The sequence below is a fragment of the Nocardia thailandica NBRC 100428 genome, assembly GCF_000308795.1.
Lineage (GTDB): Bacteria > Actinomycetota > Actinomycetes > Mycobacteriales > Mycobacteriaceae > Nocardia > Nocardia thailandica.
This window is the reverse complement of the sequence record NZ_BAGK01000142.1, coordinates 1-56,177: the sequence shown is the minus strand read 5'-3', so window position 1 is coordinate 56,177 and position 56,177 is coordinate 1. Positions and strand designations below refer to the sequence as shown.

Sequence of the window (56,177 nt, the reverse complement as noted above, 5' to 3'; positions counted from 1 at the left end):
CCCGGCGCCCGCCCCGGGATCGATCCGACCACCGGCCGTCCCCGCCGCTTCGCCTATCCACCGAACCTCTACGTGGTCGACGGCGGCGCCCCGCAGGTGGCCGCCGCGGCCGAGGTCCTCGACGAGCTCGGCATCACCGACGTCGCGGTCGTCGGCCTGGCCAAGCGCCTCGAGGAGGTGTGGGTGCCCGGCGAGCCCGACCCGGTGATCCTGCCGAGGACGAGCGAGGCGCTGTACCTGCTCCAGCGCGTGCGCGACGAGGCGCACCGGTTCGCCATCACGTTCCACCGCAGCAAGCGCTCGCGCCGGATGACCGCCTCCGCGCTGGACGCGGTCCGCGGCCTCGGCGAGGCACGGCGCACCGCGCTGGTGACCCACTTCGGGTCCGTTGCCCGCCTCAAGGAGGCCACAGTGGAGGAAATCACGGAGGTGCCCGGAATCGGCGTCGCGACGGCGAAAGCGGTGCTAGAGGCCCTGAACGAGCCGCAGCCGAGCCCCTGACCGCCCCGACACGCAGACGGCGAACCGCCCTTGACACGCCGAGACACGCCATACTGGACCGCGAACGGTAAGAAGCCAACCAGCCCCGGACACGCAACCCCGCACGGGCCGACCGCGAGGAGGTCCACGGCCGCGCAGCGGCCGGACGCGGCCGTCCCACCGAGAAGCGACCCGAGACGACGCGGCGCAGCCGCACGTATCGGGTCGCTTTTCGGCGGGACTCGAGGGGCCGCGACTCGAGCGCGTCAGCGCTCCAAGGACAGAGCCACATGAGCGAAGCGAGTGACCAGCCCGTCGAGGTCGTGATCGTGACCGGGCTGTCGGGGGCGGGCCGCGGAACCGCGGGCCGGGTGCTCGAGGACCTGGGGTGGTACGTCACCGACAACCTGCCGCCGGAGCTGATCGGCACCATGGTCGAGCTCGGCGCCGCCGCGGACCCGCCGATCCGCAGGCTCGCGCTGGTCCTCGACGTGCGCAGCCGGTTCTTCACCGGCGACCTGTCCGGGGTGCTGGAGCAGTTGCGCGGGGCGGGCATCCGCACCCGGGTACTGTTCCTCGAGGCCTCCGACGACGTGCTGATCCGGCGGTTCGGTTACGCGCGGCGCAGGCACCCGCTGCAGTCCGACACGCCCGACGGGACGCTGTCGGCGGGGCTGGCCGCCGAACGCGCCCGGCTCGCCGCGGTCAAGACCGCCGCGGACCTGGTCATCGACACCACCGAGTTATCGATCCACCAGTTACACCGCAAGCTGGAAGAGGCCTACGGCGCGGGCGGACCGCCCGCGCTCCAACTGACCGTGCAATCGTTCGGATTCAAGTACGGGGTTCCCCTGGACGCCGACATGATGTTGGATGTGCGTTTCCTGCCCAATCCGCACTGGATCCCGGAGCTCCGGGCGCACACGGGCCAGGAATCCGTGGTGAGCGAGTACGTGCTGACCCGTCCGGGCGCGCAGGACTACCTGCGCACCTGCCACCATCTGGTGGATCTGACGACGACGGGTTACCGCCAAGAGGGGAAGCGATACATGACCGTGGCAGTGGGGTGCACCGGCGGCAGGCATCGCAGCGTCGCGATCGCCGAGGCGCTCGGTGAGCTGATCGGCGCCGAGGACGGCGCCGCGGCGGTGGACGTCGTCCGCGTGGTCCACCGGGATCTGGGGCGCGAATGAGTGGGTGGGAGGCCGACCCCGCCGTGGTGGCGCTGGGCGGGGGCCACGGCCTCTACGCCACGCTCACCGCGGTCCGGCGGCTGACCCGGCGGATCACCGCGGTGGTCACCGTGGCCGACGACGGCGGTTCCTCGGGCCGGTTGCGCGCCGAACTCGGCATGCTCCCGCCCGGCGACCTGCGGATGGCGCTGGCCGCGCTGGCCGAGGACCCCGACGGCGTGTGGGCGGGCACCGTGCAGCACCGCTTCGGCGGCAGCGGCGCGCTGGCCGGGCATTCGGTCGGCAACCTGCTGCTGGCGGGGCTGACCGAGGTCCTCGGCGACCCGGTGGCCGCGCTCGACGAGGTCGGCCGGTTGCTGCGGATCACCGGCCGGGTGCTGCCCATGTCGCCGGTCCCGCTCGACATCGAGGCGGAAGTCTCGGGCCTGGAAGAGGATCCACGGATCGGGCGCTGCATCCGCGGACAGGTTGCGGTGGCCACCACGCCGGGTAAGGTGCGGCGCGTGCGGCTGATTCCGTCCGATCCGCCGGCCGGGGCCGAGGCGGTCTCGGCCATCGAGCACGCGGATGTGGTTGTGCTGGGCCCGGGTTCGTGGTTCACCAGCGTCATTCCGCATGTGCTCGTGCCGGGCCTGCGCACCGCGCTGACCCACACGCGGGCGCGCAAGGTCCTCGTCCTCAATCTGGCCGCCGAACCGGGCGAGACGGCGGGCTTTTCCGCCGAACGCCATCTCCATGTATTGTCCCAGCACGCACCGGATTTCGCGGTCGACGAGGTGCTGGTCGATTCGGCCTCCGTGCCGACCGGGCGCCAGCGCGAACATGTGGCAAGAGCCGCCGAACAGTTGCGCGCCCGGGTAGTGTTCAGCGATGTCGCCGAGCCGGGCACGGATCGGCATCATCCCGGAAAGCTTGCCGCCGCACTGGATCAGCTGATCCGCCAGCCCCGGCCGCAACTGGCGGGGCTCGCAGTGCAGGGTCGGCATCCGGTGGGAAAGGAGCGCGTCTCGTGGCGATGACAGCCGAGGTGAAGGACGAGCTGAGCAGGCTCGCGGTATCGCAGGTCAGCGCCCGCAAGGCCGAATTGTCGGCCCTGCTGCGGTTCGCGGGGGGCCTGCACATCGTGGGGGGCCGGGTGATCGTCGAGGCCGAGGTCGACATGGGCTCCATCGCGCGCCGGTTGCGGCGGGAGATCTTCGAGCTCTACGGCTACGGTTCCGACGTCCACGTGCTCGGCGCGGGTGGTCTGCGCAAGACCTCGCGATACGTGGTCCGGGTGTCCAAGGAGGGCGAGGCCCTCGCCCGCCAGACCGGGTTGCTCGACGTGCGCGGTCGGCCGGTGCGCGGCCTGCCCGCCCAGGTGGTCGGCGGCAGCATCGGGGACGCGGAGGCGGCCTGGCGCGGCGCCTTCCTGGCGCACGGTTCGCTGACCGAGCCGGGCCGGTCCTCGGCACTCGAGGTCAGCTGCCCCGGCCCGGAGGCGGCGCTGGCGCTGGTCGGCGCGGCGCGGCGGCTCGGCATCACCGCCAAGGCGCGGGAGGTGCGCGGCACCGATCGCGTCGTGGTGCGCGACGGCGAGGCCATCGGCGCCCTGCTGACCCGGATGGGCGCGCAGGACACCCGCCTGACCTGGGAGGAACGGCGGATGCGGCGCGAGGTGCGCGCCACCGCCAACCGCCTGGCCAACTTCGACGACGCCAACCTGCGCCGCTCGGCGCGGGCCGCGGTCGCCGCGGCCGCGCGGGTCGAGCGCGCGCTCGAGATCCTCGGCGACGACGTGCCCGACCACCTGGCCGCGGCGGGCAGGCTGCGCGTGCAGCACCGCCAGGCCTCGCTGGAGGAACTGGGCCAGCTCGCCGATCCGCCGATGACCAAGGACGCCGTCGCGGGCCGCATCCGGCGGCTGCTGTCGATGGCCGACCGGCGCGCCAAGGAACTCGGCGTCCCGGACACCGAATCGGCGGTGACGGCAGAGCTTCTCGACGAAGCCTGACGGCACGGGCCGGGCGCCCCTCGCGACCGCGAGCGGGGCGCCCGGTCGTTTCCGGGCGGTCGGTATGTGGGAAATCCGACGTTCCCGACAAGGCGGCCGTGGCCGCCCGCGCCCGCAACTATCCTGGTGCTCCCGAGGTGGGCCGGGCGAGGATCACGAACCGCAGGTCGTTGTTGGTGGACCTCACAGCGGCTACTACTGTGGGCTGAGACGGAATGAATCCGCTGGAAAGCTGAGGAGCGATAACGTGACTGTCCGGGTAGGCATCAACGGCTTCGGTCGTATCGGACGTAACTTCTTCCGCGCGGTGGAGGCGCTGAAGGCTGTCGGCAAGACCGACATCGAGATCGTCGCGGTCAACGACCTCACCGACATCAACACCCTGGCCACCCTGCTGAAGTACGACTCGATCCTCGGCCGCCTGGCCGCCGACGTCTCCGTGGACGGCGACGTGATCGTCGTGGGCGAGCAGCGGATCAAGGCCCTCGCCATCAAGGAGGGCCCGGCGGCCCTGCCGTGGGGCGAGCTGGGTGTCGACATCGTCGTCGAGTCCACCGGTATCTTCACCGACGCGACCAAGGCCAAGGGCCACCTGGCCGCGGGCGCCAAGAAGGTCATCATCTCCGCGCCGGCCTCCGGCGAGGACATCACCATCGTCATGGGCGTCAACGACGACAAGTACGACGGCAGCCAGAACATCATCTCCAACGCCTCGTGCACCACCAACTGCCTGGGCCCGATCGCCAAGGTGCTCAACGACGCCTTCGGCATCGAGCAGGGTCTGATGACCACGATCCACGCCTACACCCAGGACCAGAACCTGCAGGACGCGCCGCACAAGGACCTGCGCCGCGCCCGCGCCGCCGCCCTGAACATCGTGCCCACCGGCACCGGCGCCGCCAAGGCCATCGGCCTGGTGCTGCCCGAGCTGCAGGGCAAGCTCGACGGCTACGCGCTGCGCGTGCCGGTCCCGACGGGCTCGGTCACCGACCTGACCGCCACCCTGAAGAAGCCGGCCACCGTCGAGGAGATCAACGCCGCGCTCAAGGCCGCCGCCGAGGGCCCGCTGAAGGGCATCCTCAAGTACAACGAGGACCCGATCGTCTCCAGCGACATCGTCACCGACCCGCACTCCTCGATCTACGACGCCCCGCTGACCAAGGTCATCGGCAACGAGGTCAAGGTCGTGTCCTGGTACGACAACGAGTGGGGCTACTCCAACCGCCTCGCCGACCTCATCGGCCTCGTCGGCAAGTCCCTCTGAACCGCATGACAGTCGCGACTCTTTCCGACCTCCTCTCCGAAGGCGTCGAAGGCCGGGGCGTGCTCGTGCGCTCCGACCTCAACGTCCCCCTCGACGACAACGGCGAGATCACCGACGCGGGCCGCATCGTGGCCTCCGTGCCGACGATCTCGGCCCTGGTCGAAGCGGGCGCCAAGGTCGTCGTCATGGCGCACCTCGGCCGCCCCAAGGGCGAGCCGGACCCGAAGTACTCCCTCGCCCCGGTGGCGAAGAAGCTGGCCGAGCTGCTCGGCCGCAACGTGCAGCTGGCCGGCGACGTGGTGGGCTACGACGCGCTCTCGCGCTCGGAGGGCCTCACCGACGGCGACGTGCTGCTGCTGGAGAACGTGCGTTTCGACGCCCGCGAGACCAGCAAGGACGACGCCGAACGCACCAAGCTGGCGCAGGCGTTCGTCGAGCTGGTCGGCGACGACGGCGCGTTCGTCTCCGACGGCTTCGGCGTGGTGCACCGCGCGCAGGCCTCGGTCTACGACGTGGCGAAGCTGCTGCCGCACTACGCGGGCACCCTGGTGGCCGCCGAGGTCGACGTGCTGGCCAAGCTGACGACCGATCCGGCGCGCCCGTACGCGGTCGTGCTCGGCGGCTCGAAGGTCTCGGACAAGCTCGCGGTGATCGAGGCGCTGGCCCCCAAGGTCGACACCCTGGTCATCGGCGGCGGCATGTGCTTCACCTTCCTGGCGGCGCAGGGGCTCTCGGTGGGCGCCTCGCTGCTGCAGGAGGAGATGATCGACACCTGCAAGGACCTGCTGGAGCGCTTCGGCGACGTGCTGCACCTTCCGGTGGACATCGTCGCGGCGGACGCGTTCGCCGCCGACGCCGACTCGAAGGTCGTCGCCTCGACCGAGATCCCGGACGGCTGGCTCGGGCTCGACATCGGTCCCGAGTCGGTGGCCCGCTTCTCGGCGCTGCTCACCGAGGCCAAGACGGTGTTCTGGAACGGGCCCATGGGCGTGTTCGAGTTCGAGAAGTTCGCCGCGGGCACCCGCGGGGTGGCCGAGGCCATCGTGACCGCGACCGGCAAGGGCGCGTTCACCGTGGTCGGCGGCGGCGACTCGGCCGCGGCCGTGCGCACCCTCGGCCTGCCCGAGGACGGTTTCTCGCACATCTCCACCGGTGGTGGCGCGTCCCTGGAATACCTGGAAGGCAAAGAGCTGCCCGGTATTTCGGTGCTGGAGGGCTGAGGCATGGCACGGAAGCCGCTCATCGCGGGCAACTGGAAGTGCAACCTCAACCATCTCGAGGCCATCGCGCTGGTGCAGAAGGTCGCGTTCGCGCTGCCGGAGAAGTACTTCGAGAAGGTCGACGTGTCGGTGATCCCGCCGTTCACCGACATCCGCAGCGTGCAGTCCCTCGTCGACGGCGACAAGCTCCTGCTCACCTACGGCGCGCAGGACGTGTCGGTGCACGACTCGGGCGCCTACACCGGTGAGATCAGCGGGTCCATGCTGGCCAAGCTGGGCTGCACCTTCGTGGTGGTCGGCCACTCCGAGCGCCGTCAGTACCACAACGAGGACGACGCCACCGTGCTCGCCAAGGCCAAGCAGGTGCTGAAGAACGGGATGACGCCGATCGTCTGCATCGGCGAGGGCCTCGGCGTGCGCGAGGCGGGCACCCACGTCGAGTACAACCTCGAGCAGCTGCGCGGCTCGCTGAAGGGCCTGACCGCCGAGGAGATCTCGAAGGTCGTCATCGCCTACGAGCCCGTGTGGGCCATCGGCACCGGCAAGGTCGCCACCCCCGCCGACGCGCAGGAAGTCTGCGGCGCGATCCGCGCGGAGCTGGAGAAGCTGGCCTCGCCCGAGGTCGCGGCCGGCGTGCGGGTGCTCTACGGCGGTTCGGTGAACGCCAAGAACGTCGGCGAACTGGTCGGCCAGGCCGACATCGACGGCGCGCTGGTCGGCGGAGCCTCGCTCAAGGGCGACGAATTCGCCACCCTCTCGGCGATCGCCGCGGGCGGGCCGCTGTAATCGGAGCGCTGGCGCGCTCCCTCGGGCCCGACGAGAAGTGGGGCCGGACTCGTGCCTTCGGCACGTTGTCCGGCCCCACTGCTCGTCCGGACGGCCGCGACGCCCGCTTGCGGGGGCCGGCCGGGCCTACCCTGCCCGCAGGACCAGGCCGTAACCGTTGTCGTTGCGCAGGGTGAGGGTGTCGGCGTCGACGGTCGCGTTCGTCCTGCCGTCGAGGGCCTTCAGGACGTCGGCCTCGACCTCCATCACCTCCGGCGCGCACATCATGCGGGTGGTGGCGACGGCGAAGCTGACGTTCTCGCCCGGGCCGACGGCGGCGGTGCCGGTCATGCGGTTGCAGCCGGCGAAGCCGGTCAGGTTGCCCATGGCGTCGATGGTGAGGTTCGGGCGCACCTCCTCGATGGTCGCCGAGGAGACCTGCCCCGACGGGGTGAGCAGCGACCGCACCGTCCACGCGGTGCCGGTGAGCGGCGCGTCGGGGGTGGCCACCTTCTTGTCCAGCAGGCGCACGGTGCTCCCGGCCCCGGTGAGGGTGAGCGCGTCGCCGTCGAGTCTCCAGGTGGGCGAGGACTTCAGGAAGGTGTCCTGCCAGCCGTCGGCCTGCCCGCGCTCGCCGGGACAGCCCATCAGCGTCGAGGCCATGCCCTCGACGCGCAGCACGTGATCGGCGAGGTCGACCGTGCCGGTGGCCTTGTTGCAGCCCGAATCCGCGGTGAGCCTGCCGTCGGCGAAGGCCAGGGTCATCGGGCCGCCGCCGGGGATCGGCGTGCCCTCGACCGCGGTCGACACGTAGGTGTGGCCCATCGGGGTCGCCGTGCCCGCGCCGGCGTCGTCGCCGGAGGACCCGCAGGCGGCGGCCGTCGCGGCGGCCAGGGCGAGCAGGGCGGTGAGCGTGGTGCGGGCGGCCGTCATGGCACCGATGATAGGGCGGTGCCGCGACGGACCCGGGGAGATCGGCGGCCCGGGCCGCGTGGCGGCGCGGCCCGGGCCGGGGGTTACTTGCCCGCGTCGCCCGTGCAGTTGGCGCTGGCGTACGGGCCGTTGGCGGTCTGCTCGGCGATCACCTTGCCGCCCACGGTGATCCGGCAGCCGATCTCGCCGTCCTCCTCGCCGCCGGTCGCGGTGAGCGACACGATCTTGACCAGGCCGTCCATGGTGACCGTCTTGCGCCACGGTAGCGTCACGTCGGTCTCCTGCGCCACGTCGAAGTTGCGTCCCGAGAAGAACACCGACCCGGTGCCGGTGCCGGTCACCTCGTAGGACACCGTCACCTCCCGGTTCGCCTCCTTGTCGATCTCGTTGGCCGCCACGCCGACGACGGCGACGCAACCGCCGACGATCAGCACGAACACCAGGGCGACGCCGCCGAGCACCCACGGCCACACCTTCTTCCTCTCGGGCGGCTGCGGATAGCCACCCTGCGCCGGGTAGCCACCGGGCTGCTGCCCGCCCTGGTGCTGCGGGTAGCCGGACTGATACGACATCGAGATTCCCTCCGTGTGGACGCTCCCGTCCGAGCGGATCGAGAGCAACTGGGCAAGATCGCCGGGCGCGTCACCGGCGTTACACCCACGCGTCGCGCGTTCGCCGGGCGGCCGATCGCCGGGGATATGCTCGGCGGGTGAGCAGCACCGTCCGTCAGGCACCGGTCTCGACCTGGGCGCCGCTGCGGTCGCCGGTGTACCGCGCGCTGTGGATCGCCCAGCTCGTGTCGAACCTGGGCACCTGGATGCAGACCGTAGGCGCGCAGTGGATCCTGGTCGACCAGCCGAACGCGGCCGCGCTGGTGTCCTTCGTCCAGACCGCGCTGGCGCTGCCGGTCATGCTGCTCTCGATCCCCTCCGGCGTGCTCGCCGACCTGGTCGACCGCCGCAGGCTGCTGCTGGGCGCGCAGTCGGCGATGGCCGTGGTCGCCACGGTGCTGACGGTGTTCACCGCGACCGGGCACACCACCCCCGCGGTCCTGCTGACCCTGCTGTTCCTCATGGGCTGCGGCCAGGCGCTGACGGCGCCCGCCTGGCAGGCCATCCAGCCGGAACTGGTGCCCCGCGAGCAGATCCCCTCGGCGGCGGCGCTGGGCAGCATGAGCGTCAACGTCGGGCGCGCGGTCGGGCCCGCGGTGGCGGGCGTCCTGGTCTCGGCGGCGGGACCGACCACCGTCTTCGCGCTCAACGCGGTCTCCTTCGTCGGGGTGGTCGCGGTGCTGGTGCTGTGGCGGCGCCCGGTCCGCGACCGGGACCTGCCCACCGAGCGTCCGCTGGCCGCCCTGCAGGCGGGCACCCGCTTCATCCGGGCCGCCCCCGCGATACGGCGGGTGCTGTTGCGCGCCATCCTCTTCCTGGCGCCGGGCAGCGCGCTGTGGGCGCTGCTGCCGGTCGTGGCGCACGACCGGCTGGGGCAGGGCTCCGCGGGCTACGGCCTGCTGCTCGGCGCCCTCGGGCTCGGCGCGGTGTGCGGCGCGCTGAGCCTGTCCCGCATCCGGATGCTGCTCACCCCGACCCAGCGGCTGGCGCTGGCCGCGGCGCTGTTCGCCCTCGGCGCCCTGGTGTGCGCGACGGTGCGCAGCATGCCGCTGGTGCTGGCCGTCCTGGTCGGCGCCGGTCTGGCCTGGATGCTGGCCATGTCGACGCTGAACTCCACCATGCAGCTGCTGCTGCCCGCCTGGGTGCGGGCGCGGGGGCTGTCGGTGTACATGCTGGTGTTCATGGGTGGTCAGGCCGTCGGCTCCCTGGTCTGGGGCCTGGTCGCGGGCGCCTACGGGACGGTCGCGGCGCTGCTGGCCGCCGCGGTGTTGCTTGCCGGGTGCGGGATCAGCACGCTGTGGTGGCCGATCCGGCACAACGTCGAGGAGATCGACCTGTCGCCGGCGGCCTACTGGCCCGAACCGCAGCTGGTCGTCGAACCCGAGCCCGCCGACGGACCGGTCCTGGTGATGCGCGGCTACGACGTGCCGCCGCAGGACGTGGCGTCCTTCACCGAGGCCATGGCCATGGTGGGGCGCTCGCGCCAGCGGACCGGCGCCATGGAGTGGCGGCTCTACCGGGACGTCGGCGTCCTCGACCGCTACGTCGAGGCGTTCGTGGTGCGGTCCTGGGCCGAGCACATGCACCAGCACCAGGTCCGGCTCACCGCCCGCGACCGGGAGATCGAGGCGGCCGTGCTGCGCTACACGGCCGGTCCGGAGACGGTCAGTCACCTGGTCGCGGTGAAACCGGCCTGAGCGGGGCGCGGCCCCGTTTGTGCCCGGGCGCCCCCGACCCCATAGGATGGTCGGCATGCGGATGTTCCTGGATATCCTCCTGATCATCACCAGCGTGCTGCTGGTGCTGCTGGTGCTGCTGCACCGCGCCAAGGGTGGAGGTCTGTCCAGCCTGTTCGGTGGCGGTGTGCAGTCGAGCCTGTCGGGCTCCACCGTCGTCGAGAAGAACCTCGACCGCCTCACCGTCTTCACCGGTCTGATCTGGCTGATCTCGATCCTCGGCATCGGCCTGGAGATCAAGTTCGCCTGATCGCGCGCCCGGCGATCCGACACCCCTTCGTCCCGGCCACCCGTAGGGTGGGTCCCACCGAGGAGAAGGGGTGTCCGCATGCCGCTGCCCGACCGTCCCGCACCGCCGTGGCAGGCGCCCGATCCGGCGCTGGTCTACGGCGAACCGCACACGACCCCCGACGGGTCGACGGTGATCACCGTCAGCCGGGTCGGGCTGTTCGGACGCGTGAAGCCGCTGGGGCTCTTCGTGATCCGCGACGGTGTGCCGCGGTGGTCCGCGGCGGTCGACAGCACCCGGGTCGCGCTGCTCGGTGAGTTCATCGGCCTGGTCGCCGCCACGCTGGCGACCCTGGCGCTGCTGCGCCGTCCGCCGTGGCCGGACCTGTCGGCCCGTGTCCGGGAGCGGTGAGCGGGGTTTCGCTCACCGCGAGGCGAATGCTGGCCCGGCCCGCCCCGCGAGTGGTTTCGTCGAACCGAGCAGTCCGGTTCGAGCGAAAGGCCACGCATGTCCCTCCACGAGGCACCAGAAGGCGACACCGCGATCCAGGTGGTGCGCCTCGGCGCGCACATCGGCGCCCGGATCGACGGCGTCCGGCTCGGCGGCGACCTGGACCGGGCCACCGTCGCCGCGATCCGCGCGGCCCTGGCCGAGCACAAGGTGATCTTCTTCCGCGGGCAGCACCACCTCACCGAGGACGGCCAGTACGCGTTCGCCGAACTGCTCGGCACCCCGACCACCCCGCATCCGACGGTCACCTCGGCCGGCGCCAAGAGCCTGGCCATCGACTCGCACCAGACCCGCTCCAACGTCTGGCACACCGACGTCACCTTCGTCGACCGCGTCCCCGCCGCCTCGATCCTGCGCACCGAGGCGCTGCCCAGCTACGGCGGCTCGACCACCTGGGCCTCGACCGTCGCCGCCTACGCGGCGCTGCCCGCGCCGCTGCGGCAGCTGGCCGAGGGCCTGCGCGCCCGGCACTCCAACCGCTACGACTACGCCGCCGACATCGAGGACACCCCCGACGACCTCGCCCGCGCCTACCGCCGCGAGTTCGAGTCCAGCTACTTCGAGACCGAACACCCCGTCGTCGAGGTGCACCCGCAGACGGGGGAGAAGGCCCTGTTGCTCGGCTGCTTCGTCAAGGAGATCGTCGGTGTCTCGACCAGCGAGTCGCGCGCGCTGTTCCGGCTCTTCCAGGACCGGATCACCCGCCTCGAACACACCACCCGCTGGGACTGGTCCCTCGGCGACGTCGCCATCTGGGACAACCGCGCCACCCAGCACTACGCCGTCGACGACTACGACGGCCGCGAGCACCGCAGGCTCACCCGTATCACCCTGGCCGGGCCGGTGCCGGTCGGCGTCGACGGGGCGACGAGCACGGTGATCGCCGGTGACGCGGGCGCCTACGCGACCGGCGGACGGCGCGCCGCGTGACACGCGGATCCGCGGCGCAGTGCCCGCGGCGAGGCGCCGGCATGGACTACTCTTGCGCGACGCGCGTCCGGTGACCATGCGCGGGCCCGGCATGCCCGGGGATCCGCGCCCGACGACGGGAAACCCGTGAATCTGTGGAGCTACATCCAGGGCCGGGGAGACGTCCTGGCGTTCCTCACCTATCAGCACGCCTCGCTCGCCTTCCAGACGGTCCTCGTCGGCACCGTCATCGCGGTCCTGATCGCCGTCGCGGTCTACCGCCTGCCGCTCGGCTCGGCCCTGACCCTGACCTCGAGCCGGGTCGCGCTGACCATCCCGTCGCTGGCGCTGCTCGCCCTGCTGCTGGTGCCGTTCGGGCTCGGGGTGGTGCCCTCGTTCATCATGCTGACGTTCTTCGCGGCGCTGCCGGTCATCGGCAACGCCATCGTCGGCCTGCGCTCGGTGCCCGCCTCGGTCGTGGAATCGGCCGAGGGGATCGGGTTCTCGCGCTGGCGCATCCTGCTCACCGTGGAGCTGCCCATCGCCTGGCCGGTCATCCTGACCGGCATCCGGGTCTCCACGCAGATGATCGTCGGCGTCGCCGCCATCGTCGCCTACGTGCTCGGACCCGGGCTCGGGTCGCTGATCTTCAACGGGCTGTCCCGGCTGGGCGGCGCGAACGCGCTCGAGATGGCGCTCACCGGAACACTGCTCATCGTCGCGGTCGCGCTCGTGTTCGACGCGCTGCTCGTCCTGCTGGGACGCCTCACCATTGCCAAGGGACTGTCATGACCGCTGATGTGATCACCGGGGCGTCGATCGAGCTGGACTCGGTCGTCAAACGCTACAAAGGCCAGTCGCGGCCCGCCGTGGAGCGGCTCGACCTCGAGATCGAGGCGGGACAGATCGTGGCCTTCGTCGGCCCGTCCGGCTGCGGCAAGACCACCACGCTGAAGATGATCAACCGGCTCATCGAGCCGACCGAGGGCCGTATCCTCATCGGCGGACGCGATGTCACCCGGGAGGACCCCGACAAGCTGCGCCAGTCCATCGGATACGTCATCCAGTCCGGCGGCCTGTTCCCGCACTGGTCGGTGTCGAAGAACATCGGCGCCATCCCGCGCGTGCTCGGCTGGGACAAGCAGCGCATCGCCGAGCGCACCGACTACCTGCTCGACCTGGTCGGGCTGGACGCCGCCACCTTCGCCGACCGCCTGCCCAAGGACATGTCCGGCGGCCAGCAGCAGCGCGTCGGCGTGGCGCGGGCCCTTGCCGCCGACCCGCCGGTGCTGCTCATGGACGAGCCCTTCGGCGCGGTCGACCCCATCACCCGGGTCCGCCTGCAGGACAGCCTGATCGCCATCCAGCACGAACTGCGCAAGACCATCGTCATCGTCACCCACGATTTCGAGGAGGCCACCAAGCTCGGCGACAAGGTGCTCATCCTGTCCGAGGGCGGCCACATCGAGCAGTACGCGACGCCGGAGGAGATCCTCACCGACCCGGCGACGCCGTTCGTGGAGGAGTTCGTCGGGTCGGGCGCGAAACTGGCCTACCTGACCGTGTCCCGGGTGCGCGACGTGGACTACGACCCGGTGACCACCGCCCGCATCGGCGAGTCCGCGTCCGCGGTGATCCGGCGCGCGAAGGCCGCCGGGCACACCTGGATCGTGGTCGTCGACGACGCGGGACGCCCGCGGTCGTGGCCCTCGCTGACCGAGGTCGGCACCAAGCCCGAGATCTCGGACTACCTGGACCGCCGGCTGCCCGTGGTCGCCGAATCCTCCACGCTCAACGACGCTCTCGACGCCATGCTCGCCGCCAGCCAGGGCGCGACCCTGGTCACCGACGGCCGCGGCCGGGTCGTCGGCTCGCTGGGCATCCGCTCGGTGACCGACCTGATCCAGGCCAAACTGGCCGAGGGGCAGGCCGATTCGGCCGCCGCATCCTACGAGACCTACGTCGACGGATCCGACACGACCCCGACCCCGGTGGTGGCCGCCGAGGAACCCCGAACGGCCGAGCCGTCATGAGCCGCGCGCGCCGGGTGCCGATCGATGTCTGGTTCGAGCCGCTGATCATCCTCGTCATCGGGATCGGCTATCTGCTGTGGTATCGGCAGGCCACCTTCACCGCCACCGAGCAGGCGTCCCTCGGCTGGGACAACCTGCGCACCACCATCCTCTCCCACATCGAGCTGACCGTGGTGGCGACCGTGATCGTCGTGGTGGTCGCCATCCCGCTCGGCATCGCGCTCACCCGGCCGGGCCTGCAGCGGCTGGAGCCCGTCGCGGTCAACATCGCCAACATCGGCCAGGCCGCGCCCGCGGTCGGGTTGCTGGTGCTGTTCACCTTCTGGCTCGGCACCGGCTTCCGCACCGCGGTGATCGGCCTGGTCGTGTACGCGGTGCTGCCGATCCTGCAGAACACCATCGTCGGGCTGCGGCAGGTCGATCACCGCGTCATCGAAGCCTCGCGCGGCATCGGCTATTCGGCCGCGCGCACGCTGGTGCAGGTGGAGCTGCCGCTGGCGGTGCCGGTCATCCTCAACGGGGTGCGCACCGCGCTGGTCATCCTGGTCGGCACCGCCACCCTGAGCACCTTCATCGGCGCCACCAGCCTCGGCACCCTGATCACCACCGGCGTCACCCTGTTCCTGCCGAAACTGCTGGTGTCCGGCGCGATCCTGGTCGGGTTGCTCGCCCTGATCATCGACTGGCTCGGCCGGCTCGTCGAACTGGCCGCGACCCCGCGAGGTGTCTCATGAGAACGGCCCGGCTCCGGCTGGCCTGCGTCCTGACCGCCGCGGCCGCCCTGCTCGCCGGGTGCGGGCTGGTCAGTTCCTCGGGCACCTTCCACGACGCGAGCCTGCCGGGCGGCGAGAAGCCCCTCGACGGCGCCGCACTCGTCGTCACGTCCAAGAGCTTCACCGAGGGCGTGCTGCTCGGCAAGATCACCGCCACCTATCTGGCGGCCGCGGGCGCCTCGGTCACCGACCTCACCGGCGCCCCCGGCTCGGCCTCCTCCCGGCAGGCCCAGCTCAACGGCGACGCCGACATCCTGTGGGAGTACACCGGCACCGGCTGGGTCACCTATCACGGGCAGACCGAGGTCATCTCCGATCCGCAGGAACTCTGGCAGCGGGTCCACGACGTGGAGAAGACCGACCACGACCTGGAATGGCTGCCCCCGGCCAACTTCAACGACACCTACGCCTTCGGCGCCTCCACCCCGACCGCCGAGCGCCTGAACGTGCGGACCCTGTCGCAGGTCGCGGCGCTGCCGGTCGCCGACCGCACCTTCTGCGTCGACGACGAGTTCTTCAGCCGCTCCGACGGTTTCCTGCCCATGCTGCAGAAGTACGGCATCCCCTACAACGACCCGGCCGGTGTCCCGGCGGGCAACGTCACCCGCATGGACGCCGGCGTCGTCTACACCGCCACCGCCAAGGGCGAGCCCTGCAACTTCGGCATGATCTACACCACCGACGGCCGGGTGAAGAACCTGAACCTCGTCGTCCTCGCCGACGACCGCGAGTTCTTCCTGCCCTACAGCGGCACCGCCGTCGTCCGCGGCGAGATCATCGACCGCTACCCCCAGTTGCGCGGACTGCTCGGCACCATCTCCGAACGGCTCACCGACGACCTCATGCAGGAACTCAACGGCCGCGTCGACATCGACGGCGAGGACCCCTCCGACGTGGCCTACGACTGGCTGCGCGCCGAGGGCCTGATCACCTGACCGCCCGGCCGGACCGGCGGGCCCCGTGCGCGACGGTGGCACACCGATTACGTTCGGAGGCATGACGACCGGGGGAATGGCGCCGGGGCGCGAGGCGTCCCCCGGCTGGATGTGGACCGGCCGGTTCCTCGCCGGTGGCGCCGCGCTGTGGAGCCTGGCGCTGCTCTGGCTGGGGCTGAGCAGCGTCAACCTGATGCTGTACGGGGCGCTGGTCCTGCTGCTGCTCGCCGGCGGGATCGTGTGGTCGGCATGGGTGCTGGTCGGCGTGATCCGGTACCGGCGTTGGCGATCGGGCCTGGTGGCGCCCGCGTGCGTCCTGGTCTCGGCCGGCCTGGTGATCAGCGGGGCGGCCTACGACCTCGGCTGGTGGCTGACCCGGCCGCGGCTCGAGGCCGCCGCGGTCACCTGCCACGGCCGTGCCGACGATCATCTGGTCGGCGTCTATCTGGTGTCCCGCGTCGAACGGATCGAGGGCGGTTGCGTGTTCTACCTGCCCGAGCACAGCTTCCGCGAGCCGAGCGGGCGGGCCTTCGTGCCCAGTGGCGAGCCGGTCTCCTGCGCCGCGTTCGGCGTCGAGGGGCGGATCTACACGCCGATGGACGGCCCCTGGTACGAGTTCTCGGACTGCTGATTCCCGTCCGTGGCACGGAGATCGCCGGGGCAGGGAATCGGGGGAGCGACCGCGACCGGTCAGGCGAGCAGGGAGCGGGCGGCCGCGACGACGGCGTCCTCGGTGAGCAGGACGGTGTCGGCGGCGGGGCCGAGCGGGACGAAGGAGTCCTCGCTGGTGACCCGCGCCAGCCGCCCGTGGTATCCGGCGTCGATGAGCGCGGTGAACACCGACTCCGACACGCCGCCGGTGCGGCGGGTCTCGTCGGCCACGAGGACGGCGCCGGTGGCGCGGGCGTGGTAGAGCAGGTCCTCGGCGGGCAGCGGGGCGAGCCAGCGCAGGTCGAGCACGCGGGCGGCGATGCCGTGGTCGGCGAGCTGGTTGACCGCGCGCAGGCTCATCGGCACCCCGTTGCCGAAGGTGACGATGGTCAGGTCGGCGCCCTCGCCGTAGAGGCGGGCGCGGCCGATCGGGACGTGCTCGGACGTCGGCGCGGCGAGCCAGGATTCGTCGCCGGGATAGACGTCACGGGTGTGGTACAGCGCGATCGGTTCGAGGAACACGCACACCCGGCCGTCCGTGCGGGCCGCCGAGACGCAGGTGCGCAGCATGGCGGCGGCGTCGTCGGCGCGGGCGGGGGCGGCCAGGATCAGTCCGGGGATGTCGCGCAGCGCGGCCACGGAGTTGTCGTTGTGGAAGTGGCCGCCGAAACCCTTCTGGTAGGCCAGGCCGGCGATGCGGACGACCATCGGGTTGCGGTAGGCGCCGTTGGAGAAGAACGACAGGGTCGCCGCCTCCCCGCGCACCTGATCGGCCGCGTTGTGCAGGTAGGCCAGGTACTGGATCTCGGGGATCGGGACGAATCCGGCAAGGGCGGTGCCCAGCGCGGTGCCGAGGACGGTCTGTTCGTCGAGCAGCGTGTCGAAGACCCGGCGCGGGCCGAACCGGGCGCGCAGCCCCTTGGTGACGCCGTACACCCCGCCCTTGCGGCCCACGTCCTCGCCGAAGACCAGCACGTCGGGATTGCGGTCGAGGAGATCGGCGAGGGTGGTGTTGATCGCCTGCGCCAGCGTGAGCGGGCCCGCGGGCGGCGGCTGCGGCGCCTCGGTGCGCCCGCGCAGGCTGCTGCGGCGCACGTCGTCGGCGATGCTGCCGGGATGGTAGGGCGCCAGCGGCGCGGTCACCTCCGCGGCCGAGCCGAGCCGCGGCTCGGCCAGCACCTGGTCGGCCACCGTCGCCACCCGGGCACCGACGCGGCTGTACACGTCCAGCAGCGCGGGCGGGTCGGCGATGCCGCGGGCAACCAGGTAGCGGGCGGTGCCGAGCAGGGGATCGCGCTCCAGGTCGGCCGACACCGACGCCGGTGTGCGGTAGGCGGATTCGACGTCGGAGCCGGCGTGGCCGCCCAGCCGCACGGTGCGCAGGTGCAGGAACACCGGCGCGCGGGACGCCCGCGCCAGGTCGGCGGCGCGGCGGGCGGTGCGCAGGGCGCCGGGCAGGTCGGCGCCGTCGGCGTGGAAGTAGGCCAGGCCGGGCCGGGTGCCGTAGGCGCGGGCGATCCAGCTCGGCGGGGTCGGCACGCTGATCCCGATGCCGTTGTCCTCGCAGACGAACAGCACCGGCATCGGCACCCCCTGGTGCGCGGCGTGCAGGGCGGCGTTGATCGCCCCCGTCGCGGTGGAGTGGTTGGCCGAGGCGTCCCCGAAGCTGCACACCACCACCGCGTCGGCGGGCCACGGCGAGGACGTGCCGAGCCGCGCGGCCCGGTCGAGGGCGAAGGCCAGCCCCACCGCGCGCGGCAGCTGGGAGGCGATGGTGGAGGTCTGCGGGATGATCGCCGCGGCGGCGCTGCCGAAAACCTTGTGCCGCCCACCGGAGATCGGGTCCGTCGAGGCCGCCACCACCCCGCGCAGCACCGAACGGATGGGGTCCTGCCCCGAGATCCGCGCGCACCGCTGCACGAAGAACGCCCCCGAGCGGTAGTGCAGCAGCGCGGGATCGTCGGACCGCAGCGCCGCGGCGACCGCCGCGTTCCCCTCGTGGCCTGCGGAACCGATGCTGTAGAAGCCCCGCCCGGCCGCACCCAGCCTGCGGGCGGCCAGGTCCAGATGCCTGCTGGTGACCTGGGATTCGAACAGTTCCCACACCAGCTCGGCCCCGATGTCGGGGTCCTCGGCCGGCGCGCCGGGCCGTAGGCGTTCCAGCGCCACACGGAACCATGCGTCGAGGTCCACACTCGTCATCCCGGATCACCTCCTCCCACAGGCCGGAACCGGCGTATCCGCATTCACGGCACGGAAACGCCGAAAGACAGGTACCGCGACCACGGTTCGAGCGGGCTTATCCCGGGGCGCCTCCCGTCGGCACCTAGACTACGCGGGGAAAACGCAGGTCACCCGACGCACAGCATTCGGCGCGTCGTGGGTAGACACGCCGGAATCGCCGTTCTACGTACCCATTCCGGCCGGATTTCCTGCACTCACGGCATCTTCTTCCCGGCCGGTCCCCACCGGGCCGGGAAACGACAGTGCCGCCCTGCCCGGGCGAGCGGCAGGACGGCACGGTGCGGCGAGGGATCAGGCGTTCGGGGCGGGCCTTCCGACGCCGGTGGCGTCGTCCATGTCCTCGAGGGTCATGCCCTTGGTCTCGTGGACGAACCGGCCGACGAACAGCAGCGACAGCAGGGCGAAGGCCGCGTACATGCCGTAGGCGAAGCCGAGGGAGAACGACTTCAGGCTCGGGAAGGACACGGTGATCGCCCAGTTGGCCGCCCACTGACCCGCCGCGGCCAGCGACAGCGCGGCGCCGCGGATGCGGTTGGGGAACATCTCGCCCAGCAGCACCCACACCACCGGGCCCCAGCTCATGCCGAAGAAGATGACGAACAGGTTCGCCGCGACCAGGGCGATGGGCCCGCTCGCGCCGGTCAGCTCCGGCTGCGGCACCCCGTCGGCGTCGGGGACCTGGGAGGCGGTCCCGAAGCAGATCGCCATGGTGGCCAGCGTGACGGTCATGCCGATCGAACCGATGAGCAGCAGCGGTTTCCGGCCGATCCGGTCGATCAGCAGGATCGCCACGATCGTGGTCGCGATGTTGACCACCGAGGTGAACACGCTGATCTGGAAGGACTGCGACTCCTCGAAACCGACGGCCTCCCACAGGATGTTGGAGTAGTAGAAGATCACGTTGATGCCGACGGCCTGCTGGAACACCGAGAGCAGCAGGCCGACCCACACGATCGGGTAGATCCCGCCGCCGGGCTTGCGCAGGTCGCGCCACGACGGCTTGGCCTCGCCCTCGAGGCTGTGCTGGATGCGGCCGATCGTCAGATCCAGGTTCTTCTCGCCGAACAGCAGCGTCAGGACCTTGCGGGCCTCGGGGATGTTCTGGGTGGCGACCAGGTAGCGCGGCGACTCCGGGATCGTCGAGGCAAGCACGCCGTACACCAGGGCGGGAACTGTCATCGACAGGAACATCCAGCGCCAGGCCTCGAGCCCGAACCACAGGTCCTCGCTCGCGCCGCCGGCGATCTCGGCCAGCAGGTAGTCCACCAGCAGGGCGAGGAAGATGCCGAGCACGATCGCCAGCTGCTGCAGCGAGCCAAGCCTGCCGCGGATCCGGGCGGGGGAGGTCTCGGCGATGTAGGCGGGCGCGATGACCGAGGCGATACCCACGCCGAGGCCGCCGATCACGCGCCCGAGCACCAGTTCCACGATGCCGGGCGCGAATCCGGTGATCAGCGCGCTGGCGAAGAACAGCACCGCCGCGATCTGCATGACCTTGAGCCGCCCGATCCGGTCGGCGATGCGGCCCGCGGTCATCGCGCCAGCCGCCGCGCCGAGCAGGGCCGAGGCGACCGCGAAACCCAGTGTGGTGTCGGCGATGTCGAAGCGGTCCTGGATGGAGGAGACGGCGCCGTTGATGACCGCGCTGTCGAAGCCGAACAGCAGGCCGCCGAGCGCGGCGACGGCCGCGATCCGGACGACGGGTCCGGTGGTGTCACCGTCCTCCGGCGCCGCGGGTGGTTCGGTGGAAGAGCGTCCGTCGTGCATCTGCCTCATCCTCTCCGCGGCGTGAACGACGTCACGCGAATCGCATGGTTCGGATCGCAGTATCCCCGGCGGTGCAGGCAAACCCGGGGAGGACACGGACGCGAATCCGCGCCGATCCCGTCCACCGCGCCGCCGCCGGGGCGGATCAGTCGTCGAGCAGGTCCGCGGCGGCGCCGTCGTCGACGATCCAGGTGGTCGACTCCGAGCCGGTGGCGCCCGCGGCCGGGACATCGTCGGGGGAGGCGCCGTTGAGGGCGGCGGCCACCGCGGCCGCCTTGCCCTCGCCCGTGACCACGAGCACGACGTGGCGGGCGCGGTGCACCAGCGGCAGGGTGCCCGAGACGCGGGTGGGCGGCGGCTTCGGGCAATCCCGCACAGCGACGACGTATTCGGTCTGCTCGCGCACGTGATCGGTGTGCGGGAACAGCGAGTTCATGTGGCCCTCGGGGCCCATGCCCAGGAACTGCAGGTCGAAGGACCCGTGCTCGGCCAGGTGCCGGTGCACGATCTCGGAGTAGGCGGCCGCGGCCTCCTCGGGCGTCGCGTACGGTCCGTCGCTGGGCGCCATGGGGAACACCCGGGCGGGGTCGAGCGGCACGTGGTCCAGCAACGCCTCGCGGGCCTGGCCCTCGTTGCGGTCGGGGGAGTCGGCGGGCACGAAACGCTCGTCGCCCCAGAACACGTCGAGCCGCGACCAGTCCAGGTCGCCGGAGTCCTTGCGGACCCGCTCGAGCAGGCGGATGCCGTCGCTGCCGCCGGTCAGCACGACCGAGGCCGAGCCGTTGGCGGCCTGGGCGGCCACCAGGACCTCGACGAACCGGGCGGCGGCGGCATCGGCCACCTGATCGCGGTCGTCGTGGACCTCGACCTCGTTGGCGGGGAACTCCTCGCCGAGGTCGGTGTGGGGATCGATGTGCTCACTCATAGGTCACCTTCTCGATTCCGGCGAGGGCCTCGGCGTAGATCTCGTCGGCGTCGAGCCGGCGCAGTTCCTCGGCGAGGCAGTCGCGAGTTTCCCGGCGCGCCAGCGCGATCCGCTGATCCGGGTCACCGGTGCGGGTCAGCGTGGCGGTCCGGCCGAGCTGCGGACGGGTGATGGCGATCGAATCCGAGGCGCGATGCACCTCCACCCGCAGTTCGCCGACGCGGCGGACCACGGGACAACCGAGCCGGTCGGCGAGCCAGCCGGCCAGCACGTCGAGGGCGGGCTCGGTGACCAGGCCCGACACGGTCACCGAATCGACCTTCTCGAACGGCGGTTCGTCCAAGGCGGCGGCGAGCAGGGCCCGCCAGTAGGTGATCCGGCTCCACGCCAGATCGGTGTCGCCCGGGGCGTAGGAGTCGCGGCGCTTCCTGATCGTCGCGAGGGGGTCCGGCGCGAAGGTCGCGTCGGTGATGCGGCGGATGGCCAGCCTGCCGACGGAGTCCTTGGACGGGAACTCCGGGGCGCCACGCGGCCACCACGCCACCACGGGGGTGTCGGGCAGCAGGAACGGGGTGACCACGCTGCTCTCGTGCGAGATCAGCTGCCCCTGCAGGCGCAGCACGATGACCTCCGCGGCGCCCGCGTCCCCGCCGACCCGGATCTGGGCGTCGAGGCGGGTCTCGGCCTCGCGGTCACCGCGCGCCAGCACGATGACGCGGCAGGGATGCTCGCGGCTGGCCTCGGTGGCGGCGTCGATGGCGTCCTCGGCCTCCGACGAGTCCAGCGTGCACACGACCAGGGTGAGCACCCGGCCCATCGTGATGACGCCGTTGCTCTCGCGCAGCTCGACCATGCGCTTGGCGACCTCGCCGGTGGTGGTGCCGGGCATGTCGATGATCACGGCCGCCGCCATTCCCGCCCGCTGCGCGCGAGCATCGCCTCGGCCGAGTCGGGACCCCAGGTGCCCGACTCGTAGGGTTCGGGTTTGCCGTGCTCGGCCCAGTGGGCGAGCACGGGATCCAGTATCTCCCAGGACAATTCGACCTCGGCGTTCACGGGGAACAGCGAGGGGACGCCGAGGAGGACGTCCAGGATCAGGCGCTCGTAGGCCTCGGGGGAGGACTCGGTGAACGCCTCGCCGTAGCTGAAGTCCATGTTCACGTCGCGGACCTCCATGCCCGAGCCGGGCACCTTGGAGCCGAAGCGCATGGTGATGCCCTCGTCCGGCTGCACCCGGATGACCAGCGCGTTCTGCCCGAGTTCCTCGGTCATGGTCTGGTCGAACGGCAGGTGCGGCGCGCGCTTGAACACGACCGCGATCTCGGTGACGCGGCGGCCGAGGCGCTTGCCGGTGCGCAGGTAGAACGGCACACCGGCCCAGCGCCGGGTCTCCACGTGCAGGGTGATCGCGGCGTAGGTCTCGGTGCGCGACTGCGGGTCGAAACCCTCCTCCTGGAGCAGCCCGACCACCTGCTCGCTGCCCTGCCAGCCCTCGGTGTACTGACCGCGCGCGGTGGTCTCGTCGAGCGGCTCGACCAGCTTGGTCGCGGCCAGCACCTTGATCTTCTCGGTCTGCAACTGCTTGGGCTCGAAGGAGATCGGCTCCTCCATGGCGGTGAGCGCCAGCAGCTGCAGCAGGTGGTTCTGGATGACGTCGCGGGCGGCGCCGATGCCGTCGTAGTAGCCCGCCCGGCCGCCGAGGCCGATGTCCTCGGCCATGGTGATCTGGACGTGGTCGACGTAGTTGGCGTTCCAGATCGGCTCGTAGAGCTCGTTGGCGAAGCGCAGCGCCAGGATGTTCTGCACCGTCTCCTTGCCGAGGTAGTGGTCGATGCGGAAGACCGTCTCCTCGGGGAAGACCCGGTTCACCAGGGCGTTGAGCTCCTTGGCGCTGTCCAGGTCGTGACCGAACGGCTTCTCGATGACCACCCGCCGCCACGGGATCCGGCCGTCGGCGTCGCGCCCGGCGGGCTGGGCCAGCTTGTGCTCGGAGAGCTGATCGAGCACCACCGGGAACATGTTCGGCGGGATCGACAGATAGAAGGCGTGATTGCCGCCCGTGCCGCGCTCGGTGTCGAGCTGGGCCAGGGTGGCGGCCAGCGTGGCGAAGGCGGCGTCGTCGTCGAAACTGCCCTGCACGAAGCGGATCCCCTCCGCCAGGTGGTCCCAGACCTCCTGGCGGAAGGGGGTGCGCGCGTGCTGCCGCACCGCCTCGAGGACGACCTGGGCGAAGTCCTCGTCCGCGTAGTCGCGCCGGGCGAACCCGACCAGGGCGAAACCAGGGGGCAGCAACCCCTGGTTCGCCAGGTCGTAGATGGCCGGCATCAGCTTCTTGCGGGACAGATCACCGGTCACACCGAAGATCACCATGCTGCACGGTCCCGCGATGAACGGGACCCGCTTGTCGCGCTCGTCGCGCAGGGGGTTGCGCCAGTTCCCCGCGGACCGCGCCGATGCCGAAGCGGCCATCAGCTCAGTTGCCTCCGGCCGAGGTCAGCGCCGCGGTGGTGGCCTCGATCAGCTCACCCCAGGACACCTCGAACTTGTCGACGCCCTCGCGCTCGAGCTTGGCGAACACGTCGTCGAGGTCGATGCCGACCGCGGCCAGGTCGGCGAAGACCTGCGCCGCCGCGGCCGACTGCCCGACCGCGGTCTCGCCGCGCAGCTCACCGTGGTCGGCGAAGGCCTCGAGGGTCTTCTCCGGCAGGGTGTTGACCGTGTTCGGCGCGACCAGCTCGGTGATGTAGAGCGTGTCGGAGTAGTCGGGGTTCTTCACCCCCGTCGACGCCCACAGCGGCCGCTGCCGGTTGGCGCCCGCGGAGGCCAGGTGGTTGTAGGTGCTGGTGTGCGCGCCGCCGTCGAAGACGTCCTGGTACTCCGCGTAGGCCAGGTGCGCGTTGGCCACGCCCGCCTTGCCGCGCAGCGCCAGCGCCTCCGGCGTGCCGATCTGCTCGAGCCGGGCGTCGATCTCGGTGTCCACGCGGGAGACGAAGAACGACGCGACGGAGTGGATCTTGGCCAGGTCGTGCCCGCCGATCCGCGCGTTGCGCAGGCCGTCGAGGTAGGCGCCCATGACCGCGCGGTAGCGCTGCACCGAGAAGATCAGGGTGACGTTGACGCTGATGCCCTCGGCGATCACGGCGGTGATGGCCGGCAGGCCCGCCTCGGTCGCCGGGATCTTGATGAACAGATTCGGGCGGTCGACGATCTTCCACAGCTCGACCGCCTGGGCGACCGTGGCGTCGGCGTCGAAGGCCAGGCGCGGATCGACCTCGATCGAGACCCGGCCGTCCACACCGCCCGAGGCGTCGAACACCGGGGCGAGCACGTCGCACGCGGCGCGCACGTCGTCGGTGGTGATGGTGCGGATCGCCGCGTCGGCGTCCGCGCCCTGGGCGGCCAGCGCGGCCACCTGCTCGTCGTAGGCGTGGCCCTTGCTCAGGGCGCCCTGGAAGATCGTCGGGTTCGTGGTGACGCCGACGACGCTGCGGGTGGCGACCAGGTCGGCGAGATTGCCGGACTTGATCCGCTCCCTGGACAGGTCGTCGAGCCACACCGAGACCCCCGCGGCCGACAGTGCGGCGAGATTCTCGTTCTGTGCCATGGGTCTACCCCTTCACCTTGTCGAGCGAACGCTGGGCGGCCGCGACGACGGCATCGGCGGTGATGCCGAACTCACGGAACAGGGTCTTGAAGTCGGCGGAGGCGCCGAAGTGCTCGATGGTCACGGCCTCGCCCGCGTCACCGAGGAAACGGTGCCACGGCATCGCGATGCCGGCCTCGACCACCACGCGGGCGCGCACCGACGGCGGCAGGACCTCGTTGCGGTAGGACTGGTCCTGGGCGTCGAACCACTCCACGCACGGCACCGACACGACGCGGGTGGCCACACCCTGCGCCTCGAGGGTCTCGCGCGCGGACACCGCCAGCTGCACCTCCGAGCCGGTGGCCAGGATGATCACCTGCGGGGTGCCCGAGGACGCCTCGGCCAGCACGTAGGCGCCCTTGCGGACACCGTCGAAGCTGGTGCCCTCGAGCACCGGCACGTCCTGGCGGGTCAGCGCCAGCGCGGACGGGCCGTCCTGATGGGCGGGATCGTAGGTGTGGAACTTGGAGGTGTGCTCGTCGGAGTCGCGCTCGAGCACGGTGCGCCAGGCGTAGGCGGTCTCGTTGGCGTCGGCCGGGCGGACCACGTTCAGGCCCGGGATGGCGCGCAGGGCGGCCAGGTGCTCGATCGGCTGGTGGGTCGGGCCGTCCTCGCCGAGACCGATGGAGTCGTGGGTCCAGACGTAGATGGCGGGCACGCGCATGAGCGCGGCCAGCCGCACGGCCGGGCGCATGTAGTCGGAGAACACCAGGAAGGTGCCGCCGTAGGGACGGGTCGGGCCGTGCAGTGCGATGCCGTTGAGGATCGAGCCCATCGCGTGCTCGCGGATGCCGAAGTGCAGGGTCCGGCCGTAGGGCTGGGCCTTCCAGGTGCCGGTGGTGATCGACTCGGGGCCGAAGGACGGCTGACCCGGCATGGTGGTGTTGTTGGACTCGGCCAGGTCGGCCGAACCGCCCCACAGCTCGGGCAGCACGTCGGCCAGGCCCGCCAGCACCTTGCCGGAGGCCTTGCGGGTGGACACGCCCTTGGGGTCGACCTCGAAGGTCGGCAGCGCGCCGGTCCAGCCCTCGGGCAGCGACCGGGTCTGCAGGCGGTCGAACAGGGCCTTGCGCTCCGGGTTGGCGGCGGCCCAGGCGTCGAAGTCCCGCTGCCAGGCCGCCTTCGCCTCGGCGCCGCGGGCCAGCGCGCCGCGGGTGTGCTCGATGACCGCCGGGTCGACGTCGAAGGACTTCTCCGGGTCGAAGCCGAGCGCCTTCTTCACCGCGGCGACCTCGTCGCCGCCCAGCGCCGCGCCGTGCACGCCGCCGGTGTTCATCTTGTTGGGGGCCGGGAAGCCGATGATGGTGCGCAGCACGATGATCGAGGGCTTGTCGGTGACGGCCTTGGCCGCCTCGATCGCGGCCTCGATCGCCACCACGTCCTCGCCGCCCTGCACGGTCTGCACGTGCCAGCCGTAGGCCTCGTAGCGGGCGGCGACGTCCTCGGTGAAGGCGATGCGGGTGTCGTCCTCGATCGAGATCTCGTTCGAGTCGTAGAAGACGACCAGGTTGCCCAGCTGCTGGGTGCCCGCGATCGACGACGCCTCGGAGGTCACGCCCTCCTCGAGGTCGCCGTCGGAGGCGATGACGTAGATGAAGTGGTCGAACGGGCTCGTGCCCTCGGCCGCCTCCGGGTCGAACAGGCCGCGCTCGCGGCGCGCGGCCATCGCCATGCCGACCGCCGAGGCCAGGCCCTGGCCCAGCGGGCCGGTGGTGATCTCGACGCCGTCGGTGTGGCGGAACTCCGGGTGACCCGGGGTCAGCGAGCCCCACTGGCGCAGCTGCTCGAGATCGGTGAGCTCGAGGCCGAAACCGGCGAGGTAGAGCTGGATGTAGAGGGTCAGGCTGGAGTGACCGCAGGACAGCACGAACCGGTCGCGGCCGACCCAGCGCGCGTCGGCCGGGTCGTGGCGCATCGCGCGCTGGAAGAGGGTGTAGGCGACCGGCGCCAGGCTCATCGCGGTGCCCGGGTGACCGTTGCCCGCCTTCTGCACCGCGTCGGCGGCCAGCACGCGGGCGGTGTCGACGGCCTTGGTGTCCAGGTCCGTCCAGTCGCCGGGGTAGTTCCGCTGGGTGAGGGCGCGAATGTCGTCTGAGACTGACACGACCGTGGTTCTCCTGACCTTGGTTTCGTCGACGAGGGGTGGCCGCGGCGAGGACGGATCGATACCGGCGGATCGTCCGCAGCCCGGGAAGCGTACCGAGTACTCCGACTACCCTAAGGGTGCCGGAACCGTGGGTGCGCGCGAACCCTGGTAGTGAGTCTAGTGCGCGATCCGCGGCCGTGGACCCGCCTCGCGCCGCCCCACGGCGTGCCGCGGCGGCCCCGGGCGTGCCGCGCCGTTCACCCGGCCGCAAGGCGCGATTCACCGCCGTGGGGGCGGCGTGACCGCGCCCACGCTCCGGGGGTCCTGGTCGGGGGCGGGTCGGCCACGGTCTACCATCGTCTGTAGTAGTGGCCGCGCCGCAGCCGCGCGCTGCTGGATCCAATGTCGGATGTGAAGCACAGCGTGCGAGGAGAAACAGTGCGGATCGGTCACCAGCCGGGCAGTAGCGATGCGCACGGGGGCTCGTCGACGGCACTCGCGGACCGGTTCACCGGCACCGGGCCCGTCGCCCGCGTCCTGCGCCGCCCGCTGGCCTACATCGCGCTGACCAAGCCGCGCGTCATCGAGCTGCTGCTCGTCGCGACGATCCCGACGATGCTGCTGGCCGATCGCGGCCACGTCGACCTCCGCCTGATCCTGGTCACCCTGTTCGGCGGCTGGATGGGCGCCGCCAGCGCCAACACGCTCAACTGCGTGGCCGACGCCGACATCGACAAGGTGATGAAGCGGACCGCCCGCCGCCCGCTGGCCCGCGACGCGGTGCCCACCTCGCACGCGTTCGTCTTCGGCGTCGCGCTGGGCGTCATCTCCTTCGCGTGGCTGTGGTGGCAGGCCAACCTGCTCTCCGGCGTGCTGGTCGTGGCCACGATCCTGTTCTACGTCTTCGTCTACACCAAGGGCCTCAAGCGCCGCACCTCGCAGAACGTGGTCTGGGGCGGCGCGGCCGGGTGCATGCCCGCCCTGGTCGGCTGGTCCGCGGTGACCGGCACCATCGGCTGGCAGGCCATCGTGCTGTTCCTGGTCATCTTCTTCTGGACGCCGCCGCACACCTGGGCGCTGGCCATGCGCTACAAGGAGGACTACCGCGCGGCCGGCGTGCCGATGCTGCCGGTGGTCGCCACCGAGCGGGCCGTCACCAAGCAGATCGTGGTCTACACCTGGCTCACCGTGCTGGCCACCCTGGCACTGGTGCCCGGCACCGGCGTGATCTACGCCGCGGTCGCCCTGGTCGCGGGCGCCTGGTTCCTGCTCATGGCCCACCAGCTCTACGCCGGGGTCCGGCGCGGGGAATCGGTCAAGCCGCTGCGGCTGTTCCTGCAGTCCAACAACTACCTGGCCGTGGTGTTCTGCGGCCTTGCGGTGGACTCGGTGCTGGGCTGGGACACGGTGGGCAGCTTCTTCGGGCTGTAGGACGTCGCGTCCTCGAACGGCCGGGCGACGACATCGCCCGGCCGTTCGCTGTTTCCGGCGGCGGGTGCGCGCTCAGGAGCGGGACGCGAGATGGCCGTCGGGGCGGATCAGGATCCGGGTGCCGTCCTCGGCCGCGTAGGCGGTGAAGGCGTGGCCCTCGGCGTCGACGTACGCGCCGGTCGCCGGACCGCCGGGGCGCACGACCCGCACCACCCGGACCTCCCCGGTCCGGCCGGTGCCCGCGTCGTGGTCCGCGGCCGCCGGGAGGCCTGCGGTCCGGGCCCGGTGCGAGGGCGCGAACGCCGCGCCCGGTCGGGGAACGGGTCCGGCCGGGCCGGTTCCGTTCGGCGACCCGGTCCCGCCGAAGACCAGCAGGGTGGCGTGCGGCCCGCGGAACAGGTCGAAGAGCCGGACGCCGCGGCCCCGCTCGTCCAGGAGCGGGGCGTCGGGTGCGCGATCACCCGCGACCAGCGCGCCCGCGTCGGCGGGGGAGCGGTAGCTGATGTCGAGCTGGCGGGTCTCGGGCCCGCGTTCGAGGGCGTCGGCGGCGCCGTCGACCAGCCTGTCCAGCAGTTCCGTGCTCAGGCCGAGGACCCGGGCGGCGACGGCGCGGCGTTCGGGTTCGTAGGTGTCGAGGGGCGCGGGGTCGCCGTGCAGCGCGGCGGCCAGCTTCCAGCCCAGGTTGTAGGCGTCCTGGATGCCGGTGTTGAGGCCCTGCCCGCCGGTCGGCGGGTGGACGTGTGCGGCGTCGCCCGCGAGGAACACCCGGCCGTCGCGGAAGCGGGCCGCGAGGCGGATGTTGGGGCGCCACACGGTGATCCAGGTCAGCTCGGACAGGGCCAGGTCGGTGCGGCCCGCGTGCCGGTTCAGGCGCTGCTGCAGGTCGTCGAGGGTGGGGTGGGCGCCGCTGTCGGTGTCGGCGTCGAACGGTGCGGCGAACTGGAAGTGGCGTCCACCCGGGAGGGGCGTGAGGGCGATCCCGTCCATGGGCCGGTCGGGATCGGCGGCGAACCAGTAGCCGAACTCGTGGTCGAGTCCGTCGGCGCGTACGTCGCCGAGGAGCATGCGGACGCTCTCGTCGGTGCGGCCCTCGAACGGGATGCCGAGCCGCTTGCGCACGGTGCTCGCGCCGCCGTCGGCCCCGACCAGGTAGTCCACGCGGACGGTCTCGTGCGCGCCGTCGCGGCTCAGGGTCGCCGTGACCCCGGCCGTGTCCTGCGCGACCGCGGTGACGGCGGTGCCGAGTTCGGGCCGCACCCCGAACCCGGCGAGCCGGTCCCGCAGTGCCGCCTCGGTCCGCGACTGGCCGAGCACCCACGGATTCGGCTGCGGCACATCGGGAGTCGGATCGACGGGTTCGCTCATCCGCCGCTCGCCGGCGAACTCGCCCGCGAAGTAGGCGCGCATGACCGGCGCGGTCCGCCCCTCGGCCAGCACCCGGCCGAGCACCCCGAGATCGTCGAAGACCTCCAGCGTGCGTGGCTGGATACCGTCGCCGCGCGAGCCGGCGAAGTAGGCGGTCGCGCGGTCGACGATCCGCACCGCGACACCCCGGCGGGCGAGGTCGAGGGCCAGGGTGAGGCCGGTGGGTCCGGCGCCGGCGACGAGTACCTGGTGGGACACGATTCCTCCAAAACTGAATTAACATTCACTGAATCTGGATTCAGTCTCGTGCTTGGTACGGTTTCCTGTCAAGGAGGTGGTGCCGGTGGCGACCGGGCGTCGGGAGAAGGCGGCGGAGACCGAGCAGGCGCTCAAGGACGCGGCGCGGCGCGTCTTCGCCGAGCGGGGCTATCTGAACACCAAGATCACCGACATCACCGCCGCCGCGGGCCGCTCGGCCGGCTCGTTCTACAACCATTTCGCGAGCAAGGAAGAGCTGCTCCAGGCGCTGCTGCGCGATCTGGAGGGCGAGGGCGACGCGTATGCCGAAGCGCCCGAACACAATCCGGACTTCGCCGATCCCGAGGGCGTGCGTTATCACATCGCGGGCCACTGGCGCTTCGGACGCGCGCACGCCCCGGTGCTGCACGCGGTCGACCAGGCGGCGCTGGTGAACGCGGACTTCGCGGCCGCCGTGCGCGCGTTCGCCACCCAGCAGCGCGCCGAGATCGCCGACCACGTCGACGGCTTCGCCGAACGCGGCCTTCGGCTGCCGAGCACGGTCGACGCCAGCCTCGCCATGGCCTTCGCGACCGTGGAGGCCATGCTGCGGGTGGTCGGCGACGGCGGGGTCGCGCTGACCGACGAGCAGGCGATCGAGGGGTTGACCCGGTTCGTCTACCGGGGACTCACCGGCCGCGACTACTGAGGACCCGCCGCGGACGGGCGAACTCGCCGCGGACGGGCGAACTCGCCGCGGCGGCACGGGCGCCCGCCGCGGCCGCGATCAGGGCAGCAGGACGATCGAGCCCGTCGTCTGCCGCGCCTCCAGATCGGTGTGGGCCCGGGCGGCGTCGGCCAGCGGATAGGTCGCGCCGACCCGCAGGCGCAGCGTGCCGTCCGCCAGGCCGGTGAACACGTCGGTCGCGCGCCACAGCAGTTCGTCGCGGTCGCGGGTGTAGTGGACCAGCGTCGGGCGGGTGAGGAACAGCGAGCCGCCGCGGTTGAGGCGCTGCGGATCGAACGGGGGCACCGGTCCGCTGGCGCCGCCGAAGAGCGCGAGGGTCCCGCGGATACGGAGGGAGTCCAGGCTCGCGTCGAAGGTGGCCCGCCCGACGCCGTCGTAGACCGCGGCCACGCCGACGCCGTCGGTGAGCTCGCGCACCCGGGCGGCCAGGTCGTCGCCGTAGCGCAGGACCTCGGCGGCGCCCGCCTCGCGGGACAGCCGCTCCTTCTCGTCGGTGGAGACGGTGGTGATCACCCGGGCGCCCTTCGCGGCGGCCATCTGGGTCAGCAGCAGGCCGACCCCGCCCGCGCCCGCGTGCACCAGCACGGCGTCGCCGGGCTCGGGCCGGTAGATGGATTCGACCAGGTAGTGCGCGGTCATGCCCTGCAGCAGCGCGGCCGCGGCGACCTCGTCGGGCACCGCGTCCGGCACCGGGATCGCGACGGCGGCGTCCACGGCGACCTTCTCCGCGTAACTGCCCGGCGCGGCCGCCCAGGCCACCCGGTCGCCGACCCGGAACCCGGTGACGTCGGCGCCGAGCGCGGCGACCGTGCCGGTGCCCTCGGAACCCGGCACGTACGGGGTGTCCTGCGGGTAGGTGCCGGTGCGGAGGTAGGTGTCGATGAAGTTGACGCCGATCGCCGCGGTCTCGACCAGCAGCTGGGAGGGACCGATCGCGGGATCGGGCACCTCGGTGTACCGCAGGACCTCGGGACCACCGTGCTCGGAAACCTCAATGGCGCGCATGGATTCTCTTTCTACACCCCCTGCGAGATCGGCCACTCGGGGGTGGACGCGAAAATACCGGACAGTAAACTGACCCCATGAGTGCAACCGCCGCCCCGGCCGCAGTGCAGGTGCCTTCCGGCATCGCCGCCTCGGTCAAGAAGTTCGTCGCCGACCACGGCGGCACCGCGACCGCCGTCCTGCAGCCCATCGGCCGGATCGGCGTGCGCGTCACCCTCGTCGGCGCCGACGGCATCCTCGGCGACCGGGTCGTCGACGACCTCGCCACCGCCAAGGCCCTGGTCGAGTCGATCGACGGCGTGACCGAGACCGAGGAGTGGAACCGCGAGCTGGTCTCGGTGGTCACCCCGGTCATGCCGACCCACTGGAAGAAGATGGCCGGCTGGGTCGCGCACCAGAAGCGGTTCCCCAAGGCGCGCAACGCGAGCATCCTCGGTTCCTGAGGATCACCGCCTCGAGCCCGCGATCACCAGATGATCGCGGGCTCGCTTCGTTTCCGGGCACACGCCGCCGGACGTGCGCCGCGACCGGACGCGCCGGTCGGCGGTACTCAGGCGAGCTGCGGGGAGACCGCGGGCGTGGCCACCTTCTCGCGTACCCGCAGCGAAGCCCACAGCAGGGCGGTCGCGGCGGTGCAGGCGGCCGCGCCACCGACGTGCACGGCGACCAGGGCGGCGGGGACATCGGTGAAGTACTGCACGACGCCGACCAGCGCCTGGGCGACGACGAGGCCGAGCACCCAGAACAGGCGCTTGCGGATGGCCGGGGTGATGCCGACGGCGAACAGGCCGAAGGCCAGGCCGATCAGCAGCGCCAGATAGCCGACGAGCAGCTGCGCGTGCAGGTGGACCAGCGTGACGATCTCGACCTCGAGGCGGGCGACCGGGCGGTCGATGCTCTTGTCGCCCGCGTGCGGTCCGGCGCCGGTCACCAGCGTGCCCGCGATGAGGACACCGGCCAGCGCGACGCCGCTCAGCGCGGTCAGCCAGCGCAGGGGCGCGGGGACCTGGGCGACCGCGATCCCGTCGTCGGGTTCGCCGATCCTGCTGTAGAGCACCGCCGCCAGCCACACCATGACCATCGAGGCGAGCAGGTGCACCGCGACCGTCCACCAGAGCAGCCCGGTGCGCACGGTGATGCCGCCGATGACCGCCTGCACGACGGTGCCGCCGGGCATCAGCCAGGCGTAGACGAGGACCTCGCGGCGGCGCCGCGCACGGGTCACGGCGAGCACGATCAGCGCCGCGCACAGGGTGACGGCGAAGGTGAGCAGGCGGTTGCCGAACTCGACGGTCTGATGGATCACCGGCACCTCCGACACCCCGACGGGGGTGAAGCTGCCGGGGAAGCACTGCGGCCAGGTCGGGCAGCCGAGCCCGGAGGCGGTGACGCGCACGACCGCGCCGGTCACCGAGATGCCGGCCTGGCTCAGGATCACCGCGAGCGCGATCAGCCGCTGGACCCGCAGGGAGGGCAGGGGCAGCGTGTCGACGAGTCGCAGGAAGGCGCGATACAGCACGCCTGCGATGGTAGCCGCCGGGAGATCGCGGCCGTCACCAGGGCTACTACAGTGTGTCGTTGACCTCACTGGAAGCGGAAGAGCCGCGTCGCGGCCCAGCCGCACACCGCGCCCCACCCCGCGAGCACCAGCACGCCGAACCAGTCGACCGAGCCGGTCAGCGCCCACTCCAGCGCGTGGCCGAGCGCCCCGGAGGGCAGCAGCCGCACCGCCAGCACCACGGCGTCGGGTACCCCGCTGACGAACACCAGGCTCGCGGCGCCGAGCAGCACGAACCACAGCACGTTGGCCAGGGCGAGGACCACCTCGGCCTTGAGCGTGCCGCCCAGCAGCAGGCCCATCGCCGCGAAGGCGGCCGTCCCGAGCGCGATCACCAGGGCGCCGAGCACCAGGCCGAGCACGCTGGGCCGCCAGCCCAGCGCCAGCCCGATCAGGCCGAACAGCACGGCCTGCAGCACCACCACGATGAGCACGGCCGCCGACTTGCCCGCGATGACGCCCCAGCGCGGCAGCGCGGTGGCGCCGAGGCGCTTGAGCGCGCCGTAGCGGCGGTCGAAGCCGACGGCGATGGCCTGGCCGGTGAACGCGGTCGACATCACCGCGGTCATCATGACCATCGGCAGCACCTTGTCCACCCGGTGCTCGCCCAGATCGGCGAACGGCAGCAGGGTGAGCCCGATCAGCAGCGTGATCGGGATGAGCATGGTCAGCAGCAGCTGTTCGCCGTTGCGCAGCAGCAGCTTCAGCTCGAGCCCGGTCTGCGCGGCCAGCATGGCCCCGCGCGCCGCCGGGCGCGGGGCGGGGGCGAAGGTGCCGGGGACGAAGCGGTCGGCGGTGGTCGGCTCGGTCATGCGCGCAGGTCCCGTCCGGTCAGTTCGAGGAAGACGTCCTCCAGGTCGCGCTGGTTGATGCGGATGTCGGTGGCGAGCACGTCCATCCGGGCACACCACGCGGTGACGGTGGCCAGCACCTGCGGGGTGATCTCGCCCTCGACGAGGTAGGTGCCCGGGCTGGTCTCGCGCGGCGAGAAGCCTTCCGGCAGCGCCATTCCCAGCAGGTCGAGATCGAGTTTCGGTGGAGCGCAGAACCGGAGCAGCCCCGCGGCGCCGTGCGCGGTGACCTGGGCGGGCGTGCCCTGCGCCACGACCCGGCCGTGATCGATGATGACCAGGTGGTCGGCGAGCTGCTCGGCCTCGTCCATCATGTGCGTGGTCAGCACCACCGAGACGCCGTCGCGGCGCAGCGCGTCGACCAGCTCCCACACGATCAGCCGCGCCTGCGCGTCCAGGCCCGCCGTCGGCTCGTCGAGGAAGACGATCTCCGGGCGCCCGACCAGCGCGCAGGCCAGCGCCAGGCGCTGCTGCTGCCCGCCCGACAGGCGGCGGTAGGGGGTGCGGCGGTTCTCGCGCAGGCCGAGGGTGTCCAGCAGCCAGTCCGGGTCGAGGGGGTCGGCGGAGTAGGCCGCGACCAGGTCGAGCATCTCGCCCGCCTTGGCGCCGGGGTAGGCGCCGCCGCCCTGGAGCATGACCCCGATGCGGGGTCGCAGCTGTTCGGAGTCGGCGATCGGGTCGAGCCCGAGGACGCGGACGCTGCCCGCGTCGGGGCGGACGAAGCCCTCGCACATCTCGACGGTGGTGGTCTTGCCCGCCCCGTTGGGACCGAGCAGCGCCAGGACCTGGGCGCGTTCCACGTCGAAGGACACGCCGTCGACGGCGGTGGTCTCACCGAAGCGCTTGACGACGGTGTCGATGCGCACGGCGGGTCCGGAGGCTGCGATCACGATGTCACACGGTAGGGCGTGGCTTCCTGTGACGGAGCCGACACCCCCGTCTGCGCGCGCCAGGGCAGGGTGCCGCGGGTGAACAGGTAGAAGAGCAGGAAGCAGACCGCGGCGGCGACCGCGGCGCCGATGATCTGGAAGACCTGGAACTCCGCGCCGCGCGGCATCACCAGCATCGACACCACCGCCGAGAACGCCACGGCCGGTACGCGGAACACCGGCTGGGTGGCCCACGCGGCGAGCGGGACGATCGCCCACAGCAGGTACCACGGCTGCACGACCGGGAACAGCAGCACGATCGCGCCGAGCGACACCCCGAGCGCGCCGACCGGGTGCAGCCGGCCGATGCCGGTGGCCACCAGCATGCGCACGGTGATGTAGGCGGCGCCGAGCGCCGCGATCGGGCGGGTGATGCTGAGCAGGGCGGTGGTGTGGTCGCCGAGCCCGAGCAGGACGCCGCCGAACCCGGTGACGATGCCGGTGACCGTCGGCAGCGACATCCAGCTGCGGACCGCGCTGGCGGTGTTGAGGGTGTAGATCCAGCCGAAGCCGAGACCGCTGATCGCGCTGACGAACAGGGTCACGCTCACGGCGACGGCCGCCAGCAGCAGCGCGGCCTTCGCGGTCGCCCACAGCGTCGCGCCCCAGCGCCGCGCGAGCGCCATGCCGACGAAGCCGAGGGCGATGATGGAGGTGAACTTGATCGAGGACGACAGGGTGATGACGACCGCGCCGCCGACGAGCAGCAGATAGGCGTGCGCGTCGAAGGGTTTCGGGTGGGCGGGCGTCAGCTCGTCGCGGGTGCCGCCCGGTCCGTAGATCGCGCGCAGCATGAGCTCCACGCCGGCGAGCATGAGCCCGAGCATGAGCGCGTCGTTGTGCACCCCGCCCACCAGGTGGAACAGCACGAGCGGGTTGGCCGCGCCCAGCCACAGGGCGCTGACCGGGGCGACGCCGCAGCGCACCGACAGCCGCGGCAGCGCCCACACGATCAGCGCGACGCCCGCCAGGGCGACCAGCCGGTGCACCCACACCCCGGCGATGATGTTGTCGCCGGTGATCTCGGCGATGCCCTTGCCCAGCCACAGGAACAGGGGCCCGTAGGGCGCCGGGGTGTCGCGCCAGATGGTCGGCACGTTGTTGGTCAGCACGTTGTCGATCCCCAGCCCCGCCACCGGCCCCTCGAGATAGGGGTCGATGCCGCGCGCGGCGATCTCGCTCTGCGCCAGATAGGAATAGACGTCGTTGGAGAACATCGGCGGCGCGACGCTGAGCGGGATGATCCACAGCAGCAGCGTGCGGTCGAGCTGGGAGCGGGTCAGCCGGTGACGGGGCGAGCCGTCGAGACCGCCGACGGCGAAGCGCCCGAGCAGCAGCCAGGCGCCGATCACCAGCACCGTGCCGAACATGCACATCGCCAGCGAGCCGGTGTGCGCGCGGGCGAAGATGCCGAGCACCCGCATGCCCGAGACCGGGTTCTGGTGCACCGGCTGGGCGCCGATCCCCAGCGCGGCCACCGCCATGAGGACGGTGCCGGTGGCGCCCATGAGCCGGATGCGGTCGAGCATGGCGCGTTCGGACCGGTCGAGGCCCGGGACCTCGCGTTCGTCGCGGTGCAGCACCGCCACGCTGTGGTCGGCCTCGGGCGGATCCAGTCCGAGCACCCGACGCCCGACATCCGACGCCTTGTGCCACGCGTCTCCGAGTACCGCCACGGACAGGCAGCCTAGACGACGCGCCCGTGCCCGGTCCCGTGCGCGCACCGCGGGCCCGGCCTGCGCGTCGGCGCCCGGGGAAACGGGGTGATCGCTGTACCGTTGCCTCAGCGACCAGGTCTGGTGGGGCGCGGGACCCGGTCCGCGTCCGGAAAGGACTCCCGAGCATGTCGAATCACGGTGCGCGCGATATCGTTCCGCCCGGCCCGCCGGTTGCCGGTCGATCGCCGCGGCGGCGGGGCCTCGACCTGGTCGTCTTCGGGGTCACCGCGATCGGGTCGCTGCTGTTCGTCGGCTGGGGCGTGCTGAGCCCCGACGGGCTGGCCACCGCCGCGTCGAACGCCCAGTCCTGGGTGATCACCGACACGGGTTGGCTGTTCGTCCTCGTCTCCTCGGCGTTCGTGGTCTTCGTGATCTGGCTGGCGGTCAGCCGCTACGGGCGCATCCCGCTCGGCGAGGACGGCGAGACACCGGAGTTCCGCACCGTCTCGTGGATCGCGATGATGTTCAGCGCGGGCATGGGCATCGGCCTCATGTTCTGGGGCGTCGCCGAACCGCTGTCGCACTTCGTGTCCCCGCCGCCGCACACGGCCGCGCCGGGCTCGCCGGAGGCGGGCGAGAACGCGATGGCCATCACCCTGTTCCACTGGACCCTGCACCCGTGGGCGATCTACGCGGTGGCCGGCCTCGCCATCGCCTACGGCACCTTCCGGCGCGGCCGTCGTCAGCTCATCTCCCAGGTGTTCCGGCCGTTGCTCGGCGCGCGGGCCGACGGGCTCGGCGGCCGGATCATCGACATGATGGCGATCTTCGCGACGCTGTTCGGCTCGGCCGCCTCCCTCGGTCTCGGCGCGCTGCAGATCGGCGCGGGCATGCAGTTCAACGGCTGGATCGACAGCATCGGCAAGGCCGGCCTCGTCCTGATCATCGCGGTGCTCACCGTGGCGTTCGTCTTCTCGGCGGTGTCGGGGATCGAGCGCGGGGTGCAGTGGCTGTCCAACATCAACATGGTGCTGGCGCTGGTCATCGCGGCGTTCGTGTTCGTCGCGGGCCCGACCCTGCTGGTGCTCAACGTGATTCCCACGGCCATCGGCGACTACATCGACCAGCTGGCCACCATGGCCTCGCGCACCGGCGCGGGCGATCCGGCCATGCAGACCTGGCTGTCGAAGTGGACCATCTTCTACTGGGCGTGGTGGATCTCCTGGACCCCGTTCGTCGGCATGTTCATCGCCCGCATCAGCCGGGGCCGCACCATCCGGCAGTTCGTGACCGGGGTGCTGCTGGTGCCCAGCGCGGTGAGCCTGCTGTGGTTCGCGGTGTTCGGCGGCTCGGCGATCGCCGAGCAGACCGCGCACGGCGACCTGACCGAACGCGACGGCTCGGTCGACTCCGACTTCGCGCTGTTCCATCTGCTCGACCAGTACCCGATCGCCACCGCGACGACCGTGCTGGTGATGATCCTGGTGGCGATCTTCTTCGTCTCCGGCGCCGACGCCGCCTCGCTGGTGATGGGTACGCTCTCGGAGAAGGGCAACATCGAGCCGACCCGGCTGCCGGTCATCTTCTGGGGCGCGGCGACCGGCGCCGTGGCCGCGATCATGCTCGCGATCGCCGACCCGTCGGACCTCGGCGGGGCACTCAACGGGCTGCAGGCGCTGACCACCGTGGTCGCGTTGCCGTTCCTGCTGGTCATGGTCGGCATGTGCGTGGCGCTGTACAAGGACCTGCGCGAGGACCCGATCATCGTGCGCGCCGACCGCGGCGTCGAACTGGTGGAGACCGCGGTCGACACCGGCCTGGAACGGCACGACGGCGACTTCGTCCTGGTGACCGAGCCCGCCCAGGAGATCGAGATCCCGCCGGACGCCGCGGAGCTGACCTCGGGCGACCCGGCCGTCGAGCCGGGGGACATCGATCCGGCGGGCGAGGGTTCCCCGGCGCGCTAGCGCGGCGCGGTCGCGGCGGGCCCCGCGCCGATCAGCCGCACCGGCGGCTGGTCGGCCAGGGTGACCGTGGCGGCGGCGATCATCGCCAGGCACACCGCCGTGACCGCGCCGAGGCCGAGCCAGCCGAGCAGTGCTGCCCGCTGCGGCGTGCCCGCGCGCAACCACTCGGGCACGAACAGCAGCGCGAGCGCGCACAGCGTGCCGGTGGCGAGCCCGCCCAGGTGGCCCCACAGCGAGATCCCGCTGATGGAGAAGGTCATGATCACGTTGATGCCGATGAGGACCAGCATCTGGGTCGGGTTCTGCCGCAGCCGGAACAGCGCGACGGCCACCGCGCCGAACAGGCCGAACACGGCCCCGGAGGCGCCCGCGGTGGCGGTGGTCGGAGCGCCGAGCAGCATGACCGCGGCCGAGCCGCCCAGCAGCGAGATGCCGTAGACGCAGGCGAAGCGCGCGACCCCGAGCACCCGTTCCAGGAAGACGCCGGTCAGATAGAGCGCGAACATGTTGAGCAGCAGGTGGATGACGCCGTAGTGCAGGAAGCCCGATCCGATGAGCCGGAACCACTCGCCGTCGGCGACGATGCGCGGCACCAGCACCCAGGAGCGGAACAGCGCGGACCCGCGATAGTTGTCCATCACGCTGCCCGCCTGGGCCGCGGTGATCAGGTAGACCAGCACGTTGACCGCGATCAGGCCGTAGGTGACCACGGGGACGCCGGCCCCGGCGCGCGCGCCGGCGACCGTGCGCACCGGGCGGACGTCGGCGCGGTCCCGGCGGACGCAGTCCACGCAGTGCTGGCCGACGGCGGCCGGGCGCAGGCAGTCGGGGCAGGCCGGCCTGCCGCAGCGGGTGCAGGCCAGGCCGGTCGGGCGGTCGGGATGACGGACGCAGGTCGGCACGGGAGGTCGGGACACACGGCCATCGTCCCACGGTGCCGGGCGGCGGGGCGGCGTGTGCGATGGGTCACGCCGGGAGCGCGAATGCGCCACGGCCCCCGCCGCGGCACCTGGGCTTTTCCGGGGGCTCCGCGGCATCGCGCCGACGACGCCGCAGGTCAGGGCACCCTTGCCAAGGGGACCCTTATTAGATTTCGGGAAGTAATTCCGCCACACTGATGTTGTGAAAACCGTGGGTTTGCCGAACGAGAACGACGGGACCGGCCGCAGGGCCGGCGCCGCCGCGTCGGCTGCCCAGCCCACGCAGGAGGGTCACACCCGGGCCGCGATCGTCCAGCTGCTCCTCGAGGAGGGCCCGATCACCGCCACCGCGATCAGCGCCCAGCTCGGCCTCGCCCCCGCCGGGGTCCGCAGGCATCTCGACGCCCTGATCGACGCGGGTCAGGCGCGGGCCGCCCGCTCCGCGCCCTGGCAGCAGAAGGGGCGCGGACGTCCGGCCAAGCAATACCAGCTCACCGCGGCGGGCCGTGGTCAGCTGGGCCACGCCTACGACGATCTGGCCGGTGCCGCCATCCGGCAGCTGCGCGAGATCGGCGGCGACCAGGCGGTCAGCGAGTTCGCCCGCACGCGCGCCCGCACCGTGATCGGGGAGATCACCCCGGTCGCCGAGCACACCGCGCCCGCGCTGGAGGCCAAGGTCGGCGAGATCGCCGACGCGTTCTCCGACGCCGGGTTCGCCGCGACCACCCGCAAGGTCGGGACCGGCGTGCAGATCTGCCAGCACCACTGCCCGGTCGCGCACGTCGCCGAGGAGTTCCCGCAGCTGTGCGAGGCCGAACTCGAGGCGTTCCGGGACCTGCTCGGCACCCACGTCCAGCGGCTTGCGACCATCGCCAACGGTGATTGCGCCTGCACCACCCACGTGCCCCTCACCCTCGTACCCCCGCCCGCCGCCGCACAGCCCGCGACGGCTCGATCGAACGACTCCGGAAGGAGTGCCGAATGACGACCTCCGAAATGGTCCCGCCGACCCAGACATTGACCCAGGAAGAGACCATCGCGTCCCTGGGTAAGTACGGATACGGCTGGGCCGACTCCGACGTCGCGGGCGCCGCGGCGCAGCGCGGCCTGTCGGAGGCCGTCGTGCGCGACATCTCCGAGAAGAAGAGCGAATCGGAGTGGATGCTCGAGCAGCGGCTCAAGGCCCTGCGCATCTTCGACCGCAAGCCCATGCCGAACTGGGGTTCCAACCTCGACGGCATCGACTTCGACAACATCAAGTACTTCGTGCGCACCTCGGAGAAGCAGGCCGAGAGCTGGGAAGACCTGCCCGAGGACATCAAGAACACCTACGACAAGCTGGGTATCCCGGAGGCGGAGAAGCAGCGCCTGGTCGCCGGTGTCGCCGCGCAGTACGAGTCCGAGGTCGTCTACCACTCGATCCGCGAGGACCTCGAGGCACAGGGCGTGATCTTCCTCGACACCGACACCGGCCTCAAGGAGCACCCGGAGATCTTCGAGAAGTACTTCGGCAGCGTCATCCCCGCCGGTGACAACAAGTTCTCCGCGCTCAACACCGCCGTGTGGTCGGGCGGCTCGTTCATCTACGTGCCGCCGGGCGTGCACGTCGACATCCCGCTGCAGGCCTACTTCCGGATCAACACCGAGAACATGGGCCAGTTCGAGCGCACCCTGATCATCGTCGACGAGGGCGCCTACGTGCACTACGTCGAGGGCTGCACCGCGCCGATCTACAAGTCCGACTCCCTGCACTCGGCCGTCGTGGAGATCATCGTCAAGAAGGGCGGCCGCTGCCGCTACACCACGATCCAGAACTGGTCGAACAACGTCTACAACCTGGTCACCAAGCGCGCCAAGTGCGAGGCGGGCGCGACCATGGAGTGGATCGACGGCAACATCGGGTCCAAGGTCACCATGAAGTACCCGGCCGTGTGGATGACCGGCGAGCACGCCAAGGGCGAGGTGCTCTCGGTCGCGTTCGCCGGCGAAGGCCAGCACCAGGACACCGGCGCCAAGATGCTGCACCTGGCGCCGCACACCTCCTCGACCATCGTCTCCAAGTCGGTGGCGCGCGGTGGCGGCCGCGCGTCCTACCGCGGCCTGGTCCAGGTCAACAAGGGTGCCCACGGCTCGAAGTCGACGGTGAAGTGCGACGCGCTGCTGGTCGACACCATCAGCCGCTCCGACACCTACCCCTACGTCGACATCCGCGAGGACGACGTGACCATGGGCCACGAGGCCACGGTCTCCAAGGTCTCCGAGGACCAGCTGTTCTACCTGATGAGCCGCGGCCTGACCGAGGACGAGGCCATGGCCATGGTGGTGCGCGGCTTCGTGGAGCCGATCGCCAAGGAACTCCCCATGGAGTACGCCCTGGAACTCAACCGCCTGATCGAACTGCAGATGGAAGGAGCCGTCGGCTGATGGCCGTCGAGAACGTTGCCACGCCGCCGGAGGCGAACATCGCTGCGGCCGCCGAGTCCCGTGTGCCCGCTGTCAACAAGGGCGAGGTGTTCGCCTCGTTCGACGTCGACGCCTTCGAGGTGCCGTCGGGCCGCGACGAGGCGTGGCGGTTCACCCCGCTGCGTCGTCTGCGCGGCCTGCACGACGGTTCCGCCGTCCGTGACGGCGCCGCCACGGTGGCGGTCACCCCGGTCGCGGGCGTGACCGTGGAGACCGTCGGCCGCGACGACGCCCGGCTCGGCCGGGCCGGTACCCCCACCGACCGGGTCGCCGCCCAGGCGTACTCCGGTTTCGAGACCGCGACCGTGGTCTCGGTGGCCACCGAGGTCGAGGTCGCCGAGCCGGTCACCGTCACCGTGACGGGCCCGGGCGAGGGGAAGACCGCCTACGGTCACCTGCAGATCCGCCTGGCGAACTTCGCCGCCGCGACCGTCGTGCTGGATCAGCGCGGCAGCGGAACCTACGCCGAGAACGTGGAATTCGTGCTCGGCGACTCGGCCAGACTGACCGTGGTCGCGGTGCAGGACTGGGCCGACGACGCCGTCCACGCCACCGCGCACCACGCGCTGCTCGGCCGGGACGCCGTGCTGCGCCACACCGCGGTCACCCTCGGCGGTGACCTGGTCCGCCTGACCGGCACCGTCCGCTACGCGGGCCCCGGTGGCGACGCGGAGCTGCTCGGCCTCTACTTCGCCGACGCGGGCCAGCACTTCGAGCAGCGCCTGCTGGTCGACCACGCGGTGCCCCACTGCAAGTCCAACGTGCTGTACAAGGGCGCGCTGCAGGGCGATCCGTCCTCGCCGAAGGGCGATGCCCGCACGGTGTGGGTCGGTGACGTGCTCATCCGCGCGGCCGCCGAGGGCACCGACACCTACGAGGCCAACCGCAACCTGGTGCTCACCGACGGCGCCCGCGCCGACTCGGTGCCGAACCTGGAGATCGAGACCGGCGAGATCGCCGGCGCGGGTCACGCCAGCGCCACCGGCCGGTTCGACGACGAGCAGCTGTTCTACCTGCGCGCTCGCGGCATCCCGGAGGACGTCGCCCGCCGCCTCGTGGTGCGCGGCTTCTTCCACGAGATCATCCAGAAGATCGCGGTCCCCGAGGTCCGGGAGCGGCTCGAGGCGGCCATCGAGGCCGAGCTCGCCGCCATCGGCGCCTGACACCTCCAGAATCCACCCCGCAAAGGAATACGACATCCGATGACCACCCTGGAAATCAAGGACCTGCACGCCGAGATCACGACCCCCGACGGGGAGTCGAAGAAGATCCTCAACGGCGTGAACCTGACCGTGCGCTCGGGCGAGACGCACGCGATCATGGGCCCCAACGGCTCGGGCAAGTCGACCCTGTCCTACGTGATCGCCGGGCACCCGAAGTACACCGTCACCCAGGGCACCATCACCCTCGACGGCGAGGACGTGCTGGAGATGTCGGTCGACGAGCGCGCCCGCGCCGGCCTGTTCCTGGCCATGCAGTACCCGGTCGAGGTCCCCGGCGTCTCGATGTCGAACTTCCTGCGCACCGCCGCCACCGCCATCCGTGGCGAGGCCCCCAAGCTGCGGACCTGGGTGAAGGAGGTCAAGGAGTCGATGAACGAGCTCGACATCGACCCGGCCTTCGCCGAGCGCAGCGTCAACGAGGGCTTCTCCGGTGGCGAGAAGAAGCGGCACGAGGTGCTGCAGCTGAGCCTGCTCAAGCCGAAGATCGCCGTGCTCGACGAGACCGACTCCGGCCTGGACGTCGACGCGCTGCGCGTGGTCTCCGAGGGCGTCAACACCTACCAGGAGCGGGAGAACGGCGGCATCCTGCTGATCACCCACTACACCCGCATCCTGCGCTACATCAAGCCGGACTTCGTGCACGTGTTCGTGGGCGGCCGCATCGTCGAGGAGGGCGGCCCCGAGCTGGCCGACGAGCTCGAGACCAACGGCTACGTCCGCTTCACCCAGTCTGCCGCCACAGGAGCCTGACATGACCGCAGTGCCGCTCGACGAGCAGAAGCCGGTCCGCACCGTCGACGTGGCCCGGATCCGGGCCGACTTCCCGATCCTGAACCGCACGGTCCGGGACGGGAAGCCGCTGGTGTACCTGGATTCCGGCGCGACCTCGCAGCGGCCCGTCGAGGTGCTCGACGCCGAGCGCGAGTTCCTGGTGACCCGCAACTCGGCGGTGCACCGCGGCGCCCACCAGCTGGCCGAGGAGGCCACCGACGCCTACGAGGGCGCCCGGGCCGACATCGCCCGCTTCGTGGGTGCCGACGTCGACGAGATCGTGTTCACGAAGAACGCGACCGAGTCGCTGAACCTGGTCACCAACGCGTTCGGCGACGACCGTTTCCCGTACCGGGTCGGTCCCGGTGACGAGATCGTCGTCACCGAGCTCGAACACCACGCCAACCTGGTGCCCTGGCAGGAGCTGGCGCGGCGCACCGGTGCCACCCTGAAGTGGTACGGCGTGACCGACGACGGGCGCATCGATCTCGCGTCGCTGGAGCTGACCCCCGCGGTCAAGGTCGTCGCGTTCACCCACCAGTCCAATGTGACCGGCGCGGTGGCGCCGGTGGCCGAACTGGTCCGCCGCGCACGGGAAGTGGGCGCGCTGGTCGTGCTCGATGCCTGCCAGTCGGTGCCGCACATGCCGGTCGACTTCCACGCGCTCGACGTCGACTTCGCCGCGTTCTCCGGGCACAAGATGCTCGGCCCGTCCGGCGTCGGCGTGCTCTACGGCAAGCGGGCGCTGCTGGCCGACACCCCGCCGTTCATCACCGGCGGTTCCATGATCGAGACCGTGTTCATGGACCACTCCACCTACGCCCCGCCGCCGCAGCGGTTCGAGGCGGGGGTGCCGATGACCTCGCAGGTCGTCGGGCTGGGCGCCGCCGTGCGCTATCTCGAGCGCATCGGCATGGACGCGGTCGCCGCCCACGAGCACACCCTCGTCCAGGCCGCTATCGACGGGCTGAGCGCCATCGACGGCGTGCGCATCGTCGGCCCGGTCGAGAACATCGACCGCGGTGGCGCGGTGGCGTTCGTCGTCGACGGGATCCACGCCCACGACGTGGGCCAGATCCTCGACGACCAGGGTGTCGCGATCCGCGTCGGCCACCACTGCGCCTGGCCGCTGCACCGCCGCTTCGGCGTCGCCGCGACCGCGCGCGCCTCGTTCGCCGTCTACAACACCCTCGACGAGGTCGCCGCGCTGGTGGAGGCCGTGCGGAAGGCCCAGACCTTCTTCGGAGTTGCCTAGACCATGCGTATGGAGCAGATGTACCAGGAAGTGATCCTGGACCACTACAAGCACCCGCACCACCGCGGGCTGCGCGAGCCCTTCGGCGCCGAGGTGCACCACGTCAATCCGACCTGCGGTGACGAGGTCACCCTGCGCGTGCACATCGACGGCGGCGGCGACGTCGCCGACGTGTCCTACGACGGCCAGGGCTGCTCGATCTCCCAGGCCGCCACCTCGATCCTCACCGATCAGGTGATCGGCCTCTCGGTGCCCGAGGCCCTGAAGGTGGTCGACTCCTACAGCGAGATGATCTCCAGCCGGGGCACCGTCGAGGGCGACGAGGACGTGATCGGCGACGGGATCGCCCTGGCCGGTGTCGCCAAGTACCCGGCGCGTGTGAAGTGCGCGCTGCTGGGCTGGATGGCGTTCAAGGACGCCGTCGTGCAGATCGCCGGTGCCGAACAGACCAAGCCCGCGATGGGGAATGGGGAAGCCTGATGAGTGAGAACCCGGTGACCGAGACGCCCGCGCCCGCGGCCGAACCCGCCGTCGAGGTGGAGCTGACCGCCGAGCAGCTCAAGCACCTCGAGGACCTCGAGGAGGCCATGCGCGACGTGGTCGACCCCGAGCTCGGCATCAACGTCGTCGACCTCGGCCTGGTCTACGGCATGCAGGTGGACGCGGACAACGTCGCCACCCTCGACATGACCCTGACCTCGGCGGCCTGCCCGCTGACCGACGTCATCGAGGACCAGTCCCGCAACGCGCTGGTGCGCAGCGGTCTGGTCGAGGACCTGAAGATCAACTGGGTCTGGATGCCCCCGTGGGGCCCGGACAAGATCACCGAGGACGGCCGCGAGCAGCTGCGCGCCCTCGGCTTCACGGTGTAGCTCGCCCGCGCGACGAGAGAATCCCGGATCCCGTAGGGGTCCGGGTTTTTTCGTGCCCCGTCGACGGCGGCGTGCGGCGTGCGGCCTTCGGCGTTCGACGGGGTGTCCCCGGGTGGGAGATGATCGGATCATGAGCGAGATACCCGGCGGGGTCCGGCTGACCAGCGCGCTCCTGTGTGGATTCGCGGCGGTCCTCGCGGCGCCGTTCGCGGCCGCGTTCACCGCGGCGGTGTATCGCTTCCCGATCCCGCTCGACGGGTACGCGCGGGGGATCGACGAGATCTGGGCGGCGGGTTTCGCCAGCCTCTTCTATCTGGTGCTCGGCGGGGGATTCCTGCTGGCCGCCCTGGGAATCGGGCTCGGCTGGGCGTTGTCGGGGCGCTACGGGACGCGGCCCCGGCGTAGCTATCTGCTGTCCGTCGCGGCCGGTGTGCCCCTCGCCCTGGCGGGTGCCTGGGCGCTCGCGCTGCTCGCACACGTCATCGGCCCGTGGTGAGCGTCCGCTGGCGAGAATCGGTCATAGCAAGGGCTTTCCGATGAGACGACGCCGACCCTCCGTTCGGGCCGGTGCTGGGGAAACCGGGCGCGCGCGCCGGTTTCATCCGGATTCCGCTGGACTGACACGGTCGCCGTCCGCCATGATTCCGGCGTTCACGTCTGGAAATGTTCACAAAGGGAAATCTCGATGAAGCTCATGAGCAAGGCCGGTCTCGCGGTGGCGGGCCTCGGCCTCGCCGCCGGTTCGCTGTTCGGCGCGGGCACCGCGAACGCGGCGGGCCTGCACGGCGCCATCGCGCTCAGCGGCGGCGATCTCGTCTACGCCACCGTGGTCGACGCGGCCAGCCGGGAGGAGGCCGAGGGGCGTGCCCTCGAGCTGTGCGGCGTGGCCGACTGCTCGATCATGGTCTCCTGGGCCAACGGCTGCGGCACCCTGGTCGCCAGCGACGACGGCTGGGCCGCCGCCTCCGGCGCCAACGCCGCCGACTCCGAGCGCACCGCCTACCAGCGCCTGTCCCAGATCACCCCGACGGCGCAGCTGGCGAACTTCGGTTCCGCGCAGCTCAGCAACGCCGAGGTGCTGAAGACGGTCTGCACGGCCAACGCCCGCTGATCGGTGACGATCGGGCCCGGCTCCCCAGGGGGCCGGGCCCTTCGCGTGTTCCCGGCCGCCGCGCCGGCTGTGCTAGTTTTCGGCCGGGACGTGTTGCCGGGTGAGGGGGTGTCGATGGGCGATTTCCACGGTGCCGTACGCGCGGCGCTGGACGACGAGGAGATCCGGGCGATCGAACGTCGCACGCTGCCCGGCGGCGACGACCACGCGCTGAGCATCGCCGCCGCCTGGGACGCGCACGTCGGGGAACTGGAACGCGCCCGCGGCGACGTCGACGGCGAATCCCCGTGGACCGCCTACGATTTCGTCGCCGCGCTCACCGTCCGCGACCATCTCCAGGCCGCGCTGCGCCTGCTCCCGGTCGTGCTGCGCGAACGCATGGCCGAACTCACCGGCCCGGTGGACGAGCGCTATCGCGCCTGCACGGTGCCCGACACGGCCCGGGTCGTCCCGGTCGCGGCCGGTTTCGATGTCGACGACCGCGGCTGGTGGTGGTTCCGGCGCCCCGGGGACGGCGAACTGGGCGAGGCGCTCGGCGGATTGCGTGACGAGCGCGAAAAGTGAGCACTCGCCGGAAAACATGCGAATCGGTCTGTTGACCATCTTGTGGAATGCATGAAAACCGCAGCTCACGGCGGCTTTTCGGGGATCGGCACGGGGTTCGGAAACGGGAGTAGAAGGTGAGTGCTCGCTCACCCTAGTCTGTGATCACGAACAACCGGAGTGGGGTCCGACACAGTGGTGTGGCACTGGTGCGGCCCCCTGCGGAGAGGAGGACCGATGACGATCCAGGCCGACGCGAGTACCGGACTGCAACTGTCCGGGCAGCCCATGTCGACCCCGCTTCGTGACGTGCGCGCGCTGTCCAAGCAGCTGGTCGGGCACTTCGTGAGCAGCGTGGCCCCGTGCGGGACCCTACCGGGGGACGCGATCGCGGGCGACATCACCGCGGTCACCAAACTCTGCCTGGAAGTGGCGGTCAGCATGCTCGACGGCCGGGAGATGCCGGTCAAGGTCGAGCGGCTGAGCGCGGCCGCGGCGGGCTGGGCCAGGGAGGGCGTGCCGATCGACACGATCCTGCACTCCATCCACGAGGGCTTCAAGATCGGCATGGCGCTGGTCACCGACCGCGCCGCCACCACCGACCACGACAGCCTCGTCGACGGCGTGCAGATGGTGCTCGAGATCCTCGACCTGATGAACTCCACGGTCGCCAAAGCCTATGTGCGCGAACACAAGGCGGTCGTCGCCGAACATCACACGGCGGTGCACACGCTCACCTCCGCGCTGCTCGGCGGGCACGCCACCTCCACGATGGCCCGGGAGTGCGGTATCGAGATCGCGGGGTCCTACACGGTGCTCGCGCTGTCGTTCCCGCCCCATCCGGACGAGTCCAACCCGCAGGTCGACGGGCAGATCGTGGCGCGGAGGAAGCTGCGCCGCATCCAGGGCGCGCTGGCGGTGCACCGCGGGCCCCGGGTGCTCTCGCTGCTGTCGGTGGACGGCGGCACCGTGCTGCTGCCCGAGGTCGAGGGCGCCGCGCCGGTCGACGTCGAGGCGCTGGTCGCCCGGCTCGGGCACGCCGCCCAGGTGCCCGTCACGGCCACCCTGGTGACCGCGACGACCGCGGAGGTGCCGACCGCGGCCGACCAGGCGCACGAACTGCTGGACATGGTCCATCGGCTCGGCAGCGAGCCCGGTCTCTACCGGTTCACCGACCTGGTGCTGGAGTACCAGCTCACCCGGCCCGGTCCCGGCCGGGAGAGCCTGGGCAAGCTGCTCGATCCGCTCGACGACCACCCGGAGCTGCGCGAGACCCTGCAGGTGCACATCGGCAACAACCTCAACCGGCAGCGCACCGCGCGACTGCTGCACGTGCACACCAACACCGTGGACTACCGGCTCAAGCGCATCGGCTACCTCACCGGCCTGGATCCGACCCAGCCCTCGGGCCTGTGGTACCTGCGCTCGGCGCTCATCGCGCGCTCGTTCCGGCAGACCGAACGCGAGCGCCTGGCGGGCTGAGGCGACGGCACGAGCCCGTGATTACCCGGTGCGCGGCCGTCGCGGGTGTACCGTCTAGGGGCCACTTCGGCGTCGTGCGCGTGCTGTGCCCCCGGGCGAGCGGTGGCCTCGCCGGGGTGGGATCCGTCAGATCGGTGTTCGCTCTTCAGGAGGGTCGCGTGATGGTCGGGACGAGGAAGACGATGAGCGTGCTCGGGGCGGCCCTGGCCGCGGGCGGCCTGGTCCTGGCCGGGCCCGCCGTGGCCGCGCCCGCCGAGGTGACCGCCGCGTCCACGGTGTCGGGCGGCAACGTCGTGGTCACCCTGACCAACGACACCGCGCAGAACATCTCCTGCACGGTCGAGGGGTTCCTCGACCCGAAGAAGCCCGAGATCGGCTGGGACGAGCCGATGGGCGACTTCTATCAGCGCTCGCAGGAGGTCGCCGCCGGCGGCACCGAGACCCTGGAGTTCACCCCGGAGGCGGGCACCTACCGCGTGTACTGGACCTGCCTGTCCGGCACCGGCGACGAGGAGAAGTTCTGGGGCACCTCGGCCCGCCTGCCCGCCGACCAGGCCACCGCCCAGCCGGCGAAGGTCGTCGTCCCCGCCGCGGGGGAGGAGACCGAGGTCTGCTTCTTCGGCTCGGTGTGCATCCCGATGTGATCCGATGCGGGCCGCCAGGAGACCGCGGCCCGAGCGGCGGTCCCGCCGTGGTGGCGGGGCCCGCCGAGCGGCTCAGCGGCGCAGCACCTTGCGGGCCAGCAGGTTGCCCGCGAACTGGATGACCTGGACGCCGATGACGATGAGCACCACCGCGACCAGCGTGACCCGCCAGTCGAAGCGCTGATAGCCGTAGGAGATGGCGAAGTCGCCGAGGCCGCCGCCGCCCACGGTGCCCGCCATGGCCGACATGTCCACGATGCCGATCACCACGAAGGTGTAGCCCAGGATCAGCGGGCCGAGCGCCTCCGGGATCAGCAGGGTCGTGATGATCCGCAGCGGGCTCGCGCCGCACGCCCGCGCGGCCTCGATGACCCCCGGGTCCACCGTCACCAGGTTCTGTTCCACGATGCGCGCGATGGCGAAGGAGGCGGCCACGATCATGACGAACGCCGCCGCCTCGGTGCCGATGGTCGTGCCGACCACCTCGAGGGTCACAGGGCCGAGGGCGGCGAGCAGGATGATGAACGGGATGGGCCGCACGATGTTGACCAGCACGTTGAGCACCAGATTGACCGGCGCGTTGGCCAGCAGCCCGCCCCTGCGGGTGGTGTAGAGGGCGGTGCCGAGGGCCAGCCCGATCACGCCCGCCACGACGAAGGTGACCGCGACCAGGTACAGCGTCGTGCCGATGGCCTCGACGAGCACCGGCCGCAGGTCCGCCCAATCCTGTTTCACGAGACCCGCTTCCGTCGTTCCAGTTCGGCCGCCACCCGCTCGACCGCGGCGTCGGGGCCGCGCAGGGACAGGGTGACGCTGCCGAAGGTCCTGTCCTGCAGGGTCGACACGCCGCCGTAGACGATCTCGAAGTCGACCCCGGCCCGCGCGGCCGTGGTCAGGGCCGCGCCGACGCCGTGCTCGTCGTCCACGTCCACGGTGACGAGGCGGCCGCCGTGCAGCTCGCGCAGGCGCGCCAGCTCGCCGTCGTCGGGGCGGTTGTGCAGCACGGTCGCCACGAACGACTTGGTCGGCGCGGCCACCGGCGCGGCGAACACGTCGAAGGTGGCCGCCAGTTCCACGATCCGGCCCTCGGCGAGCACCGCCACCCGGTCGGCGACCGCGCGGATGACGTCCATCTCGTGGGTGATCACCACGATGGTGACCCCGAGCTCGGTGTTGATCTTGCGCAGCAGGCGCAGCACCTCGCCGGTGGTCTCGGGGTCCAGCGCCGAGGTCGACTCGTCGGCCAGCAGCAGCGACGGCGAGGTCGCCAGCGCGCGGGCGATCCCGACGCGCTGCTTCTGTCCGCCGGAGAGCTGGTCGGGGTAGTGGCGGGCCTTGTCGGTGAGCCCGACGAAGTCGAGCAGCTCGGCCACCCGCGCCTTGCGCTCGGCGCGTTTCCAGCCCGCCACCTTCAGCGGGTATTCGATGTTGCCCGAGACCGTGCGCGAGGTGAACAGGTTGAACTGCTGGAACACCATGCCGATGTCGCGACGGAGCTCGCGGGCGCGGGACTCGGGCACGCCCGTGATGGGCGTGCCCGCGATCTCGATCGTGCCCGACGTCGGCCGCTCGAGGGCGTTGATCAGCCGCACCAGCGTCGACTTTCCCGCCCCGGAATAGCCGATGACGCCGAAGATCTCGCCTGCCTCGATCCGCAGGTCGATGCCGTCGAGCGCGACATGCCGGTCCGCGCCGCTGCCGAAGACCTTGGTGACCGAACGGAACTCGACCGCGGCGGTCACTTGCCGCCGTCGCGGATGCCCTGCTGCACCCGCGCCAGGATCGCCTCGAGCTCCGGGCCCGAGCGGGTCACCGACACCGCGGTGTTCTTGGTGACCTGGGCGTGCGCGGCCTCGACCTCGGGATCGTGGTAGATCTGCACCAGCTTCAGCAGCGTCGGATCGTTCTTGGACTCGGCGCGGGTCACCAGCGCGTTGATGTAGGGCTCGGCCGACGGATTCCTCGGGTCGTCCTTGTAGAGCGCGGACTGCGGGTCGATGCCGGAGCGCTCGAGGAAGGTGTTGTTGATGACGGCGCCGTCCACCGAGGCCAGCGACAGCGCGGTCTGCGCGGCGTCGACGGGGGTCACCTTCACCTTGGAGGCCGCCTTGTCGATGTCGGCGGGGGAGGGCTGCTTCGCGTCACCGTTGAGCTTGACGAGCCCGGCCGCCTGCAGCACGAAGAGCGCGCGGGCCTGGTTGGTCGGGTCGTTCGGCACGGTGACCTCGCCGCCGGCCGGGATGTCGGCCAGCGACTTGTGCTTCCTGGAGTACAGGCCGAGCGGCACGATGTAGGTGGCGCCGATCGGGGTCAGCGTGTCGTTGTTGGCGACATTGTAGGAACCGAGGAACTGCAGGTGCTGGAACAGATTCACGTCGATCTGCTTCTGCGCCAGCGCGAGGTTGGGCGCCTTGTAGTCGGTGAAGTTCGTGACCTTCAGCGTGATGCCCTGCTCTTCGGCCTTGCGCTCGAACACGTCCCAGGACGAGTCCTTGTCGGTCGTGCCGATCTTCACGACGGTGCCAGAAGCGGAGTCGTCGTCGGAACCGCAGGCGGTCAGGGTCAGGGCCGCGGTCGCCGCCAGGACCGGGATCGCCAGTGCCCGTTTGAATTTCACGTCAACTCCCGTGATTGCGCATGGATCTTCGAACCCGTCGATCCAAGCCGTGGGCCGGGGCACGCAACAAGGGTTGCGCTCGAGACGAGCGAAAGGATGGGCAACTTCTGGACAATCGTCTAGTTTGCCGGGAATGCGAGTTCTCCGCCGTGTGCTGACGCTGCCCGTTCTCGTCGTCCTCGCCCTGGGGGTGGTGTCGTGCGGGCAGGACCGGCCCGCCGACGTCGTGCGGATCGGGGTGAACGACATCGCGCTGCCGCACTGGAACGTCTACCAGCGTAAGGCCGCCGAGCAGGGGATCACGGTGGAATTCGTCAATTTCAGTGATTACAAACAGCCGAATCCGGCGCTGGCGCAGAAGCAGGTGGACCTCAACAAGTTCCAGCATCTGCGCTACCTGGCCAACTACAACGTCGCCAACCACGACACCCTGCCCCCGATCGGCGCCACGGAGATCTTCCCGCTCACCCTCTACTCCAAGAAGTTCCGCACGGTCGCCGAGCTGCCGCAGGGCGCCGAGATCACCCTCAGCAACAATCCGGCGCAGCAGGTGCGCCCGCTGCTCGCGCTGGCCGCGGCGGGGCTGATCACCGTCAAGGGCGGGGGGCAGGCCGGCTGGGACACCGGGATCGAGCAGATCGACCCGGCCGCCTCGAAGGTGAAGCTGACCACCATCGAACCCACCCTGACCGCGCAGTCCCTCGACAGCGTCGCCGCGGCCTTCGTCGACGACACCTTCGCCGGGCCCCGCCGGGCTGACGAAGAACGAGGTCATCCTGACCGACGATCCGTCGCGTCCGGAACTGAAGCAGTACATCAACGTCTTCGCCGCCCGCGCCGCGGACAAGGACAACCCGACCTACCTGAAGCTGGCGCGGATCTACCACGATCCGGAGGTCGAGGCCGCCATCCGCGCGGAGAAGGGGTACGAGGGCATCTTCACGACCAACGACGCCGCCGACCTGCGGGCCACGCTGGCGGAACTCGAGGCCGGTTTCCGCAGGTGACCGGTGCTCAGCGCTGCGGGCGGTCGACGGCCAGCCTGCCGCGGCGCACCAGGTCGCGTTTGGTCGCGGCGGGCATCGGCGGCCGGGCCTGTTCGGTGTCGTCCTCGGCGGCATCGGGATTCGCCCGCACGAACAGCGTGACCTGCGCCGCGGGGGTGAACCCGGTGGAGCGCATGAGCGAGGCCGAGGCGCTGTTGGTGTCCTCGACGTCGGTGACGATGTGCCGGGCGCCCCGGGCGAACAGCGCCTCCGAGCACACGTCGACCAGCCGCTTGGCGATGCCGTGGCCCTGCATGTCGGGGGCGACCGCGATCCACTCCAGGTAGGCCCAGTCGTCGCGGTGCTCGAACTCCATCGAGCCGAGCACGAACCCGACCACCCGGTCGGAGTCCAGCGCCACCCAGCAGGCATTGTCGGGACCGTCCAGGTGCTCGACGACCGCGGTCAGCGACCACGACGTGTAGGGCTTGAGGGTGGTGTCGAAGACCTGGTGCCCGAGGTCGAGGACTTGGCGCAGGTGTCCCAGACCCATCGGCACGACGGCGATCACGGGGTCCATGTCGGCCAGTGTGCCAGGCCGGGCGCCCCGCCCACCGTCACGCGCCCTTGCGTGTGGCGGTCCTGGCGGTGGCCTTCTTGGCGGGCGCCTTCTTCGCCGCGGCCTTCTTCGCGGTCTTCTTCGCCGGCGCCTTCTTCGCCGGTTTCTCCCCGGCGTCGCGGCGGCCGCTCGCCTCCAGGCTGCGCTGCAGGGCGGCCACCAGGTCGACCACCTCGGCGTCGGGCGCCTCGGCGGATTCGGCGGTCGCGCCGGTGTCGACCCGGCCCTCGCCGCGGGCGATCGCGTCGTCGAGGAGTTTCTGCAGCTCGATCTGGTATTCGTCGGTGTACTCGGACGGGTCGAAGTCGCCGGACATGGACTCGACCAGGGTCTCGGCCATCTTCAGTTCCTGCGGCCGAGGCGCGCTGACGTCGTCGAGGGAGGTGAAGTCGACGGCGCGCACCTCGTCCGGCCACAGCAGGGTCTGCAACAACAGCACGCCGTCGTGGACGCGCAGCGCGGCGAGGCGGGTCTTCTGCCGCAGGGTGAAATGCACCAGCGCGGTCTTGTCGATGCGTTCCAGCGTGGCGGCCAGGAGCACGTACGCCTTCGGCGTCGCCGAATCCGGTTCCAGGTAATAGCTCTTGTCGAACAGGATGGGGTCGATCTGTTCCGAGGGCACGAATTCCAGGACCGGTATCTCGTGTTTCTCGGCCGCGGGCAGTTTGGCGAAATCGGCGTCGGTCAGCACGACCTGTTCGCCGTCGGGGGCGATATACGCCTTGTCGATGTCGGCGTACTGGACGGATTTCCCGCAGACGGTGCAGACACGGTCGTATTTGATCCGGCCGCCGTCGGCGGCGTGGACCTGGTGGAACCGGATGTCGTGGTCCTCGGTCGCGGTGTACACCTTGACCGGGACGTTGACCAGCCCGAATGCGATCGAGCCCTTCCAGATCGATCTCATGGCTCCATCATGGAGGAAATATCGCGCCGCGGCGAGCGGACGGCACCGAAACGCCACGCGCTCGTGATCGGCGCGTGCTGGTTTTCCGGCCGGAATTCACCGGCCCGCCGAGACGTGTTCCCGCCCGCGTCCGCGAGAATTCCTGCACCGCGCGGAAATTCGCCGCGAAACGACACGCGTGTCATTTTCGGCCGCGTTTCGGGCCGCGTTCTCCGCGCCGTGATCTTCGCCCCGCGCGGCGGGCCGTGCGCCGGGTGTGGCGGCCGGGCTGATCCAATCGGGGGGTGGTTGATCTGATCGTGTGTGGACTGGGGCCGGCCGGGCGGGCGGTGGCCCATCGGGCCCTGGCCCGCGGCCTGTCGGTGATCGCGATCGATCCGAGGCCGGAACGGCCCTGGCAGGCCACCTACGCGGTCTGGCGCGACGAACTGCCCGCGTGGGTGGATCCGTCCGTCGTCGCCACCGTGTCCCGGCCGCGCGCCCGGGCCCTCGGCGAGCACCGGATCGAGCGGGACTACGGCGTCCTGGACACCACCGCGCTGCACACATGCCTGACCCTGGAGGGCGCGCGGGTGCTCGCGGACCGGGTACTCGCCGTCGATCACGCCGCCGGGACCGTGCGCACCGCCGCGGGCGCCGTGCTCGCCGCGGCGCGGGTCGTCGACGCGCGCGGCCTGGGACGCGCACCCGGGCGGGCCGAGCAGACCGCCTACGGCGTGGTCACCGCCCTCGGCGACCTCGCGCGGGCGGGCGGACCGCTGTTCATGGACTGGCACGCCGACAACGGCGCCGCGACCGACGACCCGCCGTCCTTCTTGTACGCGGTGCCGCTGGACGGGGAACGGGCCCTGCTCGAGGAGACCTGCCTGGCGGGCAGGCCCGCCCTCGGGCTCGACGTCCTGCGCGACCGCCTGCACACCCGCCTGCGGGCGCGCGGGATCGCGCTCTCGGGCGCCGAGCCGGTCGAGCGGGTGCGGTTCCCGGTCGAGGGCGGCAGGCCCGGCGGCGACCGGTTCGGCGCGGCGGGCGCCCTGACCCATCCCGCCACCGGCTACAGCGTCGCGGCCGCCCTCGCCGCGGCCGGTGCGGCGGCCGAGGGGGCGCCGCTGTGG

At 71.3% G+C, this 56,177-nt stretch carries 55 protein-coding genes and 1 pseudogene (1 of these 56 running past the window's edge); 35 read left to right on the top strand and 21 right to left on the bottom strand.

Annotated elements, in window-relative coordinates:
* From uvrC to tpiA, 7 genes are all read left to right on the top strand, one after another.
* Positions 1–501, top strand: the final stretch of a protein-coding gene (uvrC, locus tag ON36_RS15750; protein WP_043653418.1) for an excinuclease ABC subunit UvrC. Its footprint begins 1,503 nt before the window's first position; the window shows 501 of its 2,004 coding nt (coding positions 1,504–2,004); its start codon lies off the left edge, out of view; it ends in the stop codon at positions 499–501.
* A 269-nt stretch (positions 502–770) separates the two neighbouring features.
* Positions 771–1,673 carry an RNase adapter RapZ gene (gene rapZ / locus ON36_RS15745; RefSeq protein WP_043653416.1) on the top strand — a complete coding sequence of 301 codons (903 nt, stop codon included), beginning with the start codon at positions 771–773 and terminating at the stop codon, positions 1,671–1,673.
* Positions 1,670–2,692, top strand: coding sequence for a gluconeogenesis factor YvcK family protein (locus tag ON36_RS15740; RefSeq protein ID WP_043653413.1), 1,023 nt, complete (start codon positions 1,670–1,672; stop codon positions 2,690–2,692). Before rapZ ends, ON36_RS15740 begins: the two co-directional genes overlap by 4 nt.
* The gene (whiA, locus tag ON36_RS15735; protein ID WP_043653410.1) at positions 2,683–3,666 is read left to right on the top strand and encodes a DNA-binding protein WhiA; all 984 of its coding nucleotides are present in this window, start codon (positions 2,683–2,685) and stop codon (positions 3,664–3,666) included. The genes ON36_RS15740 and whiA overlap by 10 nt, the downstream gene beginning before the upstream one ends.
* A 247-nt stretch (positions 3,667–3,913) precedes the next feature.
* A complete protein-coding gene (gene gap / locus ON36_RS15730) occupies positions 3,914–4,930 on the top strand; it encodes a type I glyceraldehyde-3-phosphate dehydrogenase (protein WP_043653408.1) in 1,017 nt (338 codons plus the stop codon).
* Positions 4,931–4,935: 5 nt separating this feature from the next.
* Positions 4,936–6,150, top strand: a complete 1,215-nt coding sequence (locus ON36_RS36210) for a phosphoglycerate kinase (RefSeq protein WP_043653405.1) — start codon at positions 4,936–4,938, stop codon at positions 6,148–6,150.
* A 3-nt stretch (positions 6,151–6,153) separates the two neighbouring features.
* Complete coding sequence (gene tpiA, locus ON36_RS36205; RefSeq protein WP_043653404.1) at positions 6,154–6,936, top strand: triose-phosphate isomerase; 783 nt, start codon at positions 6,154–6,156, stop codon at positions 6,934–6,936.
* Between the two features lie 126 nt (positions 6,937–7,062).
* Here tpiA and ON36_RS15715 read toward each other — a convergent pair whose 3' ends face one another.
* Together ON36_RS15715 and ON36_RS15710 are read right to left on the bottom strand one after the other, a co-directional pair.
* Positions 7,063–7,848, bottom strand: a complete 786-nt coding sequence (locus ON36_RS15715) for an META domain-containing protein (RefSeq protein ID WP_043653401.1) — start codon at positions 7,846–7,848, stop codon at positions 7,063–7,065.
* An 83-nt stretch (positions 7,849–7,931) separates the two neighbouring features.
* Complete coding sequence (locus ON36_RS15710) at positions 7,932–8,420, bottom strand: MmpS family transport accessory protein (protein WP_043653398.1); 489 nt, start codon at positions 8,418–8,420, stop codon at positions 7,932–7,934.
* 137 nt (positions 8,421–8,557) lie between these two features.
* Between ON36_RS15710 and ON36_RS15705 the strand changes: the two genes are divergently transcribed.
* The 9 genes from ON36_RS15705 to ON36_RS32765 all read left to right on the top strand — a co-directional run bounded on the left by ON36_RS15705 (position 8,558) and on the right by ON36_RS32765 (position 16,215).
* Positions 8,558–10,156 (top strand): MFS transporter, encoded by a 1,599-nt coding sequence (locus ON36_RS15705; RefSeq protein WP_043653396.1) that lies wholly within the window; start codon positions 8,558–8,560, stop codon positions 10,154–10,156.
* Positions 10,157–10,211: 55 nt separating this feature from the next.
* Positions 10,212–10,445, top strand: a complete 234-nt coding sequence (gene secG, locus ON36_RS15700) for a preprotein translocase subunit SecG (RefSeq protein WP_043653443.1) — start codon at positions 10,212–10,214, stop codon at positions 10,443–10,445.
* Positions 10,446–10,523: 78 nt separating this feature from the next.
* A complete protein-coding gene (locus ON36_RS15695) occupies positions 10,524–10,835 on the top strand; it encodes a hypothetical protein (RefSeq protein ID WP_043653394.1) in 312 nt (103 codons plus the stop codon).
* A gap of 96 nt (positions 10,836–10,931) precedes the next feature.
* On the top strand, positions 10,932–11,864 hold the full coding sequence (locus ON36_RS15690) for a TauD/TfdA dioxygenase family protein (RefSeq protein WP_043653393.1): 933 nt from the start codon (positions 10,932–10,934) through the stop codon (positions 11,862–11,864).
* 126 nt (positions 11,865–11,990) lie between these two features.
* Entirely contained in the window at positions 11,991–12,635 is a 645-nt protein-coding gene (locus tag ON36_RS15685) for an ABC transporter permease (protein ID WP_043653391.1), read from the top strand.
* On the top strand, positions 12,632–13,876 hold the full coding sequence (locus ON36_RS15680; protein WP_043653389.1) for an ATP-binding cassette domain-containing protein: 1,245 nt from the start codon (positions 12,632–12,634) through the stop codon (positions 13,874–13,876). Before ON36_RS15685 ends, ON36_RS15680 begins: the two co-directional genes overlap by 4 nt.
* The gene (locus ON36_RS15675; RefSeq protein ID WP_043653386.1) at positions 13,873–14,610 is read left to right on the top strand and encodes an ABC transporter permease; all 738 of its coding nucleotides are present in this window, start codon (positions 13,873–13,875) and stop codon (positions 14,608–14,610) included. Before ON36_RS15680 ends, ON36_RS15675 begins: the two co-directional genes overlap by 4 nt.
* Positions 14,607–15,584, top strand: coding sequence for a glycine betaine ABC transporter substrate-binding protein (locus ON36_RS15670; protein ID WP_043653383.1), 978 nt, complete (start codon positions 14,607–14,609; stop codon positions 15,582–15,584). Before ON36_RS15675 ends, ON36_RS15670 begins: the two co-directional genes overlap by 4 nt.
* Positions 15,585–15,645: 61 nt before the next feature.
* On the top strand, positions 15,646–16,215 hold the full coding sequence (locus tag ON36_RS32765; RefSeq protein WP_157224885.1) for a hypothetical protein: 570 nt from the start codon (positions 15,646–15,648) through the stop codon (positions 16,213–16,215).
* Positions 16,216–16,274: 59 nt separating this feature from the next.
* Here the strand turns inward: ON36_RS32765 and ON36_RS15660 are convergent, their stop codons facing one another.
* The 7 genes from ON36_RS15660 to tkt all read right to left on the bottom strand — a co-directional run bounded on the left by ON36_RS15660 (position 16,275) and on the right by tkt (position 26,921).
* Positions 16,275–18,437 (bottom strand): thiamine pyrophosphate-dependent enzyme, encoded by a 2,163-nt coding sequence (locus ON36_RS15660; protein ID WP_043653380.1) that lies wholly within the window; start codon positions 18,435–18,437, stop codon positions 16,275–16,277.
* A 333-nt stretch (positions 18,438–18,770) separates the two neighbouring features.
* On the bottom strand, positions 18,771–20,246 hold the full coding sequence (locus tag ON36_RS15655) for a sugar porter family MFS transporter (RefSeq protein ID WP_043653378.1): 1,476 nt from the start codon (positions 20,244–20,246) through the stop codon (positions 18,771–18,773).
* A gap of 145 nt (positions 20,247–20,391) precedes the next feature.
* Positions 20,392–21,171 (bottom strand): 6-phosphogluconolactonase, encoded by a 780-nt coding sequence (gene pgl, locus ON36_RS15650; RefSeq protein ID WP_043653376.1) that lies wholly within the window; start codon positions 21,169–21,171, stop codon positions 20,392–20,394.
* Entirely contained in the window at positions 21,164–22,072 is a 909-nt protein-coding gene (opcA, locus tag ON36_RS15645) for a glucose-6-phosphate dehydrogenase assembly protein OpcA (protein ID WP_043653437.1), read from the bottom strand. The genes pgl and opcA overlap by 8 nt, the downstream gene beginning before the upstream one ends.
* Positions 22,069–23,640, bottom strand: coding sequence for a glucose-6-phosphate dehydrogenase (gene zwf / locus ON36_RS15640; protein ID WP_043653373.1), 1,572 nt, complete (start codon positions 23,638–23,640; stop codon positions 22,069–22,071). Before zwf ends, opcA begins: the two co-directional genes overlap by 4 nt.
* 4 nt (positions 23,641–23,644) lie before the next feature.
* A complete protein-coding gene (gene tal / locus ON36_RS15635; RefSeq protein WP_043653371.1) occupies positions 23,645–24,775 on the bottom strand; it encodes a transaldolase in 1,131 nt (376 codons plus the stop codon).
* A gap of 4 nt (positions 24,776–24,779) precedes the next feature.
* Positions 24,780–26,921 carry a transketolase gene (gene tkt / locus ON36_RS15630; protein ID WP_043653369.1) on the bottom strand — a complete coding sequence of 714 codons (2,142 nt, stop codon included), beginning with the start codon at positions 26,919–26,921 and terminating at the stop codon, positions 24,780–24,782.
* Positions 26,922–27,341: 420 nt separating this feature from the next.
* Here tkt and ON36_RS15625 point away from each other — a divergent pair, with 420 nt between their 5' ends.
* Positions 27,342–28,334: a heme o synthase gene (locus ON36_RS15625; RefSeq protein ID WP_043653366.1), complete on the top strand. Its 993-nt coding sequence runs from the start codon at positions 27,342–27,344 to the stop codon at positions 28,332–28,334.
* 72 nt (positions 28,335–28,406) lie between these two features.
* Here ON36_RS15625 and ON36_RS15620 read toward each other — a convergent pair whose 3' ends face one another.
* Positions 28,407–29,957, bottom strand: a complete 1,551-nt coding sequence (locus ON36_RS15620) for an FAD-dependent monooxygenase (protein WP_043653363.1) — start codon at positions 29,955–29,957, stop codon at positions 28,407–28,409.
* Positions 29,958–30,042: 85 nt separating this feature from the next.
* Here ON36_RS15620 and ON36_RS15615 point away from each other — a divergent pair, with 85 nt between their 5' ends.
* Positions 30,043–30,645: a TetR/AcrR family transcriptional regulator gene (locus ON36_RS15615; RefSeq protein WP_043653435.1), complete on the top strand. Its 603-nt coding sequence runs from the start codon at positions 30,043–30,045 to the stop codon at positions 30,643–30,645.
* Positions 30,646–30,723: 78 nt separating this feature from the next.
* On the opposite strand, the gene ON36_RS15610 is transcribed toward ON36_RS15615, so the two are convergent.
* The gene (locus ON36_RS15610; protein WP_043653360.1) at positions 30,724–31,689 is read right to left on the bottom strand and encodes a quinone oxidoreductase family protein; all 966 of its coding nucleotides are present in this window, start codon (positions 31,687–31,689) and stop codon (positions 30,724–30,726) included.
* A 77-nt stretch (positions 31,690–31,766) separates the two neighbouring features.
* On the opposite strand from ON36_RS15610, the gene ON36_RS15605 reads away from it, so the two are divergent.
* Positions 31,767–32,132 carry a hypothetical protein gene (locus ON36_RS15605; RefSeq protein ID WP_043653357.1) on the top strand — a complete coding sequence of 122 codons (366 nt, stop codon included), beginning with the start codon at positions 31,767–31,769 and terminating at the stop codon, positions 32,130–32,132.
* 107 nt (positions 32,133–32,239) lie between these two features.
* Here the strand turns inward: ON36_RS15605 and ON36_RS15600 are convergent, their stop codons facing one another.
* The 4 genes from ON36_RS15600 to mptB all read right to left on the bottom strand — a co-directional run bounded on the left by ON36_RS15600 (position 32,240) and on the right by mptB (position 36,703).
* Positions 32,240–33,208, bottom strand: coding sequence for a COX15/CtaA family protein (locus ON36_RS15600; RefSeq protein WP_043653355.1), 969 nt, complete (start codon positions 33,206–33,208; stop codon positions 32,240–32,242).
* Between the two features lie 65 nt (positions 33,209–33,273).
* Positions 33,274–34,059: an ABC transporter permease gene (locus ON36_RS15595; RefSeq protein ID WP_043653353.1), complete on the bottom strand. Its 786-nt coding sequence runs from the start codon at positions 34,057–34,059 to the stop codon at positions 33,274–33,276.
* A complete protein-coding gene (locus tag ON36_RS15590) occupies positions 34,056–34,988 on the bottom strand; it encodes an ABC transporter ATP-binding protein (RefSeq protein ID WP_043653350.1) in 933 nt (310 codons plus the stop codon). Before ON36_RS15590 ends, ON36_RS15595 begins: the two co-directional genes overlap by 4 nt.
* Positions 34,985–36,703: a polyprenol phosphomannose-dependent alpha 1,6 mannosyltransferase MptB gene (gene mptB, locus ON36_RS15585; RefSeq protein ID WP_043653347.1), complete on the bottom strand. Its 1,719-nt coding sequence runs from the start codon at positions 36,701–36,703 to the stop codon at positions 34,985–34,987. The genes ON36_RS15590 and mptB overlap by 4 nt, the downstream gene beginning before the upstream one ends.
* A gap of 167 nt (positions 36,704–36,870) precedes the next feature.
* Between mptB and ON36_RS15580 the strand changes: the two genes are divergently transcribed.
* The gene (locus ON36_RS15580; RefSeq protein WP_083885165.1) at positions 36,871–38,652 is read left to right on the top strand and encodes a BCCT family transporter; all 1,782 of its coding nucleotides are present in this window, start codon (positions 36,871–36,873) and stop codon (positions 38,650–38,652) included.
* Here ON36_RS15580 and ON36_RS15575 read toward each other — a convergent pair.
* Positions 38,649–39,569, bottom strand: a complete 921-nt coding sequence (locus ON36_RS15575) for a rhomboid family intramembrane serine protease (RefSeq protein WP_052314032.1) — start codon at positions 39,567–39,569, stop codon at positions 38,649–38,651. The genes ON36_RS15580 and ON36_RS15575 overlap by 4 nt on opposite strands.
* A 214-nt stretch (positions 39,570–39,783) precedes the next feature.
* Here ON36_RS15575 and ON36_RS15570 point away from each other — a divergent pair, with 214 nt between their 5' ends.
* From ON36_RS15570 to ON36_RS15515, 12 genes are all read left to right on the top strand, one after another.
* The gene (locus tag ON36_RS15570; protein ID WP_281004862.1) at positions 39,784–40,557 is read left to right on the top strand and encodes a helix-turn-helix transcriptional regulator; all 774 of its coding nucleotides are present in this window, start codon (positions 39,784–39,786) and stop codon (positions 40,555–40,557) included.
* Entirely contained in the window at positions 40,554–41,996 is a 1,443-nt protein-coding gene (gene sufB / locus ON36_RS15565) for a Fe-S cluster assembly protein SufB (protein ID WP_043653343.1), read from the top strand. Before ON36_RS15570 ends, sufB begins: the two co-directional genes overlap by 4 nt.
* Positions 41,996–43,198 (top strand): Fe-S cluster assembly protein SufD, encoded by a 1,203-nt coding sequence (gene sufD / locus ON36_RS15560; RefSeq protein ID WP_043653342.1) that lies wholly within the window; start codon positions 41,996–41,998, stop codon positions 43,196–43,198. Before sufB ends, sufD begins: the two co-directional genes overlap by 1 nt.
* Positions 43,199–43,237: 39 nt before the next feature.
* Positions 43,238–44,008, top strand: coding sequence for a Fe-S cluster assembly ATPase SufC (gene sufC / locus ON36_RS15555; RefSeq protein ID WP_043653339.1), 771 nt, complete (start codon positions 43,238–43,240; stop codon positions 44,006–44,008).
* Between the two features lies 1 nt (position 44,009).
* Complete coding sequence (locus tag ON36_RS15550; RefSeq protein ID WP_043653335.1) at positions 44,010–45,284, top strand: cysteine desulfurase; 1,275 nt, start codon at positions 44,010–44,012, stop codon at positions 45,282–45,284.
* A 3-nt stretch (positions 45,285–45,287) separates the two neighbouring features.
* Positions 45,288–45,764 (top strand): Fe-S cluster assembly sulfur transfer protein SufU, encoded by a 477-nt coding sequence (sufU, locus tag ON36_RS15545; RefSeq protein ID WP_043653332.1) that lies wholly within the window; start codon positions 45,288–45,290, stop codon positions 45,762–45,764.
* The gene (locus ON36_RS15540; protein WP_043653329.1) at positions 45,764–46,156 is read left to right on the top strand and encodes a metal-sulfur cluster assembly factor; all 393 of its coding nucleotides are present in this window, start codon (positions 45,764–45,766) and stop codon (positions 46,154–46,156) included. The genes sufU and ON36_RS15540 overlap by 1 nt, the downstream gene beginning before the upstream one ends.
* 130 nt (positions 46,157–46,286) lie before the next feature.
* Entirely contained in the window at positions 46,287–46,652 is a 366-nt protein-coding gene (locus ON36_RS15535) for a hypothetical protein (RefSeq protein ID WP_043653326.1), read from the top strand.
* 189 nt (positions 46,653–46,841) lie between these two features.
* Positions 46,842–47,267, top strand: coding sequence for a DUF4189 domain-containing protein (locus tag ON36_RS15530; RefSeq protein WP_043653324.1), 426 nt, complete (start codon positions 46,842–46,844; stop codon positions 47,265–47,267).
* Positions 47,268–47,381: 114 nt separating this feature from the next.
* Entirely contained in the window at positions 47,382–47,831 is a 450-nt protein-coding gene (locus ON36_RS15525; RefSeq protein WP_043653321.1) for a hypothetical protein, read from the top strand.
* A 216-nt stretch (positions 47,832–48,047) separates the two neighbouring features.
* On the top strand, positions 48,048–49,292 hold the full coding sequence (locus ON36_RS15520) for a PucR family transcriptional regulator (protein ID WP_043653319.1): 1,245 nt from the start codon (positions 48,048–48,050) through the stop codon (positions 49,290–49,292).
* Positions 49,293–49,474: 182 nt separating this feature from the next.
* Positions 49,475–49,936, top strand: coding sequence for a hypothetical protein (locus ON36_RS15515; RefSeq protein ID WP_157224884.1), 462 nt, complete (start codon positions 49,475–49,477; stop codon positions 49,934–49,936).
* 72 nt (positions 49,937–50,008) lie between these two features.
* Here ON36_RS15515 and ON36_RS15510 read toward each other — a convergent pair whose 3' ends face one another.
* The 3 genes from ON36_RS15510 to ON36_RS15500 are packed head-to-tail and all read right to left on the bottom strand — an operon-like array spanning position 50,009 to position 52,553.
* On the bottom strand, positions 50,009–50,671 hold the full coding sequence (locus ON36_RS15510) for a methionine ABC transporter permease (RefSeq protein WP_043653313.1): 663 nt from the start codon (positions 50,669–50,671) through the stop codon (positions 50,009–50,011).
* Entirely contained in the window at positions 50,668–51,678 is a 1,011-nt protein-coding gene (locus tag ON36_RS15505) for a methionine ABC transporter ATP-binding protein (RefSeq protein ID WP_043653310.1), read from the bottom strand. Before ON36_RS15505 ends, ON36_RS15510 begins: the two co-directional genes overlap by 4 nt.
* Positions 51,675–52,553 carry a MetQ/NlpA family ABC transporter substrate-binding protein gene (locus tag ON36_RS15500; RefSeq protein ID WP_043653307.1) on the bottom strand — a complete coding sequence of 293 codons (879 nt, stop codon included), beginning with the start codon at positions 52,551–52,553 and terminating at the stop codon, positions 51,675–51,677. Before ON36_RS15500 ends, ON36_RS15505 begins: the two co-directional genes overlap by 4 nt.
* 133 nt (positions 52,554–52,686) lie before the next feature.
* On the opposite strand from ON36_RS15500, the pseudogene ON36_RS36625 reads away from it, so the two are divergent.
* A pseudogene (locus ON36_RS36625) lies at positions 52,687–53,238 on the top strand (MetQ/NlpA family ABC transporter substrate-binding protein); the annotation flags it as partial.
* A 70-nt stretch (positions 53,239–53,308) separates the two neighbouring features.
* Positions 53,309–53,560: a MetQ/NlpA family ABC transporter substrate-binding protein gene (locus tag ON36_RS36620; protein WP_306306912.1), complete on the top strand. Its 252-nt coding sequence runs from the start codon at positions 53,309–53,311 to the stop codon at positions 53,558–53,560.
* A 7-nt stretch (positions 53,561–53,567) separates the two neighbouring features.
* Here the strand turns inward: ON36_RS36620 and ON36_RS15490 are convergent, their stop codons facing one another.
* Both ON36_RS15490 and ku read right to left on the bottom strand, forming a co-directional pair.
* Positions 53,568–54,119, bottom strand: coding sequence for a GNAT family N-acetyltransferase (locus ON36_RS15490; protein WP_043653301.1), 552 nt, complete (start codon positions 54,117–54,119; stop codon positions 53,568–53,570).
* Positions 54,120–54,156: 37 nt separating this feature from the next.
* On the bottom strand, positions 54,157–55,065 hold the full coding sequence (ku, locus tag ON36_RS15485; protein ID WP_043653297.1) for a non-homologous end joining protein Ku: 909 nt from the start codon (positions 55,063–55,065) through the stop codon (positions 54,157–54,159).
* Positions 55,066–55,349: 284 nt separating this feature from the next.
* On the opposite strand from ku, the gene ON36_RS15480 reads away from it, so the two are divergent.
* On the top strand, positions 55,350–56,177 hold an 828-nt coding region (locus ON36_RS15480; protein ID WP_043653427.1), incomplete at its 3' end, for a lycopene cyclase family protein.

What these genes read in the sequence shown, in the direction of transcription:
- ON36_RS15525 (WP_043653321.1), top strand. Translation starts at nt 47,382, where the DNA reads ATGGGCGATTTCCACGGTGCCGTACGCGCGGCGCTGGACGACGAGGAG.
- tpiA (WP_043653404.1), top strand. Translation starts at nt 6,154, where the DNA reads ATGGCACGGAAGCCGCTCATCGCGGGCAACTGGAAGTGCAACCTCAAC.
- pgl (WP_043653376.1), bottom strand. Translation starts at nt 21,171, where the DNA reads ATGAGTGAGCACATCGATCCCCACACCGACCTCGGCGAGGAGTTCCCC.
- ON36_RS15660 (WP_043653380.1), bottom strand. Translation starts at nt 18,437, where the DNA reads ATGACGAGTGTGGACCTCGACGCATGGTTCCGTGTGGCGCTGGAACGC.
- ON36_RS15670 (WP_043653383.1), top strand. Translation starts at nt 14,607, where the DNA reads ATGAGAACGGCCCGGCTCCGGCTGGCCTGCGTCCTGACCGCCGCGGCC.
- ON36_RS15655 (WP_043653378.1), bottom strand. Translation starts at nt 20,246, where the DNA reads ATGCACGACGGACGCTCTTCCACCGAACCACCCGCGGCGCCGGAGGAC.
- secG (WP_043653443.1), top strand. Translation starts at nt 10,212, where the DNA reads ATGCGGATGTTCCTGGATATCCTCCTGATCATCACCAGCGTGCTGCTG.
- tal (WP_043653371.1), bottom strand. Translation starts at nt 24,775, where the DNA reads ATGGCACAGAACGAGAATCTCGCCGCACTGTCGGCCGCGGGGGTCTCG.
- sufC (WP_043653339.1), top strand. Translation starts at nt 43,238, where the DNA reads ATGACCACCCTGGAAATCAAGGACCTGCACGCCGAGATCACGACCCCC.
- ON36_RS15530 (WP_043653324.1), top strand. Translation starts at nt 46,842, where the DNA reads ATGAAGCTCATGAGCAAGGCCGGTCTCGCGGTGGCGGGCCTCGGCCTC.
- ON36_RS15695 (WP_043653394.1), top strand. Translation starts at nt 10,524, where the DNA reads ATGCCGCTGCCCGACCGTCCCGCACCGCCGTGGCAGGCGCCCGATCCG.
- sufB (WP_043653343.1), top strand. Translation starts at nt 40,554, where the DNA reads ATGACGACCTCCGAAATGGTCCCGCCGACCCAGACATTGACCCAGGAA.
- ON36_RS15680 (WP_043653389.1), top strand. Translation starts at nt 12,632, where the DNA reads ATGACCGCTGATGTGATCACCGGGGCGTCGATCGAGCTGGACTCGGTC.
- ON36_RS15535 (WP_043653326.1), top strand. Translation starts at nt 46,287, where the DNA reads ATGAGCGAGATACCCGGCGGGGTCCGGCTGACCAGCGCGCTCCTGTGT.
- ku (WP_043653297.1), bottom strand. Translation starts at nt 55,065, where the DNA reads ATGAGATCGATCTGGAAGGGCTCGATCGCATTCGGGCTGGTCAACGTC.
- ON36_RS15740 (WP_043653413.1), top strand. Translation starts at nt 1,670, where the DNA reads ATGAGTGGGTGGGAGGCCGACCCCGCCGTGGTGGCGCTGGGCGGGGGC.
- sufD (WP_043653342.1), top strand. Translation starts at nt 41,996, where the DNA reads ATGGCCGTCGAGAACGTTGCCACGCCGCCGGAGGCGAACATCGCTGCG.
- ON36_RS15605 (WP_043653357.1), top strand. Translation starts at nt 31,767, where the DNA reads ATGAGTGCAACCGCCGCCCCGGCCGCAGTGCAGGTGCCTTCCGGCATC.
- ON36_RS15610 (WP_043653360.1), bottom strand. Translation starts at nt 31,689, where the DNA reads ATGCGCGCCATTGAGGTTTCCGAGCACGGTGGTCCCGAGGTCCTGCGG.
- ON36_RS15675 (WP_043653386.1), top strand. Translation starts at nt 13,873, where the DNA reads ATGAGCCGCGCGCGCCGGGTGCCGATCGATGTCTGGTTCGAGCCGCTG.
- ON36_RS15715 (WP_043653401.1), bottom strand. Translation starts at nt 7,848, where the DNA reads ATGACGGCCGCCCGCACCACGCTCACCGCCCTGCTCGCCCTGGCCGCC.
- ON36_RS15580 (WP_083885165.1), top strand. Translation starts at nt 36,871, where the DNA reads ATGTCGAATCACGGTGCGCGCGATATCGTTCCGCCCGGCCCGCCGGTT.
- ON36_RS15515 (WP_157224884.1), top strand. Translation starts at nt 49,475, where the DNA reads ATGAGCGTGCTCGGGGCGGCCCTGGCCGCGGGCGGCCTGGTCCTGGCC.
- ON36_RS15710 (WP_043653398.1), bottom strand. Translation starts at nt 8,420, where the DNA reads ATGTCGTATCAGTCCGGCTACCCGCAGCACCAGGGCGGGCAGCAGCCC.
- ON36_RS15595 (WP_043653353.1), bottom strand. Translation starts at nt 34,059, where the DNA reads ATGACCGAGCCGACCACCGCCGACCGCTTCGTCCCCGGCACCTTCGCC.
- ON36_RS15690 (WP_043653393.1), top strand. Translation starts at nt 10,932, where the DNA reads ATGTCCCTCCACGAGGCACCAGAAGGCGACACCGCGATCCAGGTGGTG.
- ON36_RS15490 (WP_043653301.1), bottom strand. Translation starts at nt 54,119, where the DNA reads ATGGACCCCGTGATCGCCGTCGTGCCGATGGGTCTGGGACACCTGCGC.
- sufU (WP_043653332.1), top strand. Translation starts at nt 45,288, where the DNA reads ATGCGTATGGAGCAGATGTACCAGGAAGTGATCCTGGACCACTACAAG.
- ON36_RS15540 (WP_043653329.1), top strand. Translation starts at nt 45,764, where the DNA reads ATGAGTGAGAACCCGGTGACCGAGACGCCCGCGCCCGCGGCCGAACCC.
- ON36_RS15550 (WP_043653335.1), top strand. Translation starts at nt 44,010, where the DNA reads ATGACCGCAGTGCCGCTCGACGAGCAGAAGCCGGTCCGCACCGTCGAC.
- ON36_RS15520 (WP_043653319.1), top strand. Translation starts at nt 48,048, where the DNA reads ATGACGATCCAGGCCGACGCGAGTACCGGACTGCAACTGTCCGGGCAG.
- ON36_RS32765 (WP_157224885.1), top strand. Translation starts at nt 15,646, where the DNA reads ATGACGACCGGGGGAATGGCGCCGGGGCGCGAGGCGTCCCCCGGCTGG.
- rapZ (WP_043653416.1), top strand. Translation starts at nt 771, where the DNA reads ATGAGCGAAGCGAGTGACCAGCCCGTCGAGGTCGTGATCGTGACCGGG.
- zwf (WP_043653373.1), bottom strand. Translation starts at nt 23,640, where the DNA reads ATGGCCGCTTCGGCATCGGCGCGGTCCGCGGGGAACTGGCGCAACCCC.
- ON36_RS36210 (WP_043653405.1), top strand. Translation starts at nt 4,936, where the DNA reads ATGACAGTCGCGACTCTTTCCGACCTCCTCTCCGAAGGCGTCGAAGGC.